Annotated in this window: 48 protein-coding genes and 3 pseudogenes (1 of these 51 running past the window's edge); 33 read left to right on the top strand and 18 right to left on the bottom strand. The window is 72.4% G+C overall.

Annotated features, from left to right (window positions below; translation table 11 throughout):
* A protein-coding gene (gene tatA / locus I8N68_RS21750; RefSeq protein WP_200213296.1) for a Sec-independent protein translocase subunit TatA crosses the window boundary here: on the top strand, positions 1-226 show its 3' portion. 104 nt of this gene lie to the left of the window's left edge; the window shows 226 of its 330 coding nt (coding positions 105-330); the start codon falls outside the window, past its left edge; the stop codon is at positions 224-226.
* An 18-nt stretch (positions 227-244) separates the two neighbouring features.
* Positions 245-1,198, top strand: a complete 954-nt coding sequence (gene tatC, locus I8N68_RS21745) for a twin-arginine translocase subunit TatC (RefSeq protein WP_200213294.1) — start codon at positions 245-247, stop codon at positions 1,196-1,198.
* A gap of 74 nt (positions 1,199-1,272) precedes the next feature.
* Here tatC and I8N68_RS21740 read toward each other — a convergent pair whose 3' ends face one another.
* Both I8N68_RS21740 and I8N68_RS21735 read right to left on the bottom strand, forming a co-directional pair.
* Complete coding sequence (locus I8N68_RS21740; protein ID WP_307812919.1) at positions 1,273-1,863, bottom strand: TOPRIM nucleotidyl transferase/hydrolase domain-containing protein; 591 nt, start codon at positions 1,861-1,863, stop codon at positions 1,273-1,275.
* A 116-nt stretch (positions 1,864-1,979) separates the two neighbouring features.
* A complete protein-coding gene (locus I8N68_RS21735) occupies positions 1,980-2,864 on the bottom strand; it encodes an ABC transporter substrate-binding protein (protein ID WP_200213291.1) in 885 nt (294 codons plus the stop codon).
* A gap of 196 nt (positions 2,865-3,060) precedes the next feature.
* Here I8N68_RS21735 and I8N68_RS21730 point away from each other — a divergent pair, with 196 nt between their 5' ends.
* The 4 genes from I8N68_RS21730 to I8N68_RS21715 all read left to right on the top strand — a co-directional run bounded on the left by I8N68_RS21730 (position 3,061) and on the right by I8N68_RS21715 (position 7,911).
* Positions 3,061-3,438 carry an SCP2 sterol-binding domain-containing protein gene (locus tag I8N68_RS21730; RefSeq protein ID WP_200213288.1) on the top strand — a complete coding sequence of 126 codons (378 nt, stop codon included), beginning with the start codon at positions 3,061-3,063 and terminating at the stop codon, positions 3,436-3,438.
* Positions 3,435-5,489, top strand: a complete 2,055-nt coding sequence (locus tag I8N68_RS21725) for an amylo-alpha-1,6-glucosidase (RefSeq protein WP_200213285.1) — start codon at positions 3,435-3,437, stop codon at positions 5,487-5,489. The genes I8N68_RS21730 and I8N68_RS21725 overlap by 4 nt, the downstream gene beginning before the upstream one ends.
* Before the next feature lie 99 nt (positions 5,490-5,588).
* Positions 5,589-6,632, top strand: a complete 1,044-nt coding sequence (locus I8N68_RS21720; protein ID WP_200213283.1) for a zinc-dependent alcohol dehydrogenase family protein — start codon at positions 5,589-5,591, stop codon at positions 6,630-6,632.
* Between the two features lie 349 nt (positions 6,633-6,981).
* Complete coding sequence (locus I8N68_RS21715) at positions 6,982-7,911, top strand: diacylglycerol kinase (RefSeq protein ID WP_200213279.1); 930 nt, start codon at positions 6,982-6,984, stop codon at positions 7,909-7,911.
* Here I8N68_RS21715 and I8N68_RS21710 read toward each other — a convergent pair.
* The 3 genes from I8N68_RS21710 to I8N68_RS21700 are packed head-to-tail and all read right to left on the bottom strand — an operon-like array spanning position 7,874 to position 10,868.
* A complete protein-coding gene (locus tag I8N68_RS21710) occupies positions 7,874-8,932 on the bottom strand; it encodes an EamA family transporter (protein WP_200213275.1) in 1,059 nt (352 codons plus the stop codon). The genes I8N68_RS21715 and I8N68_RS21710 overlap by 38 nt on opposite strands.
* Positions 8,933-8,983: 51 nt before the next feature.
* Positions 8,984-10,063, bottom strand: coding sequence for an AraC-like ligand-binding domain-containing protein (locus tag I8N68_RS21705; protein WP_200213273.1), 1,080 nt, complete (start codon positions 10,061-10,063; stop codon positions 8,984-8,986).
* Positions 10,064-10,103: 40 nt separating this feature from the next.
* Positions 10,104-10,868: an HAD family hydrolase gene (locus tag I8N68_RS21700; protein ID WP_200213270.1), complete on the bottom strand. Its 765-nt coding sequence runs from the start codon at positions 10,866-10,868 to the stop codon at positions 10,104-10,106.
* A gap of 86 nt (positions 10,869-10,954) precedes the next feature.
* Between I8N68_RS21700 and I8N68_RS21695 the strand changes: the two genes are divergently transcribed.
* Together I8N68_RS21695 and I8N68_RS21690 are read left to right on the top strand one after the other, a co-directional pair.
* Positions 10,955-13,756 (top strand): DEAD/DEAH box helicase, encoded by a 2,802-nt coding sequence (locus I8N68_RS21695; protein WP_200213268.1) that lies wholly within the window; start codon positions 10,955-10,957, stop codon positions 13,754-13,756.
* Between the two features lie 108 nt (positions 13,757-13,864).
* Positions 13,865-14,425 carry a cysteine hydrolase family protein gene (locus I8N68_RS21690; protein WP_200213265.1) on the top strand — a complete coding sequence of 187 codons (561 nt, stop codon included), beginning with the start codon at positions 13,865-13,867 and terminating at the stop codon, positions 14,423-14,425.
* A 60-nt stretch (positions 14,426-14,485) separates the two neighbouring features.
* Here the strand turns inward: I8N68_RS21690 and I8N68_RS21685 are convergent, their stop codons facing one another.
* The gene (locus I8N68_RS21685) at positions 14,486-15,406 is read right to left on the bottom strand and encodes a 5'-3' exonuclease (protein WP_200213262.1); all 921 of its coding nucleotides are present in this window, start codon (positions 15,404-15,406) and stop codon (positions 14,486-14,488) included.
* A 114-nt stretch (positions 15,407-15,520) separates the two neighbouring features.
* Between I8N68_RS21685 and I8N68_RS21680 the strand changes: the two genes are divergently transcribed.
* Together I8N68_RS21680 and I8N68_RS21675 are read left to right on the top strand one after the other, a co-directional pair.
* Entirely contained in the window at positions 15,521-16,594 is a 1,074-nt protein-coding gene (locus I8N68_RS21680) for a DUF4037 domain-containing protein (protein WP_200213260.1), read from the top strand.
* A gap of 99 nt (positions 16,595-16,693) precedes the next feature.
* The gene (locus I8N68_RS21675) at positions 16,694-17,986 is read left to right on the top strand and encodes an exo-beta-N-acetylmuramidase NamZ family protein (protein ID WP_200213258.1); all 1,293 of its coding nucleotides are present in this window, start codon (positions 16,694-16,696) and stop codon (positions 17,984-17,986) included.
* Positions 17,987-18,045: 59 nt separating this feature from the next.
* Here I8N68_RS21675 and I8N68_RS33980 read toward each other — a convergent pair whose 3' ends face one another.
* Positions 18,046-19,113, bottom strand: a complete 1,068-nt coding sequence (locus I8N68_RS33980) for a GGDEF domain-containing protein (RefSeq protein ID WP_200213256.1) — start codon at positions 19,111-19,113, stop codon at positions 18,046-18,048.
* Between the two features lie 454 nt (positions 19,114-19,567).
* On the opposite strand from I8N68_RS33980, the gene I8N68_RS21665 reads away from it, so the two are divergent.
* Positions 19,568-20,626, top strand: a complete 1,059-nt coding sequence (locus tag I8N68_RS21665) for a S8 family serine peptidase (protein WP_200213254.1) — start codon at positions 19,568-19,570, stop codon at positions 20,624-20,626.
* Positions 20,627-20,756: 130 nt separating this feature from the next.
* Here I8N68_RS21665 and I8N68_RS21660 read toward each other — a convergent pair whose 3' ends face one another.
* Positions 20,757-22,028, bottom strand: a complete 1,272-nt coding sequence (locus I8N68_RS21660; RefSeq protein ID WP_200213252.1) for a hypothetical protein — start codon at positions 22,026-22,028, stop codon at positions 20,757-20,759.
* A 455-nt stretch (positions 22,029-22,483) separates the two neighbouring features.
* Here I8N68_RS21660 and I8N68_RS21655 point away from each other — a divergent pair, with 455 nt between their 5' ends.
* From I8N68_RS21655 to I8N68_RS21630, 6 genes are read left to right on the top strand one after another with little or no spacing between them, the layout of a single operon-like run.
* Positions 22,484-24,157: an ABC transporter substrate-binding protein gene (locus I8N68_RS21655; protein ID WP_200213250.1), complete on the top strand. Its 1,674-nt coding sequence runs from the start codon at positions 22,484-22,486 to the stop codon at positions 24,155-24,157.
* Positions 24,158-24,163: 6 nt separating this feature from the next.
* Entirely contained in the window at positions 24,164-25,120 is a 957-nt protein-coding gene (locus I8N68_RS21650; RefSeq protein WP_200213248.1) for an ABC transporter permease, read from the top strand.
* A complete protein-coding gene (locus I8N68_RS21645; protein WP_109803827.1) occupies positions 25,117-26,001 on the top strand; it encodes an ABC transporter permease in 885 nt (294 codons plus the stop codon). Before I8N68_RS21650 ends, I8N68_RS21645 begins: the two co-directional genes overlap by 4 nt.
* Positions 26,001-27,065 (top strand): ABC transporter ATP-binding protein, encoded by a 1,065-nt coding sequence (locus I8N68_RS21640; protein ID WP_200213246.1) that lies wholly within the window; start codon positions 26,001-26,003, stop codon positions 27,063-27,065. The genes I8N68_RS21645 and I8N68_RS21640 overlap by 1 nt, the downstream gene beginning before the upstream one ends.
* A complete protein-coding gene (locus tag I8N68_RS21635; protein WP_200213244.1) occupies positions 27,062-28,063 on the top strand; it encodes an ABC transporter ATP-binding protein in 1,002 nt (333 codons plus the stop codon). Before I8N68_RS21640 ends, I8N68_RS21635 begins: the two co-directional genes overlap by 4 nt.
* The gene (locus I8N68_RS21630; protein ID WP_200213240.1) at positions 28,060-29,850 is read left to right on the top strand and encodes a gamma-glutamyltransferase family protein; all 1,791 of its coding nucleotides are present in this window, start codon (positions 28,060-28,062) and stop codon (positions 29,848-29,850) included. Before I8N68_RS21635 ends, I8N68_RS21630 begins: the two co-directional genes overlap by 4 nt.
* Positions 29,851-29,853: 3 nt before the next feature.
* On the opposite strand, the gene I8N68_RS21625 is transcribed toward I8N68_RS21630, so the two are convergent.
* Positions 29,854-30,534 carry a GntR family transcriptional regulator gene (locus I8N68_RS21625; protein ID WP_200213238.1) on the bottom strand — a complete coding sequence of 227 codons (681 nt, stop codon included), beginning with the start codon at positions 30,532-30,534 and terminating at the stop codon, positions 29,854-29,856.
* Positions 30,535-30,691: 157 nt separating this feature from the next.
* On the opposite strand from I8N68_RS21625, the gene I8N68_RS21620 reads away from it, so the two are divergent.
* Positions 30,692-31,351: a YoaK family protein gene (locus I8N68_RS21620; protein WP_200213236.1), complete on the top strand. Its 660-nt coding sequence runs from the start codon at positions 30,692-30,694 to the stop codon at positions 31,349-31,351.
* Between the two features lie 31 nt (positions 31,352-31,382).
* On the opposite strand, the gene I8N68_RS21615 is transcribed toward I8N68_RS21620, so the two are convergent.
* Complete coding sequence (locus I8N68_RS21615) at positions 31,383-32,648, bottom strand: MFS transporter (protein ID WP_200213234.1); 1,266 nt, start codon at positions 32,646-32,648, stop codon at positions 31,383-31,385.
* Positions 32,649-32,732: 84 nt separating this feature from the next.
* Here I8N68_RS21615 and I8N68_RS21610 point away from each other — a divergent pair, with 84 nt between their 5' ends.
* Both I8N68_RS21610 and I8N68_RS21605 read left to right on the top strand, forming a co-directional pair.
* Entirely contained in the window at positions 32,733-33,611 is an 879-nt protein-coding gene (locus tag I8N68_RS21610) for a winged helix-turn-helix transcriptional regulator (protein ID WP_200213232.1), read from the top strand.
* A gap of 235 nt (positions 33,612-33,846) precedes the next feature.
* Positions 33,847-34,221: a VOC family protein gene (locus I8N68_RS21605; protein WP_200213230.1), complete on the top strand. Its 375-nt coding sequence runs from the start codon at positions 33,847-33,849 to the stop codon at positions 34,219-34,221.
* A gap of 24 nt (positions 34,222-34,245) precedes the next feature.
* Here I8N68_RS21605 and I8N68_RS21600 read toward each other — a convergent pair whose 3' ends face one another.
* The 3 genes from I8N68_RS21600 to I8N68_RS21590 form a co-directional block, all read right to left on the bottom strand.
* Complete coding sequence (locus I8N68_RS21600; protein ID WP_200213424.1) at positions 34,246-35,031, bottom strand: ABC transporter ATP-binding protein; 786 nt, start codon at positions 35,029-35,031, stop codon at positions 34,246-34,248.
* Between the two features lie 65 nt (positions 35,032-35,096).
* On the bottom strand, positions 35,097-36,116 hold the full coding sequence (locus I8N68_RS21595) for a FecCD family ABC transporter permease (protein ID WP_200213229.1): 1,020 nt from the start codon (positions 36,114-36,116) through the stop codon (positions 35,097-35,099).
* Positions 36,113-37,057, bottom strand: coding sequence for a FecCD family ABC transporter permease (locus I8N68_RS21590; protein ID WP_234040343.1), 945 nt, complete (start codon positions 37,055-37,057; stop codon positions 36,113-36,115). Before I8N68_RS21590 ends, I8N68_RS21595 begins: the two co-directional genes overlap by 4 nt.
* Positions 37,058-37,267: 210 nt before the next feature.
* Here I8N68_RS21590 and I8N68_RS21585 point away from each other — a divergent pair, with 210 nt between their 5' ends.
* A complete protein-coding gene (locus I8N68_RS21585; RefSeq protein ID WP_200213225.1) occupies positions 37,268-38,290 on the top strand; it encodes an ABC transporter substrate-binding protein in 1,023 nt (340 codons plus the stop codon).
* Complete coding sequence (locus tag I8N68_RS21580; protein ID WP_200213223.1) at positions 38,287-39,117, top strand: siderophore-interacting protein; 831 nt, start codon at positions 38,287-38,289, stop codon at positions 39,115-39,117. Before I8N68_RS21585 ends, I8N68_RS21580 begins: the two co-directional genes overlap by 4 nt.
* A gap of 64 nt (positions 39,118-39,181) precedes the next feature.
* Here the strand turns inward: I8N68_RS21580 and I8N68_RS21575 are convergent, their stop codons facing one another.
* The 3 genes and pseudogenes from I8N68_RS21575 to I8N68_RS33675 all read right to left on the bottom strand — a co-directional run.
* Positions 39,182-40,654 (bottom strand): ATP-binding protein, encoded by a 1,473-nt coding sequence (locus I8N68_RS21575; protein WP_200213222.1) that lies wholly within the window; start codon positions 40,652-40,654, stop codon positions 39,182-39,184.
* On the bottom strand, positions 40,651-41,127 hold the full coding sequence (locus I8N68_RS33680; protein WP_307812918.1) for an NAD(P)/FAD-dependent oxidoreductase: 477 nt from the start codon (positions 41,125-41,127) through the stop codon (positions 40,651-40,653). The genes I8N68_RS21575 and I8N68_RS33680 overlap by 4 nt, the downstream gene beginning before the upstream one ends.
* 118 nt (positions 41,128-41,245) lie before the next feature.
* A pseudogene (locus tag I8N68_RS33675) lies at positions 41,246-42,310 on the bottom strand (NAD(P)/FAD-dependent oxidoreductase); the annotation flags it as partial.
* Between the two features lie 245 nt (positions 42,311-42,555).
* Here I8N68_RS33675 and I8N68_RS21565 point away from each other — a divergent pair.
* Entirely contained in the window at positions 42,556-43,020 is a 465-nt protein-coding gene (locus I8N68_RS21565) for a DUF5709 domain-containing protein (RefSeq protein WP_200213221.1), read from the top strand.
* Between the two features lie 88 nt (positions 43,021-43,108).
* Here I8N68_RS21565 and I8N68_RS21560 read toward each other — a convergent pair whose 3' ends face one another.
* Complete coding sequence (locus I8N68_RS21560) at positions 43,109-45,148, bottom strand: glycosyl hydrolase family 28-related protein (protein ID WP_200213220.1); 2,040 nt, start codon at positions 45,146-45,148, stop codon at positions 43,109-43,111.
* 340 nt (positions 45,149-45,488) lie between these two features.
* On the opposite strand from I8N68_RS21560, the gene I8N68_RS21555 reads away from it, so the two are divergent.
* The 10 genes and pseudogenes from I8N68_RS21555 (at position 45,489) to I8N68_RS21515 (ending at position 56,845) form a co-directional block, all read left to right on the top strand.
* The gene (locus tag I8N68_RS21555; RefSeq protein WP_200213422.1) at positions 45,489-46,517 is read left to right on the top strand and encodes a LacI family DNA-binding transcriptional regulator; all 1,029 of its coding nucleotides are present in this window, start codon (positions 45,489-45,491) and stop codon (positions 46,515-46,517) included.
* Between the two features lie 186 nt (positions 46,518-46,703).
* Positions 46,704-48,083 (top strand): ABC transporter substrate-binding protein, encoded by a 1,380-nt coding sequence (locus tag I8N68_RS21550; RefSeq protein ID WP_200213217.1) that lies wholly within the window; start codon positions 46,704-46,706, stop codon positions 48,081-48,083.
* A gap of 85 nt (positions 48,084-48,168) precedes the next feature.
* Positions 48,169-49,125, top strand: coding sequence for a carbohydrate ABC transporter permease (locus I8N68_RS21545; RefSeq protein WP_200213208.1), 957 nt, complete (start codon positions 48,169-48,171; stop codon positions 49,123-49,125).
* A 13-nt stretch (positions 49,126-49,138) separates the two neighbouring features.
* Entirely contained in the window at positions 49,139-50,026 is an 888-nt protein-coding gene (locus tag I8N68_RS21540; RefSeq protein WP_200213205.1) for a carbohydrate ABC transporter permease, read from the top strand.
* Positions 50,027-50,162: 136 nt separating this feature from the next.
* Positions 50,163-51,776 (top strand): glycoside hydrolase family 13 protein, encoded by a 1,614-nt coding sequence (locus tag I8N68_RS21535; protein WP_307812917.1) that lies wholly within the window; start codon positions 50,163-50,165, stop codon positions 51,774-51,776.
* Between the two features lie 268 nt (positions 51,777-52,044).
* Positions 52,045-52,839, top strand: a complete 795-nt coding sequence (locus tag I8N68_RS21530; protein ID WP_307812916.1) for an FkbM family methyltransferase — start codon at positions 52,045-52,047, stop codon at positions 52,837-52,839.
* A 275-nt stretch (positions 52,840-53,114) separates the two neighbouring features.
* Positions 53,115-53,906, top strand: a complete 792-nt coding sequence (locus I8N68_RS21525) for a tetratricopeptide repeat protein (protein WP_200213200.1) — start codon at positions 53,115-53,117, stop codon at positions 53,904-53,906.
* Positions 53,907-54,742: 836 nt separating this feature from the next.
* A pseudogene (locus I8N68_RS33030) lies at positions 54,743-54,854 on the top strand (helix-turn-helix domain-containing protein); the annotation flags it as partial.
* Positions 54,839-55,166, top strand: a pseudogene (locus I8N68_RS21520) (XRE family transcriptional regulator); the annotation flags it as partial. The pseudogenes I8N68_RS33030 and I8N68_RS21520, both read left to right, overlap by 16 nt.
* Before the next feature lie 521 nt (positions 55,167-55,687).
* Complete coding sequence (locus I8N68_RS21515) at positions 55,688-56,845, top strand: low temperature requirement protein A (RefSeq protein ID WP_200213197.1); 1,158 nt, start codon at positions 55,688-55,690, stop codon at positions 56,843-56,845.
* A 349-nt stretch (positions 56,846-57,194) separates the two neighbouring features.
* Here I8N68_RS21515 and I8N68_RS21510 read toward each other — a convergent pair whose 3' ends face one another.
* Positions 57,195-57,584: a VOC family protein gene (locus tag I8N68_RS21510; RefSeq protein ID WP_200213195.1), complete on the bottom strand. Its 390-nt coding sequence runs from the start codon at positions 57,582-57,584 to the stop codon at positions 57,195-57,197.
* Positions 57,585-57,671 lie beyond the last annotated feature (87 nt).

The following is a 57,671-nucleotide window of genomic DNA, read 5'->3' as shown; positions in this document are numbered from 1 at the left end:
GCTGCGGATCATCAAGGCCGAGACCAAGAGCCTGCACGACGACGACCGTGACCTGGCCGAGAAGGCCGACGCGCAGACCGGCTACCAGCCGCTCCCGCCGTACGCCGGTCAGCAGCCGCAGCCGGGCTACGCGCCGCAGCAGCCCCCGCAGCAGCAGTACGCCCCGCAGCCGCAGCAGCCGGTCGCCCCGCCGGTCGACCCGGTGCAGCGCGTCCGCGAGAACTGACCGAAGGGCCCGACCACCGTGGCCTTCGCGCTCCGCAAGCGCGGCCCGAGCACCTTCGAACGGGCCGCCGACGGCTCCATGACGCTCATGGAGCACATCCGTGAGCTGCGTACCCGCCTGTTCCGCGCCTCGCTGGCGATCGTCACGGGCCTGATCGTCGGCTTCTGGCTGGCTGACCCGGTCTTCCTGGTGCTGAAGCGGCCGTACTGCCGGCTGCCCGACACGACTGACGCGCTCGGACAGTGCCAGGACCTCCTGGCCCTGACGCCGACGACCGGTTTCATCCTGAAGCTGAAGCTCGCCCTGTGGATCGGCCTGATCGTCGGCGGGCCGGTCTGGCTCTACCAGCTCTGGGCCTTCATCGCGCCCGGCCTGCACCGGCACGAGCGCAAGTGGGCCTACCTCTTCGTGTCGATCGCCGCGCCGCTGTTCGCGGCCGGCGCGGTGCTGGCCTACGTCGTGGTCGACAAGGGCCTTGGGTTCCTGATGGACTCCGGGGTGGGCGGGCTGTCCAACCAGTTCGAGGTCTCCGCGTACATCGGGTTCGTCACGAACATGATCCTGCTGTTCGGGGTGGCGTTCGAGTTCCCGCTGATCCTGCTCATGCTGAACTTCGCCGGCCTGGCCAGCGCGAAGCGCCTGCTGAGCTGGTGGCGCGTGGTGATCTTCATTTCGTTCGCCTTCGCCGCCGTCGCCACGCCGGACCCGGGCCCGTTCGGCATGACGCTGCTGGCCACCGCGCTCTCCCTGCTCTACTTCGTCGCGGTCGGGGTGGCCTTCCTCAACGACAAGCGGCGCGGCCGGGGCCGGGAGATGTACTCCGGCGTCGGCGACGACGAGGTGTCGCCGTTGGACCTGACCGCCGATCCGGTCGGGGCGGGGCAGCGGGTCGATGCGGTCGCCCCGATCGGAGTGCCGGAACCGGTCGCCGCCCCCGCGCCGATCGAGCGCCGCTACGACGACATGACCTGAGCGGTCGCCGGTCACCGACGCGCGAACGCCGCCCCGAATGGGGGCGGCGTTCGGCGTAGCGGGGGGTGCGGCCGTCACAGCCGCGCCAGGAGCCGGTCGAGCGCCGGGGGCACCCGGGCGGGTGGGAGCGCGTCGGCGAGCAGGTCCGCGTAGCGGGCCTTGCGTCCGGAGCGGGTGCCGATGAACCGGTGGAGCTGGGCGGCCAGCGGCCGGTCCTGCTGGGCGGGCTGGCGCTGGAACCGGTGAAACGAGCGCAGCTCGCCGGCCGCCTCGACGACCTGCTCGACCGCCGCCACCCCGAGGGCGCGGATCAACTCGTCCTCCAGGTCTGCCACGCACACCTGGAAGCCGAGGGCGGCCAGCCGCTCGCGGGACGGGGCCGCGCCCAGTCCGGCCCGCTCCAGGCCACGCCGGACGTACCCCTCCTCGGCGACGTCGTAGAGGCCGGCGAGCCTCCGGTCGAGGCCGCGGGGGCCGAACAGGTCGAGGAAGTGGCCGATGTTGGTGATCCCGCCCATCGGCACGATCGCCACCTCGTCCAGCGAACGCCCACCTCGCCGGGCCAGCGCCTCCAGCGCGCGCCGGTCGCTGGCGCCCTCGACCAGCACCACCGTGGGCGCCCGCAGACCGGCCGCCCGGTGCAGGCTGGTCCGCAGCAACTCCACCACCCACCTCCCGCCTCGCCGCCACCATGCCCGCGGCGGCGCTGCCCGGCAAGTGGTATTCGCGTCCGGTGACGACCGTGACCGGAGGCGGCGCGGGGACTCGGCCCGGTGGCTGTTCAGGCCACCCGGCGGATGCTGCCCGGCAGCGGGGCGGGCACGGCGTCCGGGTGCAGGATCGCCGCGATGGCCGCGACCCCGTCGACGAGTCGGGGACCCGCGCGCACGATCAGCCCGTCCGCGTCGAGGGCCCAGACCTCCGCGTCGGGGAAGTGCGGTGCCACCGCGGCCGCCTGCACGGCCGCCCCGTCGAGGTGGAAGCCGCACGGGGTGACCAGCACGACCTCCGGCGCGGCCGCGGCCAGCGCCGCCCAGGTCGTGGGGGCGGAGCGGGCGCCGGGATGGGCGGCGACCGGGTCGCCGCCAGCCGCGCGGACCTGGTCGGGGATCCAGTGCCCGGCGCCGAACGGGGGGTCGACCCACTCCACCACCGCGACCCGCCGCCGCGTCCGGCCGGCCACCGCGGCGGCAACCTCCGCCAGCCGCGCCCGCAGGCCGTCGACCAGCGCCTCCGCCCGATCCGGTACGCGGGCCGCCGCCCCCACGGCGAGGATCGTGCCGAGCACCTCCTCCAGGGTGTACGGATCCAGCGACAGCACGTCCGCCCGGCAGCCCAGGTGGTCCACGGCGTCGGCCACCCGGCCGGCCGGCAGGGCGCAGACCCGGCACAGGTCCTGGGTGAGGATCAGGTCCGGGTCGAGCCCGGCCAGCGCGCCCGCGTGCAGGGTGTAGAGGTCGGCACCGGCGGCCAGCTGCCCCTTGACGTAGGCGTCGATCTCGCCGGGGCTCATGCCCCGGGTGTCGCGGCCGCCCACCACGACGGTCATGGCGGCCCGGTCGGCCGCCGGCAGCTCGCATTCGAAGGTGACCCCGACCAGGTCCTCCGCGAGGCCCAGGGCGTAGACGATCTCGGTGGCGGACGGCAGCAGGGAGACCAGGCGCATCCCGTCATCCTGCCCGCCGCCGGTACGGGTGCCGCGGCGCCCCCGCGTCTGGCCGATCCGGACGTGCCCACCCAGGACCGGCGATAGGCTGGGTCCGCGCCAGGGGAGCACGGACGGATCGGTCGTCGCCGCTGCGCGGCCACGAATCCGCCCGGGGACCGTCCGCTCCGACGGCGATCACGCGGGAGGCGGTGCGGTGTCGGATCCCATCGGGGCGTTCTTCGACCGGCTCGCCGGCGGCGGGCACCAGCGCCTGCTGCGCAAGACCCGCGGCACCGTCCGGTTCGAGCTGACCGGGGAGGACGGTGTCGAGCTCTGGCACCTCACCATCGCCGACGGGCGGGTCGAGGTGTCCCGGGACGAGCGCGCGGCGGACGCGGTCATCCACACCGATCGGGCGCTCTTCGCCCGGATGGCGCGGGGCGAGATCAAGCCGCTACCGGCGTGGCTGCGCAACGACATCACCACGGAGGGCCAGTTCCGCTTCATCGTCCTGCTGGAACGGCTCTTCGCCGCGCCGCCCGGCGCGCGACACCCGCGCGCCGTGGCCCGTGACCGCCGGGAGCCGGGATGACCGCGAACATGGTCCGGGTACTGGACGGCAACATCTTCGTGCTCAGCGCGGACAGCGGTGACATCGAGCCGAGCGTCGCCCACCCGTCGGGCTTCTTCGACATGGACACCCGTTTCCTGTCGCTGTGGCGGCTGAGCCTCAACGGGGAACGGCTGCACGCGCTCTCCATCGCCGAGCGGGACTACTTCGCCATGCGCTTCTTCCTGGTGCCCGGCGAGCCGACCCACTACGTGGACGCGAAGGCCTCGGTGATCCGGGAGCGGTCCATCAACGCCGGCGTCTTCGAGGAGCGGCTGACCGTGCTCAACCACGACCGCGAGCCGGTGGAGTTCACCGTACGGATGGACGTGGCCAGCGACTTCTCGCCGCTCTACATGGTCACCCGGGAGTGGGTACCGATGGGTGACCTCTACCGGCGGGTCGAGGACGGATGCCTGCGGCTCGGCTACCGCCGGGAGAAATTCCGCCGGGAAACCGTGATCTCCACCAGCGAGCCGGCCGCCGTCGACGAGCGCGGTCTGACGTACACCGTCCGGGTGGAGCCGAACCGGGAGTGGACGACGACGCTGCGGGTCCTGGCGCTGGTGCTGCGGCCGGACGGCCGGGACGTGCGGGAGCCGCTGGACCGCCGGCCCCGACGGACCACCGCGGAACAGCAGGAGGACCTGGCGACCTGGCTGGCCCGGGCGCCGCAGCTGACCTGCGACTGGGCCGCGGTCACCGCCACCTACCGGCGCAGCCTGGTCGACCTGGCCGCGCTGCGGTACTCGCCGCTCGCCCTCCCGACCGAGGCGATGCCCGCGGCCGGCCTGCCCTGGCACGCCACCATCACCGGCCGGGACAGCATCCTGACCAGCTTCCAGGCGCTGCCGGTCGCCCCGGAGCTGGCCGGGGCCACGCTGCGGATGCTCAGCACCGACCAGGGCACGGTGCTCGACGACTTCCGCGACGAGGAGCCGGGCAAGATCCTGCGCGAGTTCCGCTACGGCGAGCTGACGGCCTTCGAGGAGCGGCCGGAGTCGCCGTACTACGGCAGTGCCGACGTCACCCCGCTCTACGTGATCCTGCTGGACGAGTACGAGCGGTGGACCGGCGACGCGGCGCTGGTGCGGGAGTTCGAGGACGAGGCCCGGGCCGCGCTGAACTGGATCGACGAGTACGGCGACCTCCTCGGCGACGGGTATGTCCGCTACCGGCGGCGCAACGAGCGGAACGGCCTGGAGAACCAGAGCTGGAAGGAATCCACGGAGGCCATCTGCTACGCCGACGGCCGGCTGCCCGAACCGCCCCGCGCCACGTGCGAGTTGCAGGGGTACGCGTACGACGCGAAGCGGCGCGGGGCCCGGCTGGCCCGCGAGTTCTGGGGCGACCCGGCGTACGCGGACCGGCTGGAGCGGGAGGCCGCCGCGCTGCGGGAGCGGTTCGAGCGGGACTTCTGGATCGCCGACCGGGGCTACTACGCGCTGGCGCTGGACGCGGAGGGTCGGCAGGTCGACGCGCTCGCCTCCAACATGGGGCACCTGCTGTGGAGCGGCATCGTCGACGAGTCGCGGGCCGCCCAGGTCGCCGCGCACCTGCTCGGTCCGCGGCTCTTTTCCGGCTGGGGGGTGCGGACCCTGGCCGAGGGGCAGGCGCGGTACAACCCGCTGGGCTACCAGGTGGGCACCGTCTGGCCGTTCGACAACGCGCTGATCGCCTGGGGACTGCGCCGGTACGGCTTCACCGAAGAGGCGGGCCGGATCGCCGAGGGGATCATCGACGCGGCGCACTACGTCGATGGCCGGCTGCCGGAGGCCTTCGCCGGCTACCCCCGGGAGCTGACGCGCTACCCGGTGCTCTATCCGGGGGCGAACAGCCCGCAGGCCCTGGCCACGGGCGCGACATTCCTGCTGTTGCGGGCCCTGCTCGGGCTGGAACCGGTGGGTGAGCACCTGGTGATGGAGCCGCGGGTGCCGGCGCGGTTCGGCCGGGTGGAGCTGCTGGACATTCCCGGGCGGTGGGGCCGGATCGACGTGATCGGCAGCGGGCTGGCCCGCGCGGACGCCAGCTGACGTAGGTTGGCGGACGTCCGGGCCGGGTCCAGCGTTCCGCGGGGCGCCGGCCCGTCCGGCCCGACTGCCCACCACCGCCCACCCGGAGGACATCCCGTCATGCGCGCCACTGTGATCCACGGACCGAACGACATCCGGGTCGAGGAGGTGCCGGACGCGGCCGTCCGTACCCCCGGCGACGCCGTCGTCCGCGTCGTGCTCGCCTGCATCTGCGGTAGCGACCTGTGGGCGTACCGCGGCGTGGCCAAGCGCCAGCCCGGGCAGCGGATCGGCCACGAGTTCCTCGGCGTGGTCGAGGCCACCGGGGCCGAGGTCAGCTCCGTGCGGGTGGGGGACCTGGTGGTGGCCCCGTTCGTCTGGTCCGACGGCGTCTGCGACTTCTGCCGGGAGGGCCTGCAGACCTCCTGCCCGCACGGCGGCTTCTGGGGCGAGCCCGGCTCCGACGGTGGTCAGGGTGAAGCGGTCCGCGTCCCGTACGCCGACGGCACGCTGGTCAAGCTGCCCGCCGAGGCGGCGGGCGACGAGCGGCTGCTGACCGCGCTGCTCGCGCTGTCCGACGTGATGTGCACCGGCCACCACGCCGCCCTGGCCGCCCGGGTGCGCCCCGGCGCCACCGTGGCCGTGGTCGGCGACGGCGCGGTCGGCCTCTGCGGGGTGCTCGCCGCCCGGCGGCTCGGGGCCGAGCAGATCATCGCGCTGGGCCGGCACACCGCCCGTACCGACATCGCCCGCTCCTTCGGCGCCACGGACGTGGTAGCCGAGCGGGGCGAGGCCGCCATCGCCGCCGTCAGGGAGCTCACCAAGGGGCAGGGTGCGCACGCCGTGCTGGAGGCGGTCGGCACCGAGGAGTCGATGCGTACCGCGATCTCCATCGCCCGCGACGGCGGCGCGGTCGGCTACGTCGGCGTGCCGCACGGCGGCAGCGCCGGCGTGGACATCGGCCAGATGTTCGGCCGCAACGTCGCGCTCGGCGGTGGCGTCGCACCGGCCCGGGCCTACCTCCCGGAACTGCTCGCCGACGTCCTCGACGGCACCATCGACCCGTCGCCGGTGTTCGACCGGTCGGTCTCCCTCGACGCGGTGCCGGACGGTTACCGGGCGATGGACGAGCGCACCGCGCTGAAGGTCCGCATCACCTTCTGATCCTCACCGGGATCTCGTGGGGCACGGAGGCGCTCCCTACGCTCGCGTCGTGCGCTCCTCCCGCCGCCGGCCGGGCTGCGGGGCCCGCCGGTCGAGGAGCAGGCCGCCCTGGTGGAGGCCGCCGTCGTCGCCGCCGCGCTGCGCGGCAGCGGGGCGAGCCCGCCGGCCTCGCCCGAGGGGGCCAGCGAGGCGCCGTTTCACGACCCGGACGCCGGCGACCTTGGCGCGGCCGACCAGGTGACCTGGCTGGCCCGGGTGCCCCCGGGCGATGGCCACCCCGACGGTCGCGGCGATCCTCGGTCGAGAGTAGGCCGTCTCCCCTGGTGGGCGGCGCCGGTCGTACCGTACGGTGCTCGCCGTGACCGCGCACGATCATGTCCCGGCCGGCTCCGTCGCCGTGCTCGCCAACCCGACCGCCGGCCGGGGCCGGCACCGTGGCCTGCTGCCCCGGCTGCTGGAGCGGCTGAGCGCCGGCGGTCGGCCGGTCCGGCTGCTGGCGGCCGGCACCCCGGCGGAGGCGGAGGCGGCGTGCCACGCCGCGGTCGCCGACGGCGCCGGCGCGCTGGTCGCCGTGGGCGGTGACGGCACGGTCCACCGGGCGTTGCAGGCGGTCGCCGGTACGGCGGTGCCGTTCGGCCCGGTGCCCGCCGGCACCGGCAACGACTTCGCGGTCGACACCGGCTTCCCCGCCGACCCGCTCGCCGCGGCCGACGTGATCGCCGCCGCGCTGCGCGACGGCCGCACCCACCCGGTCGATCTGGCCCGGCTGACCGACCCGGACGGTGGTGCCGAGCGCTGGTACGGCGCGGTCCTGGCCGCCGGCTTCGACGCGATCGTCAACGAGCGCGCCAACCGGATGCGCTGGCCGCGCGGCCCGCGCCGGTACGACCTGGCGATCCTGGTGGAGCTGGCCCGACTGCGCCCGCGCCGGTACACCCTGCGCCTCGACGGTGCGGAGCTGGAGCTCGACGCGGTGCTGGTGGCGGTGGGCAACTGCGCCAGCTACGGCGGCGGCATGCGCATCTGCCCCGATGCCGACCCGACCGACGGGCTGCTGGACGTGGTGGTCGGCGGGCGGTTCGACCGGCGCACCCTGATGCGGGTGAAGCCGCGGATCTACCAGGGCACGCACGTCGACCACCCGCTTGTGCGCACCTATCGGGCCCGGACCGTGGAGTTGGTCGCCGCGGGCATCACCACGTACGCCGACGGGGAGCGCGCCCTCGACCTGCCGGTGCGGATCAGCGCCGTGCCGAGGGCGGTGCGGCTGCTGCGCTGACCGCCGTGCCGCCGACGGGACCCGGGTCGCCGGCGGTGGACCCGTCCGCCGCCGTGCCGCCCGTGACGAGGGCGGGCGCGCCGACCGGTTCCGGGGTGGGGTGCGACGGCTCGGCGTCGGCGGCAGGCGGCGCCGACGGGGCGGGGGCCGGCGCGCCGGCCCGGACCGCGCCGATGCTGGCGGCGATCACCAGGCCGATCGCGATGATCTCCACCGGGCGCAGCTCCTGGCGCAGGACGAGCCAGCCGGCGAGGGCGGCGATGGCCGGGCCGAGACTCATCAGCACGGCGAAGGTCGCGGTGGGCAGCCGGCGCAGCGCCAGCAGTTCCAGGGTGTACGGCAGCACCGAGGCGAGCGCGGCCAGCCCGGCGCCCAGGCCCAGCACGGCCGGATGCCACAGCCGGGAGCCGGCCCCGACCAGCCCGATCGGCAGCGTCACCAGGGCCGCCACGGTGAGCGCCAGGGCCAGTCCGTCGGCGCGCGGGAACCGGCCGCCGACCCGCGCCGAGCAGACGATGTACGCCGCCCACATCGCGCCGGCCCCCAGCGCGAGCCCGGCGCCCACCGGGTCCAGCCGGGCGAACCCGCCCTGGCCGAGCAGGGCCACCCCGGCCAGCGCCAGCCCGGCCCAGCACCAGGCGGCCCGCCGGCGGGCGGTGCACACCGACAGGGCGAGCGGCCCCAGCACCTCCAGGGTGACCGCCGGACCGAGCGGGATGCGGTCGATGGCCTGGTAGAAGATCGAGTTCATGCCGGCCAGGGCCAGCCCGAAGGCGACCACGGACGCCCAGTCGGCGCGGTCGTGGCCGCGCAGCCGCGGCCGGCACACCACCAGCATCAGCAGCGCGCCGATGGCCAGCCGCAGCGTCACCGCCCCGGCCACCCCCGTGTGTGGGAAGAGCAGGGCGGCCACCGCCGACCCGAACTGCACCGACAGCGCCCCGCCGAGCACCAGCCCGACCGCCCCGAGCTGGCCCCCGTGTGGGCGGCGCCGGGTGTGGGCAGGGTGTCCGATCGTCATGCCCGTGACGCTAGACGGGCAGGTGGGGACCCGATCCGCCGGGCCGGCGGCTCAGCCCGGCCGGCCGGTCGTCGGCGACCCGCCGGCCCGGTAGTCGCGCGCCGGAACGCCGTACGCGGCCCGGAAGGCGCGGCTGAAGTGCGCCGGATCCCGGAATCCCCACCGCGCCGCAATGACGTGGATGGGCTGGTCCCGCAGCACCGGGTTGCGCAGGTCCCGGCGGCAGCGTTCCAGGCGCCGCCGGCGGATCAGCCCCGCGACGGTCTCGTCCCCGTCGGCGAAGAGCCGGTGCAGGGTGCGCAGCGAGACGTGGTGGGCCCGGGCGACCGTCTCGGGGTCGAGGTCCGGCTGGGCGAGGTGCCGCTCGATGAACTCCGTGACCTGCAGCCGGGTGACCTGCTCGCGCGTCTCCGGCGGCAGGCACGTCGCGGCGTCCGCGTGCCGCGCCAGGGTCGCGCACACCAGGTCGAGGGCCACCTCGCCGAGCCGGGGCGCCTCGGCCGAGGCGTACTGCTCGGGGTGTGTCACCACCTGCTTCAGGAACTGCGCCAGCAGGCGGCCCATCCCCTGCTCGGCAGGCATGACGGCGGCGAGCAGCCGGTTCACCCGGTCGGGGGACAGCGGCAGCCGGGCGTGCGGGATGTGCAGGCAGATCGTCGACGTGTACGCCGTGTCCGGCGCCCGGTGCTCCGCCTCGTACGGGCGGGAGGTGTCGAAGAAGGTGAACGCGGTCCGGTCGATGGTCGACTCGTTGCGGGCCTGGCTGATGGCGCTGAACCCGGCGATGGGCAGGGCCAGCTGGAACATCTCCGGGTCGGCCTGCCGGATCTGCCGGGCGGTCCGCCGGGTGCGCAGGGTGGGGTAGCGGAACGAGGTCAGGTGCACGCCGTCCAGGTCGATCAGTTGCGCGACGGCGTCGAACGGAACCGACCGGTCTGTCCAGATGCTGGCCGGCCCGGCGCCGACGACAAAGTCCGCCCAGCGGTCGAATCGGTCGGCCGCCGGCACCAGCTGGGTGTCGAACACCTGACGTGGCAGGATCGCTTCCTCCCGGCGGCCGTCGACGGTCGAGCCCGCATGATACGGCAGCTCGCCGACCGCCCGCCGGTCGTCGGGCGAACGGCCGGTCACCGGTGCCGACCGGCGCGGGTCGCCGGCGCGGATCCCGGGCTCACGGCCCCGTCGCCAGGTCGAGCACCGCGCCGAGCCCGTTGTGCCGGCCGGGGTCGGCGGCCGGCAGCACCAGCACCGCGCAGCCGGCACTCACCGCGCCCGCGTCGGCCGGCGTGTCGCCGACCATCACCGTGCGCTCCGGGTCGACGCCGAGCATCGCGCAGGCGCGCAGGAAGATCCCCGGATCGGGCTTGCACCGCCCCACCTCGTACGACAGTGCGTACGCGTCGACGAGGCCGTCGAGGCCCCAGGCGGCGAAGAGCGGCCGGACGTCGAAACCGATGTTGCTGACCACGGCCACCTTCACCCCGGCGCGCCGCAGCTCCTTGAGCACCGGCTCGGTGTCCGGATACGGCACCCAGCCCGCGGGGATCAGCACCCGCTCGTACAGCGCCTCGGCGAAGCCGTCGATGCCCGCGTCCACCGTCTCCGCCAGCCCGGTGTACGCGCCCCGGTGGGCGTGCTCGTAGAGATCGCGGTCGGCCCAGAGCTCGGCCAGCCGGGGCGGGACCCGCGTCGGCCGCGGCCCGCCGGCCCGCCCGGCGGTGAGCAGCCGGTCGGCCAGCGCGGTGGCCCGCACCCGGTCCAGCTCCACGCCGCACGCGGCCGCGGCGGCCAGCACCCAGTCGCGCGGCTCCTCCACCTGGGCGAGCGTGCCGTGGAAGTCGAAGAGCACCGCCTCCACGGGGCGGCGGGACGGGCCCGGGCGGACGGCGTCGTCGGCGCCGCTCGAGGCGTGGGGGGGTTCGGCATGGTCCGGCACGTCGTGCACCCTACCGACCGCCTCCGATCGTCCCGCTGGACGGCCTTGTCCGGTGGTGGTCGGTCGGACCGATTAATCTTGGAGGCATGTCGAGCCCCGCCGAGCGGTACGCCGCGGCGCGCCGCCGGGCCGCGCAGGCCTCCGCCTTCCCGGCCCTGGACGAATTCGCCCGCGATCTCGGGTTCGACCTCGACGATTTCCAGCGGGAGGCGTGCCAGGCCCTGGAACGGGGCAGCGGTGTGCTGGTCTGCGCCCCCACCGGCGCCGGCAAGACCGTGGTCGGCGAGTTCGCCGTACACCTGGCCCTGCGCGGCAGGCCCGGGCAGCCGGCGCCGGCCGACGCGGCCGAGGGGGCGACCACCCGGCGCAAGTGCTTCTACACCACGCCGATCAAGGCGCTGTCCAACCAGAAGTACCACGACCTGGTCGACCGCTACGGCGCCGCCCAGGTCGGCCTGCTCACCGGCGACAACGCGATCAACGGCGACGCGCCGGTGGTGGTGATGACCACCGAGGTGCTGCGCAACATGCTCTACGCGGGCTCGACCACCCTCGAGGGGCTGGCCTACGTGGTGATGGACGAGGTGCACTACCTCGCCGACCGGTTCCGCGGCGGGGTGTGGGAAGAGGTGATCATCCACCTGCCCGCGTCGGTCACCCTGGTCTCGCTGTCCGCGACCGTCTCCAACGCCGAGGAGTTCGCCGACTGGCTGGTCACCGTCCGCGGCGAGACCGCGGTGGTGGTCAGCGAGCACCGGCCGGTGCCGCTGTGGCAGCACATGCTGGTGGGCAAGCGGATGTTCGACCTGTTCCACGACGCCGACGCCGCCCGCAAGCACGACGTGCATCCCGAGTTGCTGCGCTACACCCGCGACACGGTGCGCCGCCTGGAGCTGGGGGAGGGGCGCAGCGCCGGCCCCGGCGCCGGGCGGCGGGGCCCCCGCTGGCGCGGCCCGATGCGCCCCGACATCGTCGACCGGCTCGACCGGGAGGGGCTGCTCCCGGCGATCCTGTTCATCTTCAGCCGGGCCGGCTGCGCCGCCGCCGTGCAGCAGTGCCTGGCCGCCGGGCTGCGGCTGACCTCGCCGGAGGAGCGCACCGAGATCCGCCGGGTGGTCGAGTCGCGGGTCACCGCCATCCCCGGCGAGGACCTGACCGTGCTGGGCTACTGGGAATGGCTCGACGGTCTGGAGCGCGGCCTGGCCGCCCACCATGCCGGCATGCTGCCGGTGTTCAAGGAGGTTGTCGAGGAGCTCTTCGTCCGCGGCCTGGTCAAGGCGGTCTTCGCCACCGAGACCCTGGCGCTGGGCATCAACATGCCCGCCCGCTGTGTGGTGCTCGAACGCCTGGTCAAGTTCAACGGCGAGGCGCACGTCGACCTCACCCCGGGGGAGTACACGCAGCTCACCGGGCGGGCCGGCCGGCGCGGCATCGACGTCGAGGGGCACGCCGTCGTGGTCTGGTCCCCGGAGACCGACCCCCGGCACGTGGCCGGCCTGGCCTCCACCCGCACCTACCCGCTGCGGTCCAGCTTCCGGCCCTCGTACAACATGGCGGTCAACCTGGTCGGCACCGTCGGCGCCGACCCGGCCCGGGCACTGCTGGAGTCGTCGTTCGCCCAGTTCCAGGCGGACCGCTCGGTGGTCGGCCTGGCCCGGCAGGTGCAGCGCAACACCGAGACCATCGAGGCGTACGGCGCCGAGGCGGCCTGCCACCACGGCGACTTCGACGAGTACTTCACGCTGCGGGTGGCGATCGCCGACCGGGAGCGGGCCATCGCCCGGCAGGGCCAGACCCAGCGCAAGGCCGCCGCGGTCGCCTCCCTCGAACGGCTGCGGATCGGCGACGTGATCCGGGTGCCCTCCGGCCGGCGCGCCGGCCTCGCGGTGGTCCTCGACCCGGCGACCGGTGGCTTCGGCGAGCCCCGCCCGCTGGTGCTCACCCAGGACCGCTGGGCCGGCCGGGTCAGCCCCGGCGACTTCACCACCCCCGCCGAGGTGCTCGCCCGGATCCGGGTGCCCAAGCACTTCAACCACCGTTCCCCGGGGGCCCGGCGGGACCTGGCCGCCGAGGTCAGCGGTACCGGGCTGGACCGGCACGACGGTCGCCGGGGCGGGCGGTCCCGGCAGGCGGCCGGCGACGACCACCGGCTCAGCCAGCTCCGCACCGAGCTGCGCAACCACCCCTGCCACGCCTGCCCGGAACGGGAGGAGCACGCCCGCTGGGCCGAGCGGCGCCGCCGCCTCGAACGCGACACCGAGGAGCTGCGGCAGCGGGTCTCCGGCCGCACCGGCTCGCTCGCGCGCACCTTCGACCGGATCGTCGCGCTGCTCACCGCCCGCGGCTACCTGTCCGAGGACGGCGGCGTCACCGACGCCGGCCGGATGCTCGGCCGGATCTGGACCGAGGCGGACCTGCTGGTCGCCGAGTGCCTGCGCCGGGGCGTCTGGGACGGCCTCTCCCCGGCCGAGCTCGCCGCCGCCGTGTCGGTGGTGGTCTTCGAGGCCCGCCGTGACGTCGACGAGCGCGCCGGCCTGCCGCGCGGCGCGGTCGCCGACGCGGTCGACGAGACGCTCAAGCTGTGGGGCGACATCGAGGCGGACGAGGCCGCCCGGGGCCTCGCGGTCACCCGGGAGCCGGACCTGGGCTTCGCCTGGCCGATCTACCGATGGGCCCGGGGTGAGGCGCTGGCCAAGGTGCTCGCCAGCGGGCACGAGATCGACGGCGAGATGCCGGCCGGCGACTTCGTCCGCTGGGCCCGGCAGGTGGTCGACCTGCTTGGTCAGCTGGCCGACTCCGGCGGCGCGTCGACGGAGCTGCGCGCCACCGCCCGGCAGGCCATCGCGGCCGTCAACCGGGGCGTGCTGGCGTACCACGCCGCCGCTTGATCGTCACGTCCGGTCGGCCGGCCCGGGTCTCCCGGACCGGTCGACGGGTGCTGTCGGGGGGTGGGGTTAGCGTGTGGACAGGCGTCCAGCGCGAGCCAAGGGGAGAGCATGACCACACTGGAGAACCGGCCGAACACCGCACTTCTCGTTGTCGACGTGCAGAACGGCGTCGTCGCGGGAGCGCACGAGCGCGACGCGGTCGTCGCGAACGTCGGCAGCCTCGTCGAGCGGGCGCGACAGGACGGGGTCCCCGTCGTCTGGGTTCAGCACCACAGCGAGGAGCTGGCGCGGGGCAGCGACGACTGGCGGATCGTCCCCGAACTCACTCCGGGCGACGCCGAGCCGCTGGTCGAGAAGACCTACGGCGACTCCTTCGAGGACACCACCCTCGAGCCCGTGCTGTCCGGCCTCGGGGTGGGGCGACTCGTCGTGGTCGGCGCGCAGACCGACGCGTGCATCCGCTCGACGCTGCACGGCGCCCTCGTCCGGGGGTACGACGCGACCCTGGTCAGCGACGCCCACACGACGGAGGACCTGTCGGCCTGGGGGGCGCCGCCGCCGGACCAGGTCATCGCGCACACGAATCTGTACTGGACCCACCAGACGGCGCCGGGGCGGACGGCCGGCACGGTGGAGACCAAGGCGGTCGAGTTCGGCGGCACGTCCTGACGGCGGTGTCCGCGGCGCCGCCGGCCTGACCCCTGCGGTGGAGAGGCGCCCTCCGCCGGGTCAGGCCGGGCCGGCGAGGGCGTCCACGAGCCGCCGGCACGAGCCGGCCAGGTTCCACCGCTGCGCCAGCTCCAGCAGCCGGTCCGGGTTCTTGGGCGCCGTCGGCAGCGCGGTCGGCAGCTCCGGCAGCGGCACGTCGGTCGCCACCCGGACCACCTTGGGCGCCACCGCCAGGTAGTCCCGGGCCGCCGCGAGCTTGCTCCGCAGCCCCGGCGCGAAGCCGGCGTCCCCGTCGTCCAGCGCGGCGAGGATGCCGGGCAGGCCGCCGTACCGCTCGATCAGCCGGGCGGCCGTCTTCTCACCCACGCCCGGCACCCCGGGCAGCCCGTCACTCGGGTCGCCGCGCAGCGCCGCGAAGTCGGCGTACCGGTCGGCGGGGACCCCGTACCGGGCGCGGACCGCCGCGTCGTCGCAGTCGTCCAGCTTGGCCACCCCCCGCCCGACGTAGAGCAGCCGGACGCCGCGGGCGTCGTCGATCAGCTGGAACAGGTCCCGGTCGCCGGAGACCACCTCCGCCGGGCCCGGCTGGGTCACCGACAGCGTGCCGAGCACGTCGTCGGCCTCGTAGCCGGTGGCGCCGACCGACGTGATGCCGAGCGCGGCCAGCACCTCCAGGATCATCGGCACCTGCGGGGAGAGGGTGTCCGGCACCACCTCGCCGCCCTCCGGCGCCAACCGGTGCGCCTTGTACGAGGGCAGCAGCTCCACCCGCCACGCCGGCCGCCAGTCGTAATCCAGCGCGCAGACCATCCGGTCCGGCCGGCGGGTGCGGACGAGCTGGGCGAGCATGTCGAGGAAGCCGCGCACGGCGTTCACCGGCTGGCCCTCGGGGGTCTTCGCGGCCGACTCGGGGATGCCGAAGTAGGCCCGGAAGTAGAGGCTGGGGGAGTCGATCAGCAGGATCGGGGGTCGCTGTGCCACCCGGACAGCCTGGCACAGCCGTACGACGAGGTGGGGGAGGGCCGGATCGCGCCGGGGCGGGCGCGGTTGGCCGTCGGGTGAGTCACGGGCGCGTCCGCCGGGGAGACTGACGGCATGACGTTCGTACCCGGGCTGGTGCTCGCCCGGCGGTTCCACGACGAGGTGGTGGCTCCCCTGCTGGCCCGGCGGCTGCCCGGGCTCCGCTACGCCGCCGGCCTGCTCGACGGCGGCTCGGAGCTGCTCGGCGTGGACACCGAGCGCTCCACCGACCACGACTGGGGTCCGCGGGCCCAGCTCTTCGTCGCCGGCCCGGACGACGTGGGCCCCGTCCGGGCGGTGCTCGACGCCGAACTGCCGGCGGAGTTCCTCGGCTGGCCGACCCGCTTCGTCGGCGGCCCCGACGTCCGCCTCGGCGTCGTCGACGCCGACGGGGACCGGCACGGGGTGAGCGTGGACGAGCTGACCGGCTGGCTGCGCGACAAGCTCGGCTTCGATCCGCGCACCGGCGTCGGGGTGGACGACTGGCTCGCCACGCCCACCCAGCGGCTGGCCGAGCTGACCGGCGGCGCGGTCTTCCACGACGGCCTCGACGGGGCGCTCACCGCCGCCCGGGCCCGGCTGGCCTGGTACCCGGACGACGTGTGGCGGCACGTCCTGGCGGCCGCCTGGAGCCGGATCGGCCAGGCCGAGCACCTGGCCGGGCGGTGTGCCGAGGTCGGCGACGAGCTGGGCAGCCGGGTGGTGACCGCCGGGCTGGCCCGGGACCTGATGCGGCTCGGTCTGCTGGTGCATCGCCGCTGGCCCCCGTACGCGAAATGGCTCGGCACCGTCTTCGCCCGGCTGCCGGTGGCGACCCCGGTGGTCGACCGGCTGACCAGCGCCCTCGGCCCCGGCGGCTGGTCCGACCGCCAGGCCGGGCTGGTCGGCGCGCTGGAGACGGTGGCCGGCTGGACCAACGACCTGGGGCTGGCCGCGCCGGTCGACCCGACGGCCCGGCAGTTCCACGAGCGGCCGTTCCTGGTGCTCGACGCCGGCCGGTTCGCCGCCGCGCTGCGCGCCGCGATCGGTGACCCGGCGCTGCGCGCGCGGCCCTCGGTGGGTGCCGTCGACCAGTACCTGGACAACGTCGACGTCCTCGGCCACGCGCAGCGGGCCCGCCGGGTCGCGGCGGCGCTCCGGCCGGACTGACCGGGCGGCTCATCCGGTCGACATCCGTAGGTATCTTTCCTTGACCCACCACCTGTATGTAGCTAAGTTTCGATGAGCTGAGCTGCTTGGAGGCACCCGATGGAGCGCAGAACCTTCCTCACCGGCGCCGGAGCGGTCACCGCCGGCGCCCTCGCCACGACCGTGACCGCCTCACCCGGCAGTGCCGACCCGGGCATTCGCCTCGTCGAGACCGGCCTGGACGCGCTGGTGCGCTCCGACTTCGCCGAGCTGCGCGGGCAGCGGGTGGGGGTGATCTCCAACCCGACCGGCGTCGACTCCGCCTATCGGCACCTGGTCGACCTGATGCACGCCTCGGGCCAGGTGAACGTGGTCGCGGCGTTCGGTCCCGAGCACGGCTTCCGGGGCTCGGCCCAGGCGGGCGGCAGCGAGGGCACCGGCACGGACGCCCGGACCGGCATCACCGTCTACGACGCGTACGGCGCGTCGCAGGCCAAGTGGGAGGCCATGTTCACGCAGTCCGGAATGGACACCGCGGTCTTCGACATCCAGGACGTGGGGGCGCGTTTCTACACCTACATCTGGACGATGTACACCTCGATGCTCGCCGCGGCCCGGCTCGGCAAGCGGTACGTCGTACTCGATCGCCCGAACCCGGTCGGCGGCCGGGCGTACGGCCCGATGATGACCGCCGGCTACACCTCCGGGGTGGGTCTCAAGGAGATCGTGCAGCAGCACGGCATGACCGTCGGCGAGCTCGCGCGCTTCTTCAACGCCGAGTTCCTGCCCGCCGAGGCGGGACGGCCGGTCGAGCTGCACGTGGTGCAGTGCCGGCACTGGAAGCGGGACCGGCTCGCCGCCGACACCGATCTGCCCTGGGTGCTGCCCAGCCCGAACATGCCGACCACGGACACCGCGCTCGTCTACCCGGGCACCTGCCTCTTCGAGGGCGTCGCGTCGATCACCGAGGGGCGCGGCACCTGCCGCCCGTTCGAGCTGATCGGCGGCCTGGCGACGGACTTCGACTACCACTGGGGTGACCGGCTCAACGCCCGGAACCTGCCGGGGGTGCGGTTTCGGGAGGCGTACTTCTCGCCGACCTCGGCCGGGCAGAAGCCGGCGCTGCTCAACAAGCCCTGCGCGGGCGTCGAGGTCAAGATCGTCGACCGGGGCGCGTACGACCCGATCCGGACCGGGGTCGCGATGCTGGTGGAGGCGCGGAAGTACCCGGCGTTCGCGTGGCGGCAGGACGCCTGGGACCAACTGCGGCCGTACTGGATCGATAAGCTCACCGGATCGCCCCGGCTGCGCACGATGATCGACGCGGGCGCCGACGTGGCCGACGTGGTCGGCGCCTGGGCCGACGAGTTGGCCGCGTTCGACCGGCAGCGCCAGCCCTACCTGCTCTACTGACCGCCGCGGCCGGGCGGCGCGACGATGGCCCCGTCCCACCCGGCGCCGGTCCACGCGCGTTACCCGGGTGACCACCCAGGCCGCTGACCGGCCGTCCGCACGCCGAGCGCGTCCGGGCGGCTGGGTAGCAGGTCGGGGCGGTCCTGCGGCGGCGGTCCGGCGGTGGGGCGGTGTTCCAGTTTCATCCGGTAGAGGCGCTGGTCGGCCACCTGCATCAGGGTTTCGAGGGTGTTGCCGTCCTGCGGCGCGGTGGCCGAGCCGATGCTGACGGGGGCGTCCGGGCGCACCGCCGCGTCGATCCGGGTCAGCACCGTCCGCGCGGTGACGTCGTCCGCGTCCACCAGCACCACCACGAACTCGTCACCGCCGACCCGGGCGATGGCGTCCCCGGCGCGCAGCACCTCCCGGGTCGCGGCCACCGTCCGCTGTAGCAGCCGGTCGCCGGCGGCGTGTCCGAGGCGGTCGTTGACCAGCTTGAAGTCGTCGAGATCCAGACACAGCAGGGACGGGCCCGGGCGACAGCCGCTCCGGAACAGGTGCTTGGTGAACTCGGCCAGGCCGCGCCGGTTGAGGGCGCCGGTGAGCGGGTCGAGCTCCGCGAGCGAACGGAGCTGGGATCGCTGCCGCGCCAGGATCCGTGCCTGCGCGGAGCACACCGAGATCAGCACCACCATGGCCGCGACGTAGAGGAAGACGTGCCCGGGGGGCGCCGGTCGTCCCGTGGCGGCGACCGCGAGGTAGGTCCCGACGGTGAGCGCCGCGAGCCCCGTCATCAGCGGCAGGCGCGGGGTGTGGCTGGCGACGAAAACGGCCGTGGTCACGAAACCCACGGCGGCCGGTGAGGCGGCGCCGCCGTCCCAGTACGCGCCGAGCGTCGCCACGACGAGCGTGATCAGCAGGATGGTGAACGAGATGCGGTACCCCGAGGCCTTTGTGCTCACCTTCTGGGCTGCCCACAGGCCGACGAGGCCGGACGCCATTCCGCAGCCGTAGGCCGCGAGCATGAGGGACCGATGTGGCTGGTGCAAGGTCATCAGGCAGTAGCTGACGGCGATTCCGTGCGAGACGACGTGCAACGCCGCGGTGAGCAGCATCCTTCGCCGGCGCTCGTTCACCCGACTGTCCACCGCACCCACGGCAACCTGACGACGGATCCCGATGATCCGGCCGCGAATTCGGTCGCAGCGGCCGTGACCGTGATCCGGGTCGAGGCCGCTCCGACGTGTCCGACCACTCCGACATTCAACGATGTGCGTGAGGTGACGTCAATATTTCGTCGCGGTTACGTCTGCCCTGCGTACGTCCATGGTGGCTCAGCGCAACCTCGCATGTCTCGCCGTGCCCTTGCGCGACCGGCGATGTACTTCCCGCGGGCCGGGCGGGGTGAAACGGGGCTGCGTGAGGATGTTGTGGACGGCCGGCTCGACCACGTGGTGATGGCCGACCCGGAGGGCAATGAGTTCTGCGCGGTCTGATCGGCGAGCGGACCGGCCGGGCTCGATGCCTTCGTCCGCTGTTACGTCTGGCGGCTCCTCACCGATGCCATAGCTGAACCGTTGTCGCATCCTGAGGAGATATCCCATGTCGATCGCTCGGTTACTCGCCGGCACCGCGTTGGCCACCGCCCTCGTGGCCGTCGCCGCAACGCCCGCGCAGGCGGCTGTCAACGATCCGTTGTACGACAAGCAGTGGGGCCTGCGGCAGATCCATGCCGAACAGGCCTGGGGAGCCAGCACGGGAACCGGTGTGGTGATCGCGGTGGTGGACACCGGCGTCGACCTCAGCCACCCGGACCTGACGTCCAAGCTCGTGCCCGGCGCCACCTTCGTCGACTGCGGGCCGGCCTCCTGCGGCAACGGCGACTGGCGAGGCCCCAACGGCATGGCCGACGCCGGCGACGAGCACGGCACCCACGTGGCGGGCATCGCGGCCGCCGCCACCGGCAACGGTCTCGGCGTCGCGGGCGTCGCCCCCGACGCGGAGGTCATGCCGATCAAGGTGCTGGAGGCGGGCAGCGGCAGCTTCGCCGACATCGCCGCGGGCGTCCGCTACGCAGCCGACCACGGTGCCAAGGTGGTCAACCTGAGTCTCGGCGCGCTGCCGGGCTCCCAGGCCCTCACCCTCACCGGGCTCGAGTCCGCCGTCACCGAGGCGATCGCGTACGCGCAGGCGAAAGGCGTCGCCGTCATCGCCGCGGCCGGCAACGAGACGGCGCCCCTGTGCGACACCCCGGCCTGGGAGGCGGGCGCCCTCTGCGTCGCCGCCACCGACCGCAACGAGGTGAAGGCGTGGTACTCGAACCTGGGCGTGAAGGCTGACCTGAAGGCGGTGGCCGCCCCTGGTGGCGCCGGCCTGGTCAACTGCGACGACGACGTGTGGTCCAGCGTCCCGGTCGGCGCCGGCTCGGCGAACTGCGGGCAGGGCGACTACGACGCCTACGCGGGCACCTCGATGGCGACGCCGTACGTGTCGGGAGTCGCGGCCCTGCTCTTCGCCCAGGCGCGCAGCCTCGACAACGTGTACTCGGTGCTGATGTCGACCGCCCGCACCCCGGTCGTCGGGCTGCGCGGCGCCTACTCGCCGCCGTACGGCTGGGGAATCATCGACGCCCAGGCCGCCGTGGCCGCGCCCCGCACCTGACGTCGAGCGGAACGCCCGGCCGCGGGCAGCAACGCAGCCCCGCCTCGGCAACGCCATCCTGAGCCGGGGCTTCCCGCTGGCCCGGGCTGACTCCGGGCGATCTCCCGTCGCGCGACGCCCGCGCGGTGACTCATCGGGTCGATGATGGGCAGAGGAGCCGCTCCGCCAGTGGCAGCCGTAGCGGGTCCAGACAGAGGTTGACCAGAACGGGCTCCGACGACGGGGACCCGGTGGTCGGGTCCGGACCCGCGGTCGGATCCGTGGTCGGGTCCGTGCTCGGGGGCGGCGTCGGGGTCGGGGCCGGGCCGGTGGTCGGCGCAGCAGGGGTGGTCGGGGTCGGGGGGCCAGCCCGAACCGTGACCATGACGGTCGGCGCGGCGGAGGTGGCCCGGCTCGGCGGGCGCGGGCGCAGGACCGTTCCGGCTACGCCTGGCCCGGCACCGGTCGGCGCAGTCGGCGGCTCCGCGGCCGGCGACGCCGGCGCACGGCTGTCCGGTGTCGTCGACTCGTCGAGGCTCCTCTGGGCGGTGGCGCCGATGGTGTGCGACCCGCCGGTGGTGGCGACGCCGGCGCTTGAGTAAGCCCGGTACGGCGGGCCGCCGCGCTCCGCACCGAACGCGCCGACGGGCACCGTCGCGAAGGTCAACGCGACGACCGCGGCGACGGTGGCCAGCCGGCGATCGGGACGCACCGCGGTCAGCGGGGCGTGCTCCGGTTCGGCCGGTGGCGGTGGCGTCGGCCGCGCGCGCCGGTGGGCGTCCCGCAGGGCGTCGATCTGCGCGGCGACGGCGGCGCGTTGGCCGGCTGCGGCGGCGAAGGCGAGGGTGAGGTAGAAGCGGAAGTTCACGGTCGCGGCGGTCGGCACCAGCAGCCCGGTGAGCCGCCTTCCGTCGGTGGTGTGCAGCAGGGTGATCGGGGTGTCGGGGTGGTGCGCGGGTCCCACCATGTCCGCGTACGTCCACTCCCGCCCGCTCTCGCGCCCGGCGAAGGCCACCCGACGGTCGGTCACGACGGCCATGCCGGCGTCGACGACCCGCAGACCCCTCGGCAGGGTTCGGCCGGGTGCGTCGATGCTGGTGGTGGCGACGGTGAGCCCCGGCGTGGGTAGTCCGAAACCGTGCCGTGCCTCGGCCTCGACCAGTTCCGCGGCCGGCAGCACCCGGTAGATGACCTCGTCGTCGTCGAGGTCGACCGGCAGGCCGGTACGCGGCTGCGCGTACCCGCGGAACGTCGCGGCCTCGATCTGCAGCCGGATCAGTTGGTCGTTGCGCCGAACCCAGGCTTCGATCTCGGCGTGGTGCGCGCGGCGTCGCCGGTCGTTCTCGCGTTCCGCCCAGGTGATGCGCCATCGGGGCAGCGTGGCCGACGGGATCGTGTCGATGGCGGGGGATGTCGCCGTCACGCCCGGTACAACCGGTCGCGCGCCGTCCAGGAAACGCGCCGGGATCGATACTTCCCTTTGTTTGCGATAAGAAAAGATTGAGCAAGATTGAGCCGCGCCGCGGCTCTGCTCGACGGCCGCGCGGCGCTACCCGTCGCGATGGTCCGCCTGGTGGCCATGGTCGATCCGTGGGCGTCCTGGGGTGCGGGACCTCGTATTCGAAGAGGGCACGTCCCGCCATGAACAGTGCGGGTCATCCCTCGGCCCGGCCCGGCCGGTCGCTGCTGAATGGATGTCTGCCGTGCGGCCAAGGGGCAGGGGCGGGCGGACAGCCGGCGGCTGGCCGACCCCAACCACGGGCGGGGTCTATCCATGATCATCAGGCGTGCGGACGTACGGCGGCCACCTTGAGATCCCTTGCGCCATGCATCGTATACAACATACGCTCCCCGAATCGCCCACTTGAGGAGCTCCCAATGACGAACCTCTTCTTCAGCGAAACCAGCCCGGGGAGGCCCGCTCCACTCCGGGTCGCGGTGGCGGCGGTCGTTGCCTGCACCGTCGTGGCCTGCTCACCGGTGTCGGACAACGGGGGCGGCGGCCAGTCCGATGGGAACCAGTCGGCGAGCCAGGATTTCTTCGGTACGCCGGCCGACCCCGCTGCGGTGAAGCAAGGCGGCAAGCTGGTCATCGCACTCTCCGCGGAGCCCGACGCCCTGGACCCGAGCCTGTCGCGGAGCCTCTACTCGCGCTACGTCTTCCAGGCGATGTGCCAGAAGCTCTACGACGTGAACGAGCAGGCGCAGGTCGTGCCGCAGCTCGCGACCGCCCTCCCCACCATCAGCAGCGACGGTAGGACAGTGACAATCCCGCTGCGTCAGGGCGCACGCTTTGCGGACGGAACGCAGTTCGACTCCGCTGCGGTGAAGGCCACCCTGCAACGACACCTGACCCTCACAAGGTCGGCGCGCAAGAGCGAACTCGGCCCCATCGAGAACGTGGACACGCCTGATCCCCAGACGGTCGTCGTTCACCTGAAGCAGCCGTTCGCGCCCCTGGTCGGAGCGTTGGCGGACCGCGCCGGAATGATCATGAGCCCGAAGGCGCTGGGCAGCCTGGGAGAGAACTTCGCCTCGGCGCCGGTCTGCGTCGGACCCTTCAAGTTCGCCAAACGGGTGCCGCAGAACTCCATCGACGTCGTAAAGGACCCCAACTTTTACGACGCTGCGAAGGTCCACCTCGACGCCATCTCATGGCACATCCTCAGCGACGCGAGCATCCGCGCTGCCAACCTGCGCTCCGGCGACGCCCAGGTCGCCGACAGCATCTCCACCCAGGATGTCGGCTCGTTGCGAGCGGACCCCGCTGTCTCCGTCCTGCAGTCGCAGTCTCTCGGGTACCAGGGCCTCACCTTCAACATCGGCAACGTCGACGGCGTCGGGACACCGCCCAAGCCCATCGACCGTCCCATCGCGAAGAACGCCAAGGTCCGACAGGCCTTCGAGTACGCGATCGATCGGAAGGCCCTTGTTCAAGCGGTCTTCAACGGGCTCTTCGGTGTCGCCTGCTCGCCGATCTCTCCCGCCAGCCCGTTCTCGTCCCCGGAGGCGCAGACCTGCCCGGCGCACGATCCGGCCAAGGCCAAGCAACTTCTCAGCGAAGCGGGCGTTCAGACGCCGTATCCGGTGACGATGCTCGCGTCGAACACGCCCGACACGCTGCGCCTCGCGCAGGCGCTGCAGGCCATGGTCAAGGAGGGCGGATTCGACCTGAAGATCAATCCGGTGGAGTACTCCTCCCTGCTCGACGAGCAGGACCGCGGCAACTTCGAGTTGCTGCAGCTGGGCTGGAGCGGGCGGATCGACCCGGATGCCAACATCACGAACTTCGTCGGTACCGGCGGAAGCCAGAACGTCTCCGGCTACAGCAATACCCAGCTCGATGCCGTGCTGACCGAGGCTCGTCAGTCGAACGACGTCGAGGAGCGCAAGAAGCTGTACGGGCAGGCGGTGACGATCCTCCAGCAGGATGACGCGCTGATCTACCTCTACCGGCAGCGGAACCTGACCGCCGTCTCCAAGAAGGTGCAGGGCCTGCAGGTCTTCCCGGACGGCGTGATCCGAGCGGCCTTCGCCGGGTTCACCAAGTAGGTCCCCGTGATCCGCTACCTACTCAGGCGCGCCTGGCAGTCAGCGCTGACCCTGCTGTTGTCGACCGTCGTGGTGTTCCTCGGTGTGCGGGCCCTGCCCGGGGACCCGGCGCTCGCACTGGCAGGAGAGGACCGGTCGCCCGAGGCGCTGGAGGCCATCCGTCACCACTACGGGCTGGACCAGCCGCTGCCACTGCAGTTCGCGCAGTACGTGGAACGCGCTGTGCAAGGGGACTTCGGGGTCTCGATCCGAACCGGGACGCCGGTTTCGTCGATGCTCACGACGGCCCTGCCCGTGACGGCCGAGCTCTCCGTCCTGGCGATCCTCATCGCCGCGGTGCTGGGCGTCGGCGCCGGTGTGCTCGCGGCGGTACGCCGCGGGCACCCGGCGGAGTGGTTGGCCAACGGACTGGCACTGGTGGGTCTGTCGGTGCCGCACTTCTGGCTCGGACTGCTCGCGATCCTCTACCTCTCCGTGGCGACGGGGCTGTTTCCGGCCTCCGGCTTCGTGCCGCTGCTGCAGGATCCGGTGGACAACCTGCACCACATCGTCCTGCCGGCCGTGATTCTCGGCACGGGGCTCGCCGCCATCATCATGCGACAGACGCGATCCGCGATGTTGGACTCGCTCTCCTCGGACTATGTGCGTACGGCGAAGGCGAAGGGTCTTCGGCCGCGAGCGGTCATCACCCGGCATGCTCTTCGGAACAGCCTCATCGTGGTGGTGACGATCGTGGGCCTCCAACTCGGAGGCCTGATATCCGGCGCGGTCGTCACCGAGCAGATCTTCGGGCTCCCGGGCTTCGGCAAGATGACCATCGATGCGGTGTTCCAGCGGGACTACCCGGTGATCCAGGCTGTCGTCCTGCTGACCGCGACGGCCTACATCGTGATCAATTTCTTCGTTGACCTGCTCTACTCGGTCATCGACCCACGAATTCGTGTGACGGGGGATCCGGCATGACCGTCCTCACCGTTCCGATGGCGGAAGCCGGACCCGCCAGCCTCACTCGGCGCACCCGGGTCCTCAGACGGTTGAGAAGGAACCCTCTTGCCGTGGTGAGCTTCGTCGTGCTGGCGCTCGCGGCCGTCGTCGCCCTGCTGTCGCCCTGGATCGCACCCTATTCCGTCGAGCAGACCGACTTTGGGCACACGTTCTCGCCTCCGGGCACTCCGGGACACGTGCTGGGAACCGACGACCTGGGCCGTGACGTCCTGTCCCGCATCATGCTGGGGGCACGAGCATCCCTCGAGGTGGGACTCCTGGCGGTGGCCACCTCTCTGATCATCGGCGTACCGCTCGGGCTCGCGGCGGGCTACTTCCGGGCATGGGACGCGGTGATCTCACGGTTCACCGACCTCCTGCTCGCGTTCCCGTTCCTGATCATGGCGGTGGGGTTGGCCGCCATCCGGGGCGCCAGCCTCGGCAACGCCGCCGTGGCCATCGGGATCGCGCAGATTCCGGGGGTGATCCGCGTGGTGCGCTCGGACACGCTACGGCTCAAGTCGCTGGACTTCGTCGCCGCGGCAGTCGTGGACGGTGCGAGTGACCTGTGGGTGCTCGCCCGGCACATCCTGCCCAATGCCACGTCGGTGATCCTGGTGCAGGCCACGGTCGCGATCCCGGCCGCGATCCTGGGAGAGGCGGTGCTGTCGTTCCTCGGCCTCGGCATTCAGCCCCCGGCCCCCAGCCTGGGAACCATGCTGGCCACCGCTCAGCAGTTCGCCGCCCGCGCCCCGTGGGCAGCGATCTTCCCTGGTGTGGTGATCATGATCCTGGCGCTCGCGTTCAACGTCTTCGGTGACGCCCTTCGTGACGCCCTCGACCCGAAGGGAGACCGGTGATGACCACGGTCGAACGCCCGGGCACCGCCTCCGGCCTGCTCGGCGCACCCGTGCTGGAGATACGTGATCTTTCGGTCTCGTTCACGACCGAGGGCGGGACGGTCTCGGCGGTCCACCGGGTAAGTCTGGATCTCGCTCCCGGGGAGATCGTCGGCATGGTGGGCGAGTCAGGCTGCGGCAAGAGCGTCACCGCGATGAGCATCGCGGGCCTGCTGCCCAGCAGCGCACGGATCTCCGGTTCGGTGCGGCTGAGAGGTACCGAGCTGGTCGGTACCCGGGAGTCGGTGCTGCGCCGAGTGCGCGGTAAGGAGATCGCCTACATCTTCCAGGAACCGATGACGTCCTTGAACCCGGTGCTCACCGTCGGGCGCCAGATCGGTGAGGTGCTGCAGGTTCACGAGCGGATGTCCAGGCCGGCCGCCCGGGCGCGGGCCGTGGAGTTGCTGTCGCTCGTCGGAATCCCGTCCGCCTCGAAACGTGTCGACAACTACCCGCATCAGCTCTCCGGAGGCATGCGCCAGCGGGTGATGATCGCGATGGCGGTGGCATGCGGCCCGAAGGTGCTGGTGGCCGACGAACCGACCACCGCCTTGGACGTCACGGTCCAGGCCGGCATCCTTCAGGTGCTCCGCGACCTGCGCGACAGGCTGGGCACCACCATCCTCATCATCACGCACGACCTCGGCGTGATCGCCGACGTCGCGGACCGCGTCGTCGTCATGTACGCCGGGCGGGTGGTGGAACGGGCGCAGGTCACCGACCTGTTCGCACATCCGTTGCACCGGTACACGGCCGGGCTGCTGTCGGCCTCACCGACCCCGGGAAAGCATGCCGGCACCGCGCGGCTGCAGGAGATCCCCGGTCTCGTGCCCGTCCTGTCCAGCCAACCCGACGCGTGCACGTTCGCGGACCGGTGCCCGGCTGCCGACTCGCAGTGCCGTGACTCCGCCCCGCCCCTCGAGGGGGTCGGGACCGGAACCGCGCTCGGTGCGAAGGATCACCTCGCGGCATGTTGGCACCCCTGCCCGGCGCCTCGGACTCAGCCTGAGGAGACGAACCTATGACGCCGCAGCCGAACGCCCTCGAACTCGAGGACCTGGTGATGCACTTCGGGCCGGTGCGAGCCGTGGACGGGGTGTCCCTCGCCATTTCCCAGGGCCGGGTCACGGCGCTGGTGGGCGAGAGCGGCTCCGGGAAGTCGACGGTGGGCCGGTGCGTGGTGAGGCTCGTGGAGCCCACCGCCGGCATTGTCAGGATAGGCGGGACCGATGTCAGCCACCTGTCCCGGCGACAGCTACGCCGGCACCGAAGTGAGGTGTCCATTGTCTTCCAGGACCCCGCTGGCTCGCTGGACCCGCGCATGCTGGTGGGCGATGTGGTGGCTGAGCCGTTGCGGTTGTCGGGTGAGCGGATCTCGCGACGCGACCGGGAGGCGCGAGTCGCCAGGGAACTCGGGAGGGTGGGCCTGCGGGCGGAAGTGGCCCGCCGCTATCCCCATGAGCTCTCGGGAGGGCAACGCCAACGGGTCAGCATCGCCCGGGCGCTGATCTCGGAGCCAACGTTGCTCATCGCGGACGAACCCACGAGCGCGCTCGACGTGTCGGTGCAGGCGTCGGTGCTCAACCTCCTGGCCGACCTGCAGCGGGACATCGGGTTTGCCTGCCTTTTCATCACACACGACCTGTCCGCGGTGGAGTACCTGGCGGACGAGATCGCCGTCATGTACCTCGGGCAACTCGTCGAGACGGGCTCGCGTGAGCAGATCTTCACGCGACCCGCCCATCCCTACACACAGGCGCTGCTGGCGGCCGCACCGGTGGCCGATCCGGTCCGCCAACGGCAGCGTCAACCGGTCCTGCTCGGCGACGACCTCCCGTCCGCGCTGGACCCGCCCTCCGGGTGCCGCTTCCGTACCCGGTGCCCTCTCGCCTTCGACAGGTGCGCGACGGAGGTACCGGCGCAGGTTGAGATCGGTGGCGGGAAGGCCGCGTGCCACCTGGTCCAGCCGGACGGCACCCGGCCTGACGTCCGGACCGCTGACAACAGTGAGGTGCTTTCATGACGTTCACGACCAGGCCCACCCTGCAGGGAACCTTCGGGATGGTGTCCTCGACGCACTGGCTCGCGAGCCAGGCCGCCATGGGGGTCCTCGAGCGCGGTGGGAACGCCTTCGACGCGGCCGTCACCGCCGGGTTCGTCCTGCACGTCGTGGAACCACACCTCAACGGGCCAGCCGGTGAGGTGCCCGCCATCGTCGCGACGGTCCAGGACCCGGCCCCGAAGGTGCTGTGTGGGCAGGGGCCCGCGCCCGCCGGTGCCACCATCGAGCATTTCCGGTCCCTCGGGATGGACCTCATCCCCGGATCCGGCCCGCTCGCGGCGGCCGTGCCCGGCGCCGTGGACGCCTGGCTCCTTCTGCTGCGGGACCACGGGACGCTATTCCTTGAGGAGGTGCTGGAGCCGGCGATCGGATACGCCGGCGCCGGCCATCCGCTGATCGGCAGGGTCGGCGACACCGTGGCAGCCGTGCAATCGCTGTTCGAGGAGCACTGGCAGACCTCGGCGGAGCTCTGGCTGCGCAACGGCAAGCCGCCAGCGGCGGGCCAGATGTTCGCCAACCCGGCCTACTCGCGGACTCTTCAGAAACTGGTCAAGGCTGGACAGGCAGGCGGCTCCGACCGTGAGGCGCAGATCGACGCCGCACGTCGTGCCTGGGGTGAAGGTTTCGTCGCCGAGGCGATCGACCGGTTCTCTCGGGAACCGTTCCAGGACTCCAGCGGGCGTCCCCATGCCGGCCTCGTCACCGGCGCGGACCTGGCTGCCTACTCTGCGACCTGGGAGGAGCCGGTAACCCTCGACTGGAACGGTTACTCGGTGGCGAAGACCGGTTTCTGGGGCCAGGGTCCGGTGCTGCTGGAGACGCTGTCGGTCCTCGACGCGCTCGCCGACCCCCACGCGTACGACCCGTCTACCGCTCGCGGCATCCACGCCCAGGCCGAAGCGCTCAAGCTTGCTTTCGCCGACCGCGAGGCCTGGTACGGCGATGGCATCGACGTGCCCGTGAAGGCGCTCCTCTCCAGGGAGTACGCGCGGGAGAGGGCAGGTCTGATCGGAGGACGAGCGTCGGCGGAGCTACGACCGGGGCGTCCCGATGGAGCGGAACCCCGCCTCCCTGCCCATGCCCAACGGAGGGCCGGACGCCGGACCGACGTGGTGGATCCCACGACGGGCGAGCCGACGGTGAAGTCGGACGGCGTGACCCGCGGCGACACCTGTCACGTCGACGTGGTCGACCGCTGGGGCAACATGATCTCCGCCACCCCGAGCGGCGGCTGGCTGCAGAGCTCTCCCACTATTCCGGACCTCGGCTTCCCCCTCGGCAGCCGACTCCAGATGTTCTGGCTCGAGGAAGGTCTCGCCTCGTCGCTTGCCCCGGGACGCCGACCCCGTACCACCCTGAGCCCGACGATGGTGCACCGCGACGGCGCGCCCGTACTGGCGTGCGGCACCCCCGGCGGCGACCAGCAGGATCAATGGCAGCTGCTGTTCCTGCTTCGCCATCTCGCGGGAGGTCGGTCCCTGCAGGAGGCCATCGACGCGCCCATGTGGCACACCACCAGCCTGCCGGCGTCGTTCTACCCGCGTGAGTTCGAGCCCGCCGTCCTGGTGATGGAGGACCGCCTGGACGAGGATGTCCTGACGGCACTGCGTGCGTACGGGCATGAGGTACGGCTCTCCGGCTCGTGGAGCCTCGGCCGGCTCTGCGCCGTAACCCGCGACCCGGCTACGGGTGTGCTCGGGGCCGGGGCGAACCCGCGGGGCATGCAGGGCTATGCCTGCGGCCGTTGACCCCTAGTGGGCTCCATACCCGCCTTCGGCGTTCTCATAGGCGGCCGCGGATGCCGCGTCGAGGTGGGAGAGCGCGGCCTGCTCGGCTCGCTCACCGTCACCTGACTCGATGGCGTCGACCAGCTGAATGTGCTCGCTCCACGAGTGCGGTGCTCGTTCCGCGGCTCCCAGCCGGAAGACCCATTGCACATGGAGGTACAGCGCCTTGGCGATCGATGACAGCCAGGGGTTTCCGCTGATCTGGAGGATGCGCAGGTGCAGGGCGGTGTTCAGTTCGGCGACCCGCCGCAGGTCCTGCTGTTCCGTCGCCTCGCGGCCCTGCTCCAGCAGCGCCCTCAGGGCGGCCACGTCCGCCGCCGTCGCCCGCTCGGCCGCCAGCCGGGCGGCCAGCGCCTCCAAGCGCTCGCGTACGGCGAACATGTCGGCGATGGTTCCGCTGCTGGGGGAGGCGACAACCGCCCCTCGTCGGGGCAGGATCACGACGAAACCCTCTGCCTCCGCGACGCGCAGTGCCTCCCGGACCGGGTTGCGAGAGACGCCGAAGTCCTCGGCCAACCGGTCCTCGGTCAGCCGCTCACCCGGAGGGTAGTCGCCGTTGATGATGGCGGTCCGTAGGGCGGCGAGGACCTGGTCGCGTAGCGGCAGGTGTTGAGCGCCGAGCTTGTCCCGCAGGTCTTCAGCCACCTGATCGCCTCTCCGTGAACGTCCAGACGAAGTGTATACGAAGAACAATCTGGGAGGACGGCCGACAGTGTTGAGAACGATGCCCCGTGTCATGCGCTTCCGCGGCACAGCGAGCGGAAACCCGGATCTCCTGAGGCGAAGGCAATCCCTCGTTGTCGTGCTCACGTTTCTGACCGGATGCGCCGACGCCGTTGGCTTCCTCTCCCTGGGCGGCGCCTTCTCGAGCGTGATGACGGGCAACATGGTCCTGCTCGGGCTCTCAGCGGGCAGAGGCGAAGCAGATCTGGCCCTGACGTCAGGCTGCGCCATCGTCAGCTTCATCGCCGGAGTCCTCGCGGGAGCCCGACTCGCCGGTTCGGCGCAGCCGGGCGACCCCGCCTGGCCCGGTCGGGTCACCCGGGCGCTCGTCCTGGAACTCCTGGTGTTCGTCGTCTTTCTCGTCGTCTGGGAGCTCAACCCTGCCAGGCGCTCGGAGCACGTCGATCTTGCTCTTCTGATGCTGTCGGCAGCGGCGCTGGGCGTACAGAGCAGTGCCATCCAGCGGTTCGGCGTACCGGGCCTCTCCTCCACATACCTGACAGGCACTCTCACGAGCCTGATCGCCGGTGTCGCCGCTCGGACCCCTTGGCGTGGCTTGCGGCCCAAGGCTCAGGTCCTGGCGGCCCTGATGAGCGGCGCCGCTGTCGGTGCCCTGGTGGCTGTACACCTGTCCGCGTGGTCGCCGGTACTGCTGATCGTGCCACTCGGGTTCGTCATCGCCGTGTCCTCGCGGATGGCTGAGGAACCCGGCGTCGAGGTGTCGACCACCGCTCAGTAGGCAGAAACAGTACGGCGGGGGCGCGGCGACGTTACGGCGCGGCTGCCACGTGTTCCCGCGCGGTCGGTCCGTCGACCGCCAGGTCGGCCAGGTCTCGCAGACTGCGCACGGGGGAGAGGAGCAGGGCCAGCGGGGCCAGCACCGCCGCCCCGGCGAAGGCGAAGAGGGTGACCCGGGCGCCGACCAGCCCGGCGAGGGCGCCGGCGACCAGCCCGCCGACCGGGATGGCGCCCCAGGAGACGAACCGGACCGTGGCCATCACCCGGGAGAGCAGCTCCGGTGGGCTCGCGGTCTGCCGGTAGGTGCGGGTGGTCACGCTGAGCACCACCACCCCGCCGGCGAAGGCCACGTTGCCCGCGGCGAACGCCAGGTAGGCCGGCCACCCCACGCCCAGCGGCACGACGAACGCGCCGACGACGGAGATCAGGCAGGCCACCACCAGGGAGCGCGCGGTGCCCCACCGACCGGTGATCCACGGGGTCAGCGTGGCGCCCACCAGCGAGCCGACCCCCTCCACGGCGAGCAGCACGCCGACCAGCGCGGCCGGGGCGTGCAGCTCCCGGACCAGGTAGAGCGGGTAGACGGCGAGCTGCGCGCCGCAGACGAAGTTGACCGCCGTCGCGGTCCACATGGTCGGCCCCATCACCGGGTGGCGGGTCACGTAGCGCCAGCCCTCGCCGATCATTTCGCGTACCGGGGGCCAGCGGTCGGGCGCGTCGACCCGCCGGGCCGGCAGCGAGCGCAGCAGCGCCGCCGAGACCAGGTAGCTGGCCGCGTCGACCAGCAACGTGGGCACCGCCCCCAGCGCCTGCACCGCGAGGCCGCCCAGGGAGGGGCCGCTGAGCTGGGTGGCGGCGTGCGTCGCCGAGGTGAGGCTGTTGCGGGAGTGCAACTGCTCGCGGCTGACGATGGCGGGCAGGAAGGTGGCATTGGCGACGTCGAAGAGCACGTTGGCGAAGCTGACCACCAGCGCCACGACGACCAGTTGGGCGACGGTCAGCCAGCCCCACCACCAGGCGACGGGGATGGACGCCACCGCGACGGCCCGGGCGAGGTCGGCGCCCACCTGGGCGCCGCGCAGCGGCAACCGTTGCACGAGCACCCCGGCCGGTAGGCCGATCACCAGCCAGGCGACGTAGCTCGCGGCGGCGATCAGGCCCATCTCGAACGCCGAGGCGTCCAGCACGGTCAGCGCGGTCAGCGGCAGCGCCACCGCGCCGACCGCCGACCCGACCGAACTGGTCGTGCCGGCGGTCCACCAGCGCCAGAACACTCCGGCCCCATCTCCGACGGACATGCCGCCAACCCCCGTCCGCGAGCCAGTGAGTTCCAATTTGAAACGGACTATAGTCGAGGCCTTCGGTCCAGCGGGAGGTGGCGGATGCGACGGGAAGACCTCGGCGACGCCGACTGCGGCATCGCGCAGGCCCTCGGCGTGCTCGGGGACTGGTGGGCGGTCCTGATCATCCGGGACATCGCCGGCGGCACCACCCGCTTCGACGTCCTCCAGCGTGAGCTGGGAGTCAGTCGCCGGGCGCTGGCCGAACGACTCGCCGCGCTGGTCGAGCAGGGAGTGCTGCGCCGCCAGCCGTACTCGGCGCACCCGCCCCGCCACGACTACCTGCTCACTGCGAAGGGGGAAGGCCTGCTGCCGGTGCTGGTCGCCCTGCAGGACTGGGGCACCCGGCACGTGATGGGCCACGGCGACCTGACCGCCACCGCCGACGCGGGCTCCGCCGAGTCACGCCGGGTGCACCACCTGGTCGGCCGGCGGGTGCCGGACCTGACCCTGGCCCGACACGACGGCGGCCCGGCGGCACCTGCCGAGCCCGGCCGGTGGACCGTGCTCTACCTCTTTCCAGGAGCGTTCGCCCCCGGCGTCCAGGGCCTCCCGCCAGGCTGGGAGGACATCCCGGGCGCAGTCGGGTGCACCCTCGAGTCCCGCACCTACGCCGACCGCCACGACCGCTTCCTGGCCGCCGGCGCGGCGGTGCGGGGAGTGAGCACCCAGCGACCGGACCAGCTGCGTGCCTTCGCCGCGCACGCCCGACTGCCGTACCCGCTGCTGTCCGACCAGGACGGTCGGCTGGCCGCCGGGCTGCTGCTGCCGACCTTCCGGGCCGGCGGGGTGGACCGGTTCAAGCGCCTCACCCTGCTGATCGACCCGGACGCGGTGGTGCGGGCGGTCCAGTTCCCGGTCACCGACCCGGCCGGCTCGGTGGACGACATGCTGGACCTGGTCCGCCGGCATGCCGGCTGACACCTGACCCGGTCCGGCGGACGCACCCTCGCCGGCGACCCCGCCCGGCGACCGTCCTGCGGACCCGGTTCGTGGGCGCCGTGTTCGACCGGCCCGACCTACCCGTCACCCGCACTTTATGAGGCCGGTGGTCACGCGGGGGACCGCGCTGTCCTGGGGTGATCGGGCGGGCGAGCCGCCGTCCCCCTTGACCGGTGCGGGTGTGGCGGCGACGTGCTGCGGGGTATGCGATGGCATGACGGATCGACCTCGACTGACCCTGACCGCCGCCACGCTCGACGCGCCCGACGCCCGCGAACTCGCGGCGTTCTACGAGCGCCTGCTCGGCTGGACCCGGGAGGAGGACGAGCCGGACTGGGTCACCCTGCGCGCGCCCGGCGGCGGGGCCGGCCTCGCGTTCCAGACGGAGCGGGCGTACGTCCGACCGGTGTGGCCGGCGCGGCCGGGCGACCCGCCGATGATGGCCCACCTGGACATCCGGGTCGACGACCTGGACGCCGCCTCGACCCACGCGGTGGCCGCGGGCGCCACGGTCGCCGACTTCCAGCCCCAGGACGACGTGCGGGTGCACCTCGACCCGGCCGGCCATCCGTTCTGCCTCTACCTCTGACCGGCGCTCGGGCGGCTGTGGCTGCTATGCGGGTTGATGCCGATTCCCGGTCCGGCGCGGCGCCGCGGGAACCACCAAGGGAGTCCCGGTCTCGGGATCGTCGATGACCCGGCAGGGCAGTCCGAACACCTCCTTGACCAGCGCGGCGGTCACCACCTGCCGGGGCTCGCCGGCGGCCACCACCGCGCCGTCGCGCATGGCCACCAGGTGGGTGGCGTAACGGGCGGCCTGGTTGAGGTCGTGCAGCACCGCCACCAGGGTGCGGCCCTGCTCCTCGTGGAGCCGGGCGCACAGGTCCAGGACCTCGACCTGGTGGGCGATGTCCAGGTACGTCGTCGGCTCGTCCAGCAGCAGCAGCGGGGTCTGCTGTGCCAGCGCCATGGCGATCCAGACCCGTTGCCGCTGGCCGCCGGAGAGCTCGTCGACCGGTCGGTCGGCGAGGTCTGCCACGCCGGTGTCGGCCATCGCCCCGGCGACGATCCGCTCGTCGTCGCGGGACCACTGGCGCAGCAGCCCCTGGTGCGGGTGGCGGCCCCGGGCCACCAGGTCGGCGACGGTGATGCCGTCCGGGGCGACCGAGGACTGCGGGAGCATGCCGACGACGCGGGCCACCTCGCGGGTGGGCCGTCGCTGAATGTCGCCACCGTCCAGCAGCACCGCGCCGGCTGTCGGCCGCAGCAGCCGGGCCAGCGCGCGCAGCAAGGTGGACTTGCCGCAGGCGTTCGGGCCGATGATGATTGTGAACGAGTGGTCCGGCACCGCCACCGTCAGGTTCTCGGCGACGGTGCGGCGCTCGTACGCCAGGGTCATCGCCCGGCCGGCCAGCCGGGACGGGACGGTCTGCACGGGTGGTGCTCCTTCGCGTTCAGGGCCGGTCACAGCCGGCCCGATCGACGTCCGACGGCCAGCAGCCAGACCAGGTGACTGCCGCCGATCACCCCGGTCACCACGCCGACCGGCAGCTGCTGCCCGGCGATGGCGTGCTGCGCCACCAGGTCGGCGGCGACCAGCAGCGCCGCGCCGAGGAGGGTGGCCGGCAGCAGGTTCGGCCCCGGCGCCCGAGTCAGCCGGCGGGCCAGGTGCGGCGCGGTGAGCGCGACGAACGACACCGGGCCGGCGGCGGCCGCGGCGAGCGACACCAGGGCCACGGCCGCCGCCAGCAGCAGCGGCCGTAGCCGCCCCACCGGTACGCCGAGCGCGGTGGCGAGGTGGTCGCCCAGCTCGATCATGCGCAGCGCCCGGCCGCTCGCGAGGATCGCCGGGGCCAGCACGGCCAGCGCGGCCAGCAGCGGCAGCGCGTTGACCCAGCCCCGCCCGTCGAGGCTGCCGGTGAGCCAGAGTGCGGCGCGGGCGGCGTCGGTCAGCGGCGCCCGGGTCAGCAGGTAGCCGTTAACCCCGGAGAGGATCGCGGTGACGCCGATGCCGACCAGCACCACCCGGTGACCGGCCAGGCCGTGCCGCCCCACCAGGGCGTACCCCAGCAGCCCGGTGGCGAGCCCGCCGGCCACGGCGGCGCCGCCGAGGGCCAGGCTGCCGCCGCCCAGCACTACCACGACCAGGGCCCCGGTGGCCGCGCCCTGGGTGAAGCCGAGCACGTCGGGGCTGCCCAGCGGGTTGCGCAGCAGCGACTGGCACACCGCGCCGGCCAGCCCCAGGGCGGCGCCGACGCCGAGCGCCGTGGCCAGCCGGGGCAGCCGCAGGTCGAGCAGGATGAACCGGTCGGCGGGGTTGCCACCGCCGGCGAGGATGGCCGGCACGTCCGGTGCGGGGCGGTCGACACCGACGAGCGTCAGGCCGCCGAGGACGACGGCGAGCAGGGTCAGTGCCGCCCCCACGGCGAGCGCGCGGGGCCGCAGCCGCAGCGACCGACCGCCGGGCGGGCGCAGCACGATCATCGGCGGACCCCCGCCCCGCGCTGCACCAGGTGCAGGAACAGCACCCCGCCGAGCACCGCGGTGACCGTGCCGACCTGGAGTTCGCCCGGTCGGCCCAGCAGTCGAGCGGTCACGTCGGCGGCGAGCAGCAGCACCGGCGCGAGCACCGCGCAGTAGGGCAGCAGCCAGCGCAGGTCCGGGCCAGTGAGCGCGCGGACCAGGTGCGGCACGAGCAGGCCGACGAAGACCAGCGGCCCGCACGCCGCCGTCGCCGCGCCGCTGAGCAGCGTGATCGCCGCGGTGGCCGCCGCCCGGACCAGGCCGGGTCGGGCGCCGAGGGCCCGGGCCGCGTCGTCGCCGAGGGCCAGCGCGTCGAGCGGCCGGGCGGTGGCCAGTGCGATCAGCAGGCCCGCGACGACGAAGGGGAGCACCCGCAGCACGGTGTCGGCGCGCGCGTCGGCCAGCGAGCCGACCGTCCAGAACCGCAACCGTTCCAGGGAGGCGGCGTCGAGCAGCATCACCGCGCTGACGTACGAGTAGAGGACGGCATTCAGCGCCGCGCCGGCGAGCGCCAGCCGGGCCGGGGTGGCGGCCCGACCACCCCCCACCGCGTGCACGGCGACCGTGACGACGGCGGCGCCGAGCAGCGCGTACCAGATGTCGCCGGCGGTCATGCCGAGCACGGCGGTGGCGGTCGCCACCGCGGCGGAGGCGCCGGCGTTGATGCCGAGCAGGCCGGGGTCGCCCAGCGGGTTGCGGGTCACGGCCTGGGTCACCGCGCCGGCGACGCCGAGGGCCGCCCCGGCGACGAGCCCGAGCAGGGTGCGTGGCAGGCGCATCCGGTGCACCACCGCGTATTCGGGGGAGTCCGGTCGCAGCAGGCCCTGCCACACCTCGGCCGGGGAGAGCTGTTTGGCCCCGATGGCCACGCTGAGCCCGGCGACCAGGCCGAGCAGCAGCAGGCTGAGCGCCAGGCCGGCGAGCCGGCGGCCGGTACGGCCGGCTGGCCGGGCCACGGGCGCGGCGGGCATGGACGGCGGGGCGGAGCGGGTGACGGACAGGGTGGACTCCGGGGACGCGAATCGGGTGATCGGGGTTGACAGCGACTTAGGTTAGGCTAGCCTAACGGCGCTGTCCATGGTCATCCCGACCCCGTATCGAAGGACCTCGCCATGCTCGAATCCACCGTCAGCCGCCGCAGCCTGCTCGCCGGCGGGGCGGCCGGCCTCGTCGCCCTGCTCGCCGCGTGCGGCCGCGGCGACGACCCCGGCGGCTCCGCCGCGAAGCCCACCGGCGGCCCCTGGTCCTTCACCGACGACCGCGGCGAACGGCTCAGCGCGGCCAACCGGCCGTCCCGGATCGTCGCCTTCACCGGAGTCGCCGCCGCCCTGGTCGACTTCGGACTCGACGAGCAGATCGTCGGCGTCTTCGGCGAGACCCGACGCGCCGACGGCCGCCGCGACCGGCAGGCCGGCGACCTCGACATTGAAGGCGTCGAGATCCTCGGCAACGTGTGGGGCGAGTTCGACCTGGAGCGGTACGCCACGCTTCGCCCCGACCTGCTCGTCACCCACATGTACGACCCGGGCGCGCTCTGGTACGTGCCGGACGAAAGCAAGGCGAAGATCCTCCCGCTCGCGCCGAGCGTCGCGGTCACCACCGCCCGGGTCCCGATGACCAAGCCCATCGAGCGGTACGCGCAGCTCGCCGAGTCCCTCGGCGCCGACCTGTCGGCCAAGAAGGTCACCGACGCCTGGGCCCGGTTCGCTGCCGCCGCCGACGCCGTCCGCGCGGCGGTCAAGGCCAACCCCGGCATCCGGGTGATGGCCGCCTCCGGCAGCCCCGACCTGTTCTACGTGTCCAACCCGAAGGTGAGCACCGACCTGATGTACTTCGCCGAGCTCGGCGTCGAGATCGTGGTGCCGACCAAGCTGGAGCAGGGCGCCTACTTCGAGGCGCTGAGCTGGGAGAACGCCGGGAAGTTCCCGGCCGACCTGATCCTGCTGGACAACCGCGGTACCGCGTTGCAGCCGGCCGACCTCGCGGCCAAGCCCACCTGGGCGCAGCTGCCCGCGGTCCGTGCCGGCCAGGTCACCCCGTGGGACGCGGTGCCCCGCTTCTCGCACGCCGGGGCCGCCCCGCTGCTGGAGAACCTCGCCACGGCCATCCGGAACGCGAAGCGGCTGGACGGATGAGCAGCACCGCCCTGGCGCCCGCCCCGCCGCGCTACCGCTTCTACCGGGCGGCGGTCGTGGGCGCCCGGCGGGTCGGCGCGTCCCTGGTCCGGGTCACCTTCGGCGGCGCGGAGCTGGCCCGCTTCGCCGGCGGTGGCCGGGACCAGAGCGTGTCCCTCTTCCTGCCGCACCCCGGTCAGTCCGAGCCGCTGTTGCCGCCGGAGACGGTGCCGGACTGGTTCACCGCCTGGCGCGCGATGGATCCCGGCGTCCGTGCCGTGATGCGCTCGTACACCGTCCGGGAGCAGCGCCGGGAACGGGCCGAGCTGGACATCGACTTCGTCCGGCACGGCGACGTCGGTCCGGCGTCCCGGTGGGCCGGGCGGGTTCGGCCGGGGGACCGGGTCGCCCTGCTCGGGCCGGCGGCGCCGGACGAGCGGACCGTCCGCTTCCGCCCGCCGGCCGGCACCGACGGGGTACTGCTGGTCGCCGACGAGACCGCGCTGCCGGCCGTGGCGTCGATCCTCAGCTGGCTGCCCGCCGGCACCCCGGCCCGGGTCCTCGTCGAGGTGCCGGACGCCGGTGACGCCCAGCCGCTGCCCACCGCCGCCCGGGCCGAGCTGAGCTGGGTCGTCCGGGGCGACGGCCGGTCGCTGCCCGACGCGGTGCGTGCCGCGCCGCTGCCCTCCGGCACCCCGTACGCCTGGATCGCCGGCGAGTCCGCGATGGTCCGGGCCGTGCGGCGGCAGCTGGTCGGCGAGCGCGGCCTGGACCGCCGGCACGTGACGTTCGCCGGCTACTGGCGCCGGGGCCTGTCGGAGGAGCAGCTACGGGCCGCCGGCGGCTGAGGGCCGTGCGGCGGCCGGGGCGGGTTTCCGCCCCACGGCGACGCGGCGCTGTCGACCCGCGGGGTCAGCGCCCTGGCAGCTCCGCGGGGGAGGCCGGCGTCGCGCCGACGGCCGGCCCGGCGGTCAGCGGGAGCAGTACGCGGAAGACCGTCGCGCCGGGCGCGGACTCCACCCGGATGTCCCCGTGGTGCTTGTGCACCACGATCCGGTACGAGATGTCCAACCCCAGCCCCGTGCCGGCGCCGACCGGCTTGGTGGTGAAGAACGGCTCGAAGATGCGCGGGCGGATCTCGGCCGGGATCCCCGGGCCGGTGTCCGCCACCTCCACCACCAGGTGGTCGTCCGCCCGCGACGTCCGCACCGTCAGCACCCCCCGGTCGCCCATCGCGCCGAGCGCGTTGTCGATCAGGTTGGTCCAGACCTGATTCAGCTCGGCGGCGTACGCGGGGATCGGCGGCAGCTGGTGGTCGTACTCGCGGACCAGCCGGACCTCGGCGGGGATCTTCGCCTTGAACATCACCAGGGTGGCGTCGAGCAGGTCGTGCACGTCGACGACCTGGAACGGCGCCCGGTCGAGCTGGGAGTACTGCTTGGCCGCGCCGACGAGCTTGGAGACCCGGGTGACGGCGTCGCCGATCTCCCGCAGCAGCAGCTCGGTGTCGACCGTGTAGGTCAGCCAGCGCACCGCCGACGCCAGGTCGGCCCGGCCCACCGCCGGCTGCACCCGGGCCAGCCAGTCCGCGTCCAGGCCGCCGGCGACCAGGGTCGGCGCGAGGTCCCACGCAGCGCTGACCTCGTGCTCCTCCAGCCAGTCCGTCACCGCGTCCTCGGCGTCCGCGGCGGCCATCGGGGACAGCTTCGGCGCGGTCGCCACCCGGGCCACCGCCTCCTCCTGCAACTCCACCAGCAGGTGCAACGCCCGGCCGTCCAGCCGGCCGTCGGCGATGAGGGCGAGCTTGTGCCGCATCCCGGCCACCCGCTCCCCGAGCACGGCGGCGGCCCGGACGGCGGCGGCCGCCGGGTTGTTGAGTTCGTGGGTCAGCCCCGCCGAGAGCGAGCCGAGGGCCAGCAGCCGCTCCCGCTCTCCGACGATCGTCTGGCTGTCCCGCATGCCGAAGAAGAGTCCCTCCAGCAGGTGCATGGCCATCGGGAACCAGGTTCGCAGGGCGTACGCGAAGTTCTCCGCGGGCAGGACGAAGAAGTCCGCGTCGGTCACCGCGCGCATGGTGTTGCGGTACACCTGCTCGACCTGCCCGTCCAGGTACGCCTGGGTCGCCCCGCCGTACACGCCGCGCTGGTCGGTCCGGTTGACCTCCACGTCGTCGCCGCGGACCTGCCGCTGCAGCGAGACCGTGCCGCGCAGCAGGACGAAGAAGCAGGTGGCGGCCTCGCCCTCGCCGTAGACCACGGTGCCGCCGGCCCGCTGCTCGACCCGGCCGTGCGCGGCCAGCCAGTCGAGTTGGCCATCGTCGAGCGCCTCGAAAAGGAACAGGGTGCGCAGCTGGTCCGGGGTCAGCCGGTCGGCGGGGGTGCTCACTGGGCCTCCAGGTAGCGGTGCACGAGCGATACGGCCATCGCGCCCTCGCCGACCGCCGATGCCACCCGTTTGACCGACTCGGCGCGGACGTCACCCGCGGCAAAGACCCCCGGCAGGCTGGTCTCCAGGTGGTACGGGTCGCGCGAAAGCGGCCAGCCCGGCGGACGCTGCCCGCCGGAGAGCAGGTCGGGGCCGGTGACGACGAAGCCGCGCCGGTCCCGGACCAGCACGCCGTCCAGCCAGTCGGTGCGCGGCTCGGCGCCGATGAAGATGAACAGCCAGGACGTCGAGACGGTGCGGGTCTCGCCGGTGCGCGCGTCGCAGAGGGTGAGCTGCCGCAGGTGGTCCTCGCCCGTCGCGCCGACGACCGTGGTGTGCGGGTGCACGGTGATCCGGTCGATGCGCTCCAGCTGGTCGATCAGGTAGCGCGACATCGAGGCGGTGAGGTCGGCGCCCCGGATCAGCAGGTGCACCCGGGTGGCGTACCGGGAGAAGTGCACGGCGGCCTGGGCGGCGGAGTTGGCCCCGCCCGACGATGTAGACGTCCTGGTCGACGCAGTTGGGCGCCTCGGTGGCGGTGCTGCCGTAGAAGACGCCCCGGCCGGTGAAGTCGGACAGCCCCGGCGCGTCGAGCAGCCGGTACGACACCCCGGTGGCCAGCACCACCGTGTGGGCGGCGATCTCGCTGCCGTCGTCGAAATGCAGCAGCCGGGCCGAACCGGCCTCGCTGAGCCCGACCACCTCGCGGGTGCTGAGCAGTTCGGCCCCGAACTTCGTCGCCTGCCGGCGCGCCCGGTCGGTGAGTTGGGCGCCGGACACCCCGTCGGGGAAGCCGAGGTAGTTCTCGATCCGGCTGCTCTGCCCGGCCTGCCCGCCGGTGGCCCGCCGCTCCACCAGCACGGTGCGCAGCCCCTCGGAGGCCCCGTAGACCGCCGAGCCGAGGCCGGCCGGGCCGCCGCCGACCACCACCAGGTCGTAGAAGTCGGCCGCCGGCACCACCGTCAGCCCGGCCAGCGCGGCGAGCTCCGCCTGGCTCGGCGCCACCATGGCCTTGCCCTCGGCGGTCACCACCAGCGGCAGGTCCGCCTCGGTGGCCCCGGCGGCGTCGAGCAGCCGGGCGCCCTCCGGCTCCTCGACCAGCAGCCAGCGGTACGGCACCAGGTTGCGGGCCAGGAAGTCGCGGACCTTGAACGAGGGCGCGGACCAGCGGTGCCCCACCACGCGGATCTCGGCGAGGGCGGCGTCGGGGCTGGCCGCCCAGGCGTCGAGCAGGCCGTCGAGCACCGGGTAGAGCTTCTCCTCCGGCGGGTGCCACGGCTTGAGCAGGTAGTGGTCGAGGTCGACCACGTTGATCGCCTCGATGGCGGCGTCGGTGTCCGCGTACGCGGTCAGCAGCACCCGGCGGGCGGCCGGGAAGAGATCCATCGCGGCCTCGAGGAACTCGATGCCGGTCATTTCGGGCATCCGGTGATCGGCCAGCAGCAGCGCCACCTGCTCGCCCCGGAGCTTGATCTCCCGCAGCGCCTCCAGTGCCTCCGGCCCGGAGTTCGCGCGGACCACGCGGTAGCGGTCGCCGTAGCGCCGGCGGACGTCCCGGGCGACCGCCCGGGACACCACCGGATCGTCGTCGACGGTCAGGATCACCGGGTTCGCCATGGCGCCCATGAAACCACCTCACCCCCGGGCGGTGCACTTGGTGGGGACGGGAGTCCCAGCCCGGCGCCCGAGGGTGACGGGCGCGGAGCCCCTGTGGGATGCGTCCCCCGGGTCGGGCCGGCCCGTGGCCCCGGCGGAAAAGTGACATACCATCGGCAGCCGACGCCGAGACCGCGCCCAGCGCATGTCCTGCCCGGCCGACGGCCCGCACGCCGGCCGGCCCAGCCCCCAGTTGAGAGGTCCCCATGAGCGGCGATGCCGGTAGCTACGAGGTCCAGCAGTACGACGACATCGAGGACGAGGGCGTCCTCGACGGTTCCGACACGCTCGACGACGGCGTCGGGGACCCGCTCGACGTCGGGATCGCGGCGAGCGATCACTGGTCGGGCGCCAACCGCTTCGGGACGACCGCCGCGGAGGAGCACGCGGGCGAGTCGCTGGCTCAGCGGCTCGCCGAGGAGGAGCCCGACGTCTCGGCCGAGGACGATCCCGCGCCCTACGGCGACGAGGACGAGCTGACCCGGCGGGGATTCGACCGCGACCTGCGCGCCGGGCGGCTCGTCGAGAGCAACGACGGGTTCGGGGAGGACGTCGAGGCGGACTCCGTCGGCCGGGACGTCGGTGTCGACGGGGGCGGTGCCAGCGCCGAGGAAGCCGCGGTGCACCTGGTCGAGCAGCCCTACGGCGAGTCGGAGACGCCGCTGTGGTGAGCGGCGGGTAGATCCCACGGATCACCGCGGAGCCGCCGAGGGCCGGTGCTGCCCTCGGCGGCTCCGCCGCGTCCGGCCGGTGGCCCACTCACCAGGGCGCCGGCGCCGGCGGCGGCACGACCGGCGGCCGGTCGTCGCAGGTGATGGTGTTCGGCAGCATCCACGGCGCGAGCCAGCCACCGTCGTTGCCGCCCAGGTCGGTGAGGGTGAACTCGGAGCCGGCCGGGGTGAAGTGGAACGACCCGCAGTTGTTGACCCCGACCGCCCCGACGTTGCGGGCGTCGACGTCGGCGAAGGAGGCGGAGCCGGCGGTACGGGCGCTCACCACCGAGGTGCCGGTGCCGTCGACCCGCACGTGGTGGACCTGGACCCCGGTGATCGCGACCTGGTCCTTCACCGGCCAGTCGCTGACCAGCATGATCGCGTTGTAGGTGTTGTCCAGGAAGGCGTCCCCGACGACCTGGATGTCCGCTTCGATGCTGCGGTCCAGCGCGTAGAACCAGATCGCGCCGAGGCCGATCTTCCAGTTCAGCTCGTAGGTGCCGGCGCGGACGGTGCTGTTGTCGGTGATCCACAGGTGTCCGGTGAACGGCTCGGCGCCGAACCGGGAGCCGACCTGGATGGCGCTGCCCTCGCGGACCGGGTCGGCGATGAGGTTGCCGGACACGGTGTTGTCGGTGCCGCCGTAGAGGGCGACGCCGTTGGCCAGGACGGGGGACTGCACGGTGTTGTGGTCGAAGGTGTTGTGCGCGTTGGCGGTCCCCTCGGACCACATGGCCAGGCCGTCGTCGCCGGTGTTGCGGACGAAGCTGTTCGAGACGGACGAGTGGGTGACACCGGTGTGGAAGTTGAGGCCGTCGGCGATCTGGTCGGCGATGACGGTGTTGGTGACCCGCAGGTCGGTCATCGGCCCGTCGAACCACATGCCGACCTTGGTGTGGTGCAGGTAGAGGCCGTCGACGGTGGAGTGGTTGAGTGCACCGCCGATGGCGTTGACCTGGTCGGCGTCGATCCGTTCCCGGACGTCGCCCTCGATGGCGAAGCCGGACAGGTGCACATTGCTGCTGCCGCCGGCCGCGGCGTCCCGGCCGTAGAAGCCGACCCCGGTGTGCACCGAACCGTCGGGGGCGGGGGTGTCCAGGGTGACCTCGCGGCCCCGGACGATCGTGTACCAGCTGCCGGCGCCCTCGATCGTCACGTCGTCGACGACGATGTGCCGGTTGACCTGGTACGTGCCCGGCGGAAGGTAGACCGTCCGGTGGGTGTGGCGGGCGACCGAGATGGCCCGGTCCAGCGCGTCGGCGGAGTCCCGCCGGCCGGTGGGGTCGGCGCCGAGGGCGACGGCGTTCACCGCGTGCGGCGCGACGTGCGGCGGGCCGACGAGCTCCGAGTCCAGCAGGTCGATGACCGTCCAGGCGGCGGAGCTGCCGGGCGGGGACGTCAGCCGGACGACCTCGCCGGCCCGGTGGGTGCGTCCCAGCAGCAGCCGCTGCTCGTCGTAGAAGTGGTGCGGCCGGAACGGCGTGGTGATGGTCGGCGCCGGCGTGGTGGCCGCCGGTACGCAGGAGCACTCGGTGATCCACCAGTCCGGGTGCAGCAGCCCGGCGTCGGGGTCGTTGCTGAACGGGTACTGGTTGTAGAGCCAGGCGTACTGGGAGGTGAGGGTCATCGTGCGGGCGCGGCCGGGGCCGACCGTGACGTCGAGGGGCGCGGTGCTGCCGCCGCCGTCCGGCGAGTCCGGAATGCTGTACCGGACGGTGATGGCGTTCGCCGCTGCCGGCAGGGTGAACTCGACGTGCTGCCCGGGGGTCAGCCGGACCGCCCGGCGGCCGGAGGCCTCGCTCGGCAGCGTGTACGCCGCCCGGTCCGGGCCGATCACCGTGCCGGTGGTCCGGGCGTGCTCGGCCTCCTGCTCGACGAAGCCGACCGCGGCGCCGCGGCCGGCGACGAGCGACGGATCGAGCCCGGCCCGGGTGACCACGGGCGCCGGACCGGTGGGCCGGGGACCGGCCGCGGCGGCGCCCCCGGTGAGCACGCTCAGCGTCACCGCCGCCGTGACCGCGGCGGCCCGGACGGCGCGCCGCCGCCCGCGTCCCGGTGCCGCGTCCTGGTCGAAGCTTCCGTACATCGGATGACCCACTCTCTCGGGTTGGTCTGACGGATGCCGCAGCCCGGACGTCGCGGTGGCGCCCCACGCGGAGGCCGGCGGCCGGCTTCGGGTTCGGCGCGCTCATGCTATTTCCGCAAGTTGTAAATATTCAAGCATGGCTTTGTTCATATCTTGCGATATCTGGCTGCCCGTCGGTCCGGGTCCGCCACTCCGCCCGGGTCGCCACGGTAGGGGCGCATCCGGTGCCAGGCGGATGCGGGCCCGGCGGGGGAGCGGGGGCCGTTCTCCCAGGTGGGGCGGCCGGAAGCGGTTACGTCGTTGACATTGGCCGGCAGCAGGTGGTTCATTTCTTGCAAGAATCCGACGTAGGATTGCGGCCGTGACGAAACGGCTGACTGAGGTGGCCCGCAAGGCGGGCGTCAGCGAGGCCACCGTGAGTCGGGTGCTCAACGGTCGCGGCGGCGTCTCCGAGGCCACCCGGACCGCGGTGCTGACCGCGCTCGACGTGCTCGGCTACGAGCGCCCCACCAAGCTGCGCGGCGAGCGCGCCCGGCTGGTCGGGCTGGTCCTGCCCGAGCTGCAGAACCCGATCTTCCCGGCGCTGGCCGAGGTGGTGACCGGCTCCCTCGCCCAGCGGGGCTTCACCCCGGCGCTTTGCGCCCGCACCATCGGCGGGGTCTCCGAGGCGGACTACGTCGAGATGCTGCTGGACCACCAGGTCTCCGGCGTCATCTTCGCCGGCGGGTCGTACGCCCTGGCCGACGCCCCCCATGAGCACTACCGGCGGCTGACCGACCGCGGGCTGCCCGTGGTGCTCGTCAACGCGGGCGTGGACGAGCTGGGATTCCCCCGGGTGTCCACCGACGACGCGGTCGCCGTCGAGCAGGCGTACGGGCACCTGCGTTCACTCGGGCACGAACGGATCGGCATGGTGCTCGGCCCCGAGGACCACGTCCCGTCCCGGCGCAAGCTCGCGGCGATGGGCGGGATCGCCGGCTGGAGCGACCCGGGGGAGTACGTGGAGCGGTCGAGCTTCTCCATGGAGGGCGCCCGGGTGGCCGCCACCAAGCTGGTGAACCGGGGGATCACCGGCATCGTCTGCGCCAGCGACGTGCTCGCGCTGGGGGCGATCCGCGCGGTGCGCCGGCTGGGCCGCGCGGTGCCGGCGGACGTCTCGGTGGTCGGCTTCGACGACTCGGCGTTCATGACCTGCACCGATCCGCCCCTGACCACCGTGCGGCAGCCGATCGAGACGATGGGGCAGGCGGCCGTCGACCTGCTGGTGACGCAGATCGAGGGGGCCGGCGTGCTCGCCGACGAGCTGCTCTTCGAGCCCGAGCTGGTGGTGCGCGGTTCGACCGGCCCGGCGCGGGTGGCAATCGGGTAACGCGGGGCGACGCGCAAAAAGGACGGACCCTCCCGGGTCCGTCCATTTTTGTGTCCGGGACCATCGCAGTCCTTGTTTTTCATAACCCGGTCCAGTTCTTGCGCGTCATGGTCCAGCTTTGTATCGTCATCGCCACGAAACATCCCGTGCACGAGAGCTGGATCACGTTCCCGAAGGGATGGACAGATGTCCGTACCGCAGTACCGGAAGGCTGCGGCGTTAGCGCTCGTGGCCGGCCTGGGGCTCAGCCTTGCGGCTTGCTCCACGAAGAGTGACGACGCAAAGACCGATGCCGGTGGCAAGGTCACCATCACTGTCGACTGCCAGCCGGTCGGCTCGCAGAAAGAGCTGCTGAAGAACTGGAACGACGACGTCGTCGAGTTCCAGCGCCAGAACCCGAACATCGTCATCAAGAGCGTCAGCGTCGGCGAGCAGTGCAACAACCCGCCGGACTTCACCGCTCGCCTCGCCGGCGGCACCGTGACCGACCTGTTCTACGGGTACATGACCGACCTCCAGCAGGTGCTCGACTCCGGTCAGGCGATGGACATCACCGAGTTCGCCACCAAGGACACGGTCCCGACCTGGGACAGCATCGACCCGGCGCTGAAGGAGGTCTTCACCGACGGCGGCAAGCTCTACGCCGTCCCGGTGAAGAACTACTCGATGGGATTGGTCTACAACAAGGTCCTGTTCCAGCGGGCGGGGCTCGACGTGAACAACCCGCCCAAGACGTGGGGCGAGGTCCGGGCCGCCGCCAAGAAGATCTCCGCGCTCGGCAACGGCATCGCCGGCTACTCGGAGTACAGCGCCGGCAACACCGGAGGCTGGCACTTCACCTCCCTGCTCTACGCGCAGGGCGGCCAGGTGCTGACCGCCGACGGCAAGAAGGCCGACTTCAACAACGCGAAGGGTAAGCAGGTCCTGCAGAACCTCAAGGACATGCGGTACGGCGACAACAGCATGGGCGACCGCCAACTGCTGCAGTGGGCCGACCTGCTGACCAACGCCGGCGCGGGCAAGGTCGGCATGTTCGTCGGCGCGCCGGACGCCACCCAGGCGATCGTCAGCCAGTTCCAGGGCAAGTTCCAGGACTGGGCGATGGCCCCGCTGCCCGGCCAGGACGGCAAGGCGGTGGGGACGCTCGGTGGTGGCGAGGGTTACTTCTTCAAGAAGGGCCTCACCCCCGAGCAGGTCAAGGCCGGTCTGAAGTGGATCGCGTACCAGAAGCTGACACCGGGCAAGGGCCAGTTCGACTACGTCCGGGCCAAGCCGCAGAACTACCCGGTGGGCCTGCCCCAGCCGCTGCTCTTCGCGGGCGGCAGCGACGCGCAGAAGCAGGAGCTCGAGCTGCGCAAGGCGAACGCGAACGTCGACACCGCGAACTTCGCGATCTTCGAGGCGAACCCGGTCCCGATCAAGGGTGAGCCCCGCAACGCGCAGGCGATCTACGCGGTGCTCGACGCGGCGATGTCCGGTGTGCTGACGAACCCGAACGCGAACATCGACGCGCTGCTCAAGACGGCCGAAGACAAGGTCAACCAGCTCCTCGCCGCCGAAAAATGATCCGGAGGTGTGGGGGCTGGCCCGCCGCCGGCCCTCACACCGTCCGCGCCGCACCGTCGGCGTCACCGACCATGCAGGAGTTGCCTTGGCGACCACCACCGTCCCGGGGACCACGAGAGCACCGGGTCGACCCACGTCGCCGTACCCGGCAGGGCCGCCGCGTACGAGCCTCGGCCGCAAGGTACGCGACAACCTCACCGGGCACGCGTTCCTGATCGGCGCCGTGCTGTGCTTCGCGTTCTTCTCCTGGTATCCGATGATCCGCGGCGTCGTCATGAGCTTCCAGCGCACCCGGCGCGGCGTCACGACCTGGGTCGGCTGGGACAATTACGACCGCATCATCGCCGACCCCAGCTTCTGGACGGCCTGGAAGAACACCTTCTACTTCACGATTCTCGCGCTGGTACTCGGGTACGCGGTCCCGTTCTTCGTGGCGATCCTGCTCAACGAGTTTCGCCACGCGAAGGGGTACCTGCGGATCCTGGTCTACCTGCCGGTGATGCTGCCGCCCGCCTCGGCGCTCTTTCTGTTCAAGTTCTACGCGTACGACCCCGGCGACGCGGGCCTGTTCAACTCGATCCTCAAGGCGCTGCACCTGCCGACATCGCAGTGGATGCAGTCGCCCGGGATGACGATGCCGGCGATGGTGATCGCGTCGACCTGGATGAACATGGGCGGCGCGGTACTGATCTACCTGGCGGCACTGCAGAACATCCCCGGCGAACTCTACGAAGCGGCCGAGCTCGACGGCGCCGGGATCTGGCGGCGGATCCGCCACGTGACGATCCCGCAGACCCGGCTGATCCTCGCGCTCCTGGCGATGCTGCAGATCGTCGCCACGATGCAGTTCTTCATCGAGCCGCTGATCCTCGCGAACGGTACGGGCGCGGAGGACTCCGCGACCTCGGTGGCGTACCTCATCTACCAGCACGGGTTCTTCCAGAACGACCTCAACGGCGCCGCGGCGCTCGGCGTGATCATGCTCGTGGTGCTGGCCGGCTTCTCCGCCGTCTACGTGCGGCTCAGCTCGAAACAGGACTAGGACGGGACGAGGAATGGCACAGGACTCCGGGACCCGGACCCTCATCTCCCACGCTCAACTTCGGCGGGGGCGCGGCAGGGTTGTCTACTGGACACTGCTCGCCGTCGTCGTCGTGGGCTTCACGCTCGTCTTCCTCGGGCCGCTCTACTGGATGGTCACCGGCGCGCTCAAGTCCGGCCAGGAGGTCGCGCAGACCCCGCCATCGCTGTTCCCGAAGGATCCCCAGTCGCAGAACTACGCTGATGCCTGGAACAACCTGAACCTCGCCAAGCTGCTGTTCAACACGTTCTACTACGCGGCTGGCGCGCTGCTGTTCCAGCTCGTCCTCGACACCGCCGCGGCGTACGCCTTGTCGAAGCTTCGACCGGTGTTCGGCAACGTGATCCTCGGCCTGATGCTGGCAACGCTGATGATCCCGGCGATGGTTCTCATCGTTCCGCAGTACGTGACCGTGATCGACCTGCCGATCCTGCACATCAACCTGCTCGACTCGCCGTTTGCGATCTGGCTGCCCGCGGTCGCGAACGCGTTCAACATCTTCCTGCTGAAACGGTTCTTCGACTCGATCCCCGAGGAGCTGATGGCGGCGGCCCTCATGGACGGGGCATCGCCGCTGCGCACGCTGTGGTCGATCATCCTGCCGATGTCGCGCCCCATCCTCGGCGTCGTCTCCATCTTCGCCGTGACGGCGGTCTGGAAGGACTTTCTCTGGCCGAAGCTGGTCATGCCGTCGCCCGAGACCCGGACGGTCAGCGTCGGGATCTACGCCTTCTCGGGTGGTACGCCCATGAACGTGGTGATCGCCGCGTCGGTCATCGCCGCGATCCCGACCGTCATCGTCTTTCTGATCTTCCAGCGGAACATCATGTCCGGCCTGACCACAGGCAGCCTCAAAGGATAGCCACCGGCGCAGGCTCCTCCGGCGAACAACGACCGTTCGCCAGGCAGATCCAGGTCCGGCGAACCCGCCGACGTACCGACGCAGAAAGCAGGTGCTCGTGTCCGCAGGAGACAGTGGTCCGTGGTGGCGTGGAGCGGTGATCTACCAGGTGTACCCACGTAGCTTCGCCGACGGCAATGGCGACGGCATCGGCGACATCGCCGGCATCCGGTCCCGGCTGAATCACCTGTCCGCGCTTGGCGTCGATGCGATCTGGTACAGCCCCTGGTACCCCTCCCCGATGGCCGACGCCGGCTACGACGTGGCCGACTACCGCGACATCGACCCGGTCTTCGGCACGCTGGCCGAGGCGGAGGCGCTGATCGCGGAGGCACACGCGCTCGGCATCCGGACCATCGTCGACGTGGTGCCGAACCACTGCTCCGACGTGCACCCCTGGTTCCAGGCGGCGCTCGCCGGCGGCCCGGAGGCGCCCGAGCGCGAGCTGTTCTGGTTCCGCCCGGGTCGCGGCCCGGACGGCGCGGAGAAGCCCACCGATTGGGTGTCGCCGTTCGCCGGCGACACCTGGACCAGGACCACCAACTCGGACGGCACGCCGGGCGACTGGTACCTGCACCTCTTCGCCCCGCAGCAGCCCGACTTCAACTGGGACCACCCCCGGGTGCGCGCCGAGTTCGAGGACATCCTGCGGTTCTGGCTCGACCGGGGCGTGGACGGCATCCGGATCGACTCGGCGGCGATGCTTGCCAAGGACCCGACGCTGCCCGAAGCCACCCCGGACGGCCCGAACCCGTTCGTCGACGTGGACGCGGTGCACGAGATCTACCGCAGCTGGCGGCGGATCGCCGACAGCTACCCCGGCGAGCGGGCGCTGATCGGCGAGGTGTGGCTGCCCGACCATGAGCGGTTCGCCAACTACCTGCGCCCCGACGAGCTGCACGCGGCCTTCAACTTCGACTTCCTCGGCTGTGCCTGGGAGCCGGCCGTGCTGCGCGCCTGCATCGACGCGACCCTCGCGGCGCACGCCCCGGTCGGCGCCCCGGCCACCTGGGTGCTGTCCAACCACGACGTCACCCGGCACGTCACCCGGTACGGCCGGACGGACACCACCTTCAGCTTCGCCGCCAAGCGGGAGGGGGTCCCCAGCGACCTGGAGCTGGGCACCCGCCGGGCCCGGGCCGCCGCGCTGCTCTCGCTCTCGCTGCCCGGCGCGGCCTACGTCTACCAGGGCGAGGAGCTGGGCCTCTGGGAGGTCGAGGACATCCCGCACGAGCTGCGCCAGGACCCGATGTTCGCCCGGTCCGGCCGGGTCGACCCGGGGCGCGACGGCTGCCGCGTCCCGCTGCCGTGGACCGGCGACACGCCCCCGTTCGGGTTCAGCCCGGACGGCGCGGCGGCCCCCTGGCTGCCGCAGCCGGCGGACTGGAAGGACCGCACGGTCCGCGCCCAGACCGGCGACCCGCACTCGATGCTGGAGCTCTACCGGGCGGCCATCGCCATCCGCCGGGCCGATCCCGCGCTCGGCGACGGGGATCTGACCTGGCTTTCGGCCCCCGCGGCGGTGCTCGCGTTTAGCCGCGGCGGCGGATTCCGCTGCCTGGTCAACCTCGGCGACGCGGCCGTGCCGCTGCCGCCGCACGAGCGGCTGCTGCTGGCCAGCGGGCCGCTCGACGACGACCTGCTGCCGCCGGACACCGCCGTCTGGCTGCGGACCACCGAGGAGCCCGGAGCGCCGGCCGTTCCGGCCTGACCCGGCCGCCGCGGCGCTGGCGGCCCGTCCCGACCGCCGGTGCCACCCACCACCCGAAGGAGGTACGAGGAGCGCACCGCACGTAAACGGGGGACCTGCCTGCCCGATGTGCAAGGTCTGGGGTGAGCTGAAGTCCCTACCCGTTCGTCGGCTGCGCCGCCGGTAGGGCGTCCCCCTGCCGGCGGCGTCGGCCCGACCCGCGCGCCGCCACGGGCGGGTTGTCCGGAACCGGTCATGCTGACCCGCCCGGTCGGCTAGCTTTCGTGCGGTGGAGGTTGACGCCGCCGCGGTGGAGCGGCTCAGGTCCGAGCCCGCCCTGGCGTCGCTACGGCGCTCGCTGGACCTCGCCTACCGCGACCCGCGGCGGGCGGCGGCGATGGATGCCTTCTACGCCCGCTTCGTCCGGCCCGGCGACCTCGTCTTCGACGTCGGCGCGCACGTCGGCGACCGGGTCGGCAGCTTCCGCCGGCTAGGTGCCCGGGTCGTCGCCGTGGAGCCGCAACCCGTCTGCGTACGGGCCCTGCGGGCGATCTACGGCGGCGACACCGAGGTGGCCGTGGTCGAGGCGGCCTGCGGCGCGCGCCCCGGCCGGGTGGAGTTCTTCGTCAACTCCCGCAACCCCACCGTCTCCACCGCCTCCGCGCACTTCCTCCAGGCGGCCGAGGGCGCGGCCGGCTGGACCGGCGAGGAGTGGGACGCGCGGGTCGAGGCGCGCTGCACCACCCTGGACGCGCTGCTGGCCGAGTTCGGCGTACCGGCCTTCGTCAAGATCGACGTGGAGGGCTTCGAGGATGCCGTCCTGACCGGCCTCGATCAGCCGCTGCCGGCACTCTCGTTCGAGTTCACCACCATCGAGCGCCCGATCGCGCAGCGCTGCCTCGACCGCCTCACCACGCTCGGCTTCACCGGCTTCAACCTCGCGCTCGGCGACGAGATGTCGCTGGCGCTGCCGCACTGGCTGTCGGCGGACCGGATGGCCGCCCACCTGCGGGCACTGCCCCACGAGGTCAACTCCGGCGACGTGTACTGCGTGTCCGGTCACCACCGGCCGCCGTCGCGCTGAGCCGGCGAACCCGGTCTGCCGGCCGGGTTCGGGGCCATCCGGTGGGTCAGCGACCGGTCGGCTGGCGGCTGGCCCCTGTCCGCATCGAGAGGCGCTTGCGAGTGAGAGATTTCGCTCCAGCTGGGACGCTGGCCCGCTGAGCAACGAACCGAGCAGCCGCGTGGGCAGACGGCAGCGGACGAGCACGCACACCAGCAGTGGGCTGAGCGAGCCGCCGAGCCCACGACGATGGCACGGGTAGCGACGCCTCACCATGCGGTGCCACGATTCGGGGCATGGGCCGAGGATCGCTCTGGTCGGGCATTGTCGACAGGACACTGTGGTTGGTATTTGTCGACTCGGTGCGTGCGCGCACCCGCGCCGAAGCCTACGCCGCAGGGTATGCGCGAGCGGTGTTCCGGCGCGCGAACCGGCTGCGAGCCGTCGCCGCCCTCGTCACCGAGGCGGAGCAGAATTTGGCCAAGGGCAAGCCGGCCATAGCAGAGGCTCTATATCGCCGGGCGGCTGAAGCCGGCAGCCACCAGGCGGTCGTGCGGTTGGTCAATTGGTCGGGTATCCGCGAGGATCGGACTGCCGTGGAGGCCGTGTATCGGGTAGCGGTCGCGGCCGGCGACGTGCATTCGCTGTCAGGTCTGGCCCTGGTCCGCGCCCGGCAGGGCGACACCGCCGAGGCTCGGGAGTTGTTCCAACAGGCCATCGAGGTCGGCTGCGTCGACGCGTTGACCGGATACGCCGCCTTCTTGCGTAACTTCGGCGATCCCGGCGAGGCGAGCAAGGAGATCCAGCGGTGCCGCGAAGAGATGGCGGGCGGCGAGACCAGAGCCGTCCCTCTGCTTGGTGCGCTGCTTCTCACCGAACCAGATTGTGGAAACGAGGCGGAGGCGGTGCTTCGTCGGGGTGCTGAGCTGCTGGAAAACAGATCCCGTGCCCTGCTGGCGGCGCTGCTGCTGGATCGCGGCGCCGTCAGCGAAGCATCGGAGCTGGTGCGACGGCTGCGCGCTACCGGTGACGAGCACGTGCGGTTGTACGCCGAGCGCCTCGCAAAGGAGTACGCCCTGCCGGCGTAACGCGGCGGGTGATCCTAAAGGCTCCTGGTCCTAAGAGTGCGCGTGAGGCTTGACAACCTTGGTTGTCGAGCGGGACTCTGAAGTGCGAGGTCACTGACGAGGGAGTGCTGTCATGCGGGACCTAACGCCGGAAGAGCGGCAGGAGCTAGGGCGGGAGCTGAATACTGTTGCGGCCAACTGGGCGCGGCGGCTGCACGCCTCCGACATGGATGCCTTGCGCAGAGCAGACCACGAGCGGAGCTACACGGAGAGGATGCGGGCTCACCTGGCACGGATGGCGGCAGGTGAGCAGATGCGTCGTCTTCTCGCCGACCTCGTGTCAGCAAGCGCCGAGGAAGCGGTGCAGTGCGGTGCTGGCTATCCCGAGCTTGGCGCAGCAGTGGGCGCCAGCCGGCAAGCAGCGCGCAAGCGTTGGCCCAACCTCTCGATCTCGAAGAGGCGCGCCAATGAGTGGAAGCAGCCACCCGGGAGCATCGGCTGGGCCGGTAGCCATCTGGGGTATCCGGGACCACCCGGTTCCTGAGCAGCCTGGCCGGCTGACGTCGGGTGGGGCAGCTAGGAGGCAGCGAATGCCTCGACGCCGATTGTGGAGCCTTGGCAACGAACGGCGCGTGACAGCTGCCCTCAACGCTGCTCCGACCTGAACCTCACTCGTCGACAGCAGGTGCCCGGCTCCCCCCGGAGAGGGGGTCAGCGCCGACGGTCGATGAGTGCTGGGCGGGCTGTCCTGAGGATCAAGGTTAGCAGCTGGGGAGGCCGTGAGTACCGTGAGGCACGACGGCGGCCGACAGGCTGGCGACGCATCCCGCGCTACGAGGAGGTTCGGGATGGACCTGATGTCGGGGCTGACCTTTGGGCAGCGTCTCAAGGTCTTACCGTGAGCGCTCGGGCAAGACCCGCGCTGTGCTCGGCGGGCTAGTAGGCCGTAGCGCCGAGTGGGTCAAGGCGCCCACGCCGTGACCGTCGCCGTCGAGCTTCAGAAGTCCGGTGAGGCGGTGCGGCAGGCGAATCGCCTTGACCAGGCGGCGATCCCATCGAAACCCGACGTGCCCGGCACCTGATCGAGGTGGCCCGCGGTCACTACGGCAAGGGCGACAACGAGGCCACTGTGGCGACTCTTCGCCAGCGTACGAGTCCGCGCCGGAGACGATCTGCTTCAACGGCTACGCCAGGCAGATCACCCTCGATCTACTGGACGGACCGCGCTCTTTGCGAGGCGATGTGCATGACCTCGCGCTGAAGGTCGGCCTCGTCGCCTGATCAAGGGGTACGAACCTTACCCATTCAGCCCTACCACGCTGCGTACGTTCCTCCTCACGGGATGCGGCGGGCGGTGCGGATTGGCCTGATCGCCGTGTCCCTCTCAACTCGGGGGCGAGACAGCGTGCCCCCGTGACTGACGAGGGAGATCCGGTGCGGCGCGTCTCGTACGAGGAGTACCTGCTCGCCGCCGCAATGACCCTGCGGCGGCATCGGCCGGTTTGGTGCTGGAGGCGATGGCGGCGGTCTGCCGCTGCGGAGCTGACCTGCCGTGTCATGCCCGGCACCGGATCCCGATCAACCGAGGCCACTGGCCCGGGGAGGGGGAGCAGGCCCGCTCCACCGAGGTGTGGGTCGGCGGCAGACAGTGGGCGGTTACGCGTTCAAGAGCGGCGGTTGACCTGGCGGTACCGGGTGTGTTCGGGTCTGCCGGGCAGTTGAATGGGCAAATGGGCAGCCGGTTTGCGGGGCGGCGGCAGGCCACGGGTCGGGCGGTGGGTTTGCTGCGGCGGAGCGGCAGCATGCAGCAGGCGACGTTCGTGGAGTTGTTCTTCGATCTGGCGGTGGTGTTCGCGTTCGACCGTGTGGTCGCGGGGTCGTTGCCCGGTTTCCTCAACGAAGACCCGGCGCAGCGGTGGAGCAATGCCGGCCGGACGGTGTTGCTGCTCATAGCGGTGATGTACCTGTGGACTACCACCGCGTACCTCACCGGCCGGTTCGAGCCACACCGCGCGGGCACCCAGGTGATGCTGCTGCTCAGCACCTTCGCCATGATGATCATGGGAACGGCCGTGCCGGGGGCGTTCGCCGGTGAAGGTCTGGTGTTCGCGGTGGTGTTCGTGACGGTGCGGGTGGCGCGTCCGGCCGTGATATCGCTGGGTCTGCGGTCGCACCGGTTGCGCCGGTTGTACTGGCGGGTAACGGCGTGGTTATGCCTGGCCGGGGTGTTTTGGGTAGGCGGCGGGGTGGCCGTCGGCGCCGCCCAGCTGGTGTGGTGGGCGGTGGCGGTGGTGGTGGATCTGGGATCGGCGAGGTTGGGCTGGCCAGCGCCCGGGCTGGGTCGGCATCGGAACACCATCTGGCAGCTCGCCGGGGACCACCTGGTGGACCGGAACCAACAGCTGTTGATGATCGCCCTCGGTGAGAGCATCCTCGCCGTCGGGATCAGCTATAGCACCCACCCGCATGACCTCTACAAGACTGCTGGCCTGGTGATCGCTTTCGCCACCACGACGCTGCTGTGGCGGGTGTACTTCCAAAAGGCCGGTGAGCTGCTGCCCAAGGCCCTCGACGCGGCAGGCGATCCCGCGGGGTGGGGTCGACGAGTCGCGTTCGCGCATGCGCTGATGGTGCTGGGCATCGTCACCACCGCAATCGGACACGAGATCGTGCAGCACAGCCACACGCAGGTGACACACCCGTCGTGGCGGGCGACAATCCTGGGCGGGCCGGCGCTGTTCCTCGTCGGCCGGGCCCGCCTGGAGCATCTGGTGTTCGCCCGGGTCTCGTGGCGCAGGATCGTCGGCATCGCCATGCTGGCCGCGGCAGCCCCGCTGATGGGGCGGGTGTCGCCGCTGGCCACCGCGACCACCGCCGCCGCAGTGCTGCTGCTCATCGCCGTGCTGGACTGGCGCAACGCCGCGGGCAAGCCACCGGAGGTCCCGTCGCCGCCCGGCTGACCGCCGCCCAAGCAAGAGCGGGCATCGACGGCGGATGGAAGGTCTGCCGTGTCGATGCCCCGCCACTTTGTGGAGCCTACGTACCGCCTTTTTGCCGCCCGCCCGACCACCTGCTCTCGCCGGTGGGCGGCTTCGGCAAGATCTCCATAGGTACGTCGCGATCTCTACGCGGTCGAGCTGGCCAGGGTGCTGCCGGACCCAGGCGGCCATCGCACCGCACTCGCCTTCCCGCGCCAACGGTCACCTGACCGGTGTGAGCGGACGCTTCCCTGACGAGAGGAGGTGAGGGTCTGCCACGCTCCGACTATCGGTAACAACCGAAGACCCCGAGTCGACACTCGGGGGTTTTTCATGCCCTAAAAACGATCTTGGAGGAGATTCGGTGTTCGTAGGCCACCGTGACGAGCGACTGCTGTGGGAGCTGCTGCCCGACGTAGCCGCTCGCCGAGGCGGTGACGAAGCCGATCCCCGGCCCGCGCTCGGTGATCGGCTGGTGCTCGCGCGCCCCGGCGGCCAGCAGCTTTCGCACGGCGCCGGTCAGGTTGTGCACGTGCCAGTACAGGACCGCGCTGCCCGGTGCGTCCGGCACGGCGTCAGCGTAGCGGCGGTCGATCAGACCCAGCTCGTGCTGGTGGCCGCCGAGGCCGAACTGCAGCAGGGCGTAGCTGGTGCCAAGGGCGCGTTCGTCTTCGTTGCGGGTATAGCGCCGCCCGGCGAGATAGGTGAGCAGCTTGCCCAATCCAGCGTGCTTTCTGCGCCGAGGGGCAAGGGGATGACGGAAGTCCGGCCTCGCGGCTGCCGAACCGCCAGATAATGCGGGAGTCAG

Origin of the sequence: Micromonospora coerulea (genome assembly GCF_016598485.1) — a bacterium.
GTDB classification, from domain to species: domain Bacteria; phylum Actinomycetota; class Actinomycetes; order Mycobacteriales; family Micromonosporaceae; genus Micromonospora; species Micromonospora coerulea.
This window is presented reverse-complemented; position numbering and strand designations above follow the sequence as displayed.

Bases quoted from the DNA above. Each gene is read 5' to 3' on its own strand.
- I8N68_RS21605 (WP_200213230.1), top strand. From the start codon at position 33,847: ATGACGGATCGACCTCGACTGACCCTGACCGCCGCCACGCTCGACGCG.
- I8N68_RS21615 (WP_200213234.1), bottom strand. From the start codon at position 32,648: ATGTCCGTCGGAGATGGGGCCGGAGTGTTCTGGCGCTGGTGGACCGCC.
- I8N68_RS21735 (WP_200213291.1), bottom strand. From the start codon at position 2,864: ATGCGCCTGGTCTCCCTGCTGCCGTCCGCCACCGAGATCGTCTACGCC.
- I8N68_RS21675 (WP_200213258.1), top strand. From the start codon at position 16,694: ATGGAGCGCAGAACCTTCCTCACCGGCGCCGGAGCGGTCACCGCCGGC.
- I8N68_RS21680 (WP_200213260.1), top strand. From the start codon at position 15,521: ATGACGTTCGTACCCGGGCTGGTGCTCGCCCGGCGGTTCCACGACGAG.
- I8N68_RS21635 (WP_200213244.1), top strand. From the start codon at position 27,062: ATGACGCCGCAGCCGAACGCCCTCGAACTCGAGGACCTGGTGATGCAC.
- I8N68_RS21600 (WP_200213424.1), bottom strand. From the start codon at position 35,031: ATGACCCTGGCGTACGAGCGCCGCACCGTCGCCGAGAACCTGACGGTG.
- I8N68_RS21725 (WP_200213285.1), top strand. From the start codon at position 3,435: ATGACCGCGAACATGGTCCGGGTACTGGACGGCAACATCTTCGTGCTC.
- I8N68_RS21665 (WP_200213254.1), top strand. From the start codon at position 19,568: ATGTCGATCGCTCGGTTACTCGCCGGCACCGCGTTGGCCACCGCCCTC.
- I8N68_RS21515 (WP_200213197.1), top strand. From the start codon at position 55,688: ATGCAGCAGGCGACGTTCGTGGAGTTGTTCTTCGATCTGGCGGTGGTG.
- I8N68_RS21585 (WP_200213225.1), top strand. From the start codon at position 37,268: ATGCTCGAATCCACCGTCAGCCGCCGCAGCCTGCTCGCCGGCGGGGCG.
- I8N68_RS21695 (WP_200213268.1), top strand. From the start codon at position 10,955: ATGTCGAGCCCCGCCGAGCGGTACGCCGCGGCGCGCCGCCGGGCCGCG.
- I8N68_RS21525 (WP_200213200.1), top strand. From the start codon at position 53,115: ATGGGCCGAGGATCGCTCTGGTCGGGCATTGTCGACAGGACACTGTGG.
- I8N68_RS21630 (WP_200213240.1), top strand. From the start codon at position 28,060: ATGACGTTCACGACCAGGCCCACCCTGCAGGGAACCTTCGGGATGGTG.
- I8N68_RS21540 (WP_200213205.1), top strand. From the start codon at position 49,139: ATGGCACAGGACTCCGGGACCCGGACCCTCATCTCCCACGCTCAACTT.
- I8N68_RS21710 (WP_200213275.1), bottom strand. From the start codon at position 8,932: ATGACGATCGGACACCCTGCCCACACCCGGCGCCGCCCACACGGGGGC.
- I8N68_RS21550 (WP_200213217.1), top strand. From the start codon at position 46,704: ATGTCCGTACCGCAGTACCGGAAGGCTGCGGCGTTAGCGCTCGTGGCC.
- I8N68_RS21610 (WP_200213232.1), top strand. From the start codon at position 32,733: ATGCGACGGGAAGACCTCGGCGACGCCGACTGCGGCATCGCGCAGGCC.
- I8N68_RS21565 (WP_200213221.1), top strand. From the start codon at position 42,556: ATGAGCGGCGATGCCGGTAGCTACGAGGTCCAGCAGTACGACGACATC.
- I8N68_RS21580 (WP_200213223.1), top strand. From the start codon at position 38,287: ATGAGCAGCACCGCCCTGGCGCCCGCCCCGCCGCGCTACCGCTTCTAC.
- I8N68_RS21640 (WP_200213246.1), top strand. From the start codon at position 26,001: ATGACCACGGTCGAACGCCCGGGCACCGCCTCCGGCCTGCTCGGCGCA.
- I8N68_RS21655 (WP_200213250.1), top strand. From the start codon at position 22,484: ATGACGAACCTCTTCTTCAGCGAAACCAGCCCGGGGAGGCCCGCTCCA.
- I8N68_RS21560 (WP_200213220.1), bottom strand. From the start codon at position 45,148: ATGTACGGAAGCTTCGACCAGGACGCGGCACCGGGACGCGGGCGGCGG.
- I8N68_RS21690 (WP_200213265.1), top strand. From the start codon at position 13,865: ATGACCACACTGGAGAACCGGCCGAACACCGCACTTCTCGTTGTCGAC.
- I8N68_RS21720 (WP_200213283.1), top strand. From the start codon at position 5,589: ATGCGCGCCACTGTGATCCACGGACCGAACGACATCCGGGTCGAGGAG.
- I8N68_RS21595 (WP_200213229.1), bottom strand. From the start codon at position 36,116: ATGATCGTGCTGCGCCCGCCCGGCGGTCGGTCGCTGCGGCTGCGGCCC.
- I8N68_RS21645 (WP_109803827.1), top strand. From the start codon at position 25,117: ATGACCGTCCTCACCGTTCCGATGGCGGAAGCCGGACCCGCCAGCCTC.